The 57,671-nt window shown below is 70.8% G+C and carries 44 protein-coding genes (1 of these 44 running past the window's edge); 20 read left to right on the top strand and 24 right to left on the bottom strand.

Annotated features, from left to right (window positions below):
* Positions 1-957, top strand: partial view of a DegT/DnrJ/EryC1/StrS aminotransferase family protein gene (locus KBX34_RS23570; protein ID WP_210926975.1) — the 3' portion only. The gene continues 174 nt to the left of window position 1, outside the view; only the last 957 of its 1,131 coding nucleotides appear in the window; its start codon lies off the left edge, out of view; the stop codon is at positions 955-957.
* On the opposite strand, the gene KBX34_RS23565 is transcribed toward KBX34_RS23570, so the two are convergent.
* The 5 genes from KBX34_RS23565 to KBX34_RS23545 form a co-directional block, all read right to left on the bottom strand.
* Entirely contained in the window at positions 941-2,317 is a 1,377-nt protein-coding gene (locus tag KBX34_RS23565; RefSeq protein WP_210926973.1) for a hypothetical protein, read from the bottom strand. The two genes, KBX34_RS23570 and KBX34_RS23565, sit on opposite strands and share 17 nt — an antisense overlap.
* Positions 2,318-2,324: 7 nt before the next feature.
* Positions 2,325-3,554 carry a hypothetical protein gene (locus KBX34_RS23560; protein ID WP_210926972.1) on the bottom strand — a complete coding sequence of 410 codons (1,230 nt, stop codon included), beginning with the start codon at positions 3,552-3,554 and terminating at the stop codon, positions 2,325-2,327.
* A gap of 157 nt (positions 3,555-3,711) precedes the next feature.
* Positions 3,712-5,022 carry a phenylacetate--CoA ligase family protein gene (locus KBX34_RS23555; protein WP_210926970.1) on the bottom strand — a complete coding sequence of 437 codons (1,311 nt, stop codon included), beginning with the start codon at positions 5,020-5,022 and terminating at the stop codon, positions 3,712-3,714.
* Between the two features lie 54 nt (positions 5,023-5,076).
* A complete protein-coding gene (locus KBX34_RS23550; protein WP_210926967.1) occupies positions 5,077-5,844 on the bottom strand; it encodes a bifunctional 2-polyprenyl-6-hydroxyphenol methylase/3-demethylubiquinol 3-O-methyltransferase UbiG in 768 nt (255 codons plus the stop codon).
* Entirely contained in the window at positions 5,762-6,979 is a 1,218-nt protein-coding gene (locus KBX34_RS23545; RefSeq protein ID WP_210926965.1) for a hypothetical protein, read from the bottom strand. Before KBX34_RS23545 ends, KBX34_RS23550 begins: the two co-directional genes overlap by 83 nt.
* A gap of 463 nt (positions 6,980-7,442) precedes the next feature.
* Between KBX34_RS23545 and KBX34_RS23540 the strand changes: the two genes are divergently transcribed.
* Complete coding sequence (locus tag KBX34_RS23540) at positions 7,443-10,550, top strand: M14 family metallopeptidase (protein WP_210926962.1); 3,108 nt, start codon at positions 7,443-7,445, stop codon at positions 10,548-10,550.
* 100 nt (positions 10,551-10,650) lie between these two features.
* A complete protein-coding gene (locus KBX34_RS23535) occupies positions 10,651-11,562 on the top strand; it encodes an NAD(+)/NADH kinase (protein ID WP_247672151.1) in 912 nt (303 codons plus the stop codon).
* A gap of 93 nt (positions 11,563-11,655) precedes the next feature.
* Here KBX34_RS23535 and pgm read toward each other — a convergent pair whose 3' ends face one another.
* Positions 11,656-13,296 (bottom strand): phosphoglucomutase (alpha-D-glucose-1,6-bisphosphate-dependent), encoded by a 1,641-nt coding sequence (gene pgm, locus KBX34_RS23530; protein ID WP_210926960.1) that lies wholly within the window; start codon positions 13,294-13,296, stop codon positions 11,656-11,658.
* Positions 13,297-13,327: 31 nt separating this feature from the next.
* Complete coding sequence (gene glgC / locus KBX34_RS23525) at positions 13,328-14,560, bottom strand: glucose-1-phosphate adenylyltransferase (RefSeq protein WP_124823459.1); 1,233 nt, start codon at positions 14,558-14,560, stop codon at positions 13,328-13,330.
* 72 nt (positions 14,561-14,632) lie between these two features.
* Here glgC and glgA point away from each other — a divergent pair, with 72 nt between their 5' ends.
* Positions 14,633-15,844: a glycogen synthase gene (gene glgA, locus KBX34_RS23520; protein ID WP_247672144.1), complete on the top strand. Its 1,212-nt coding sequence runs from the start codon at positions 14,633-14,635 to the stop codon at positions 15,842-15,844.
* A 25-nt stretch (positions 15,845-15,869) separates the two neighbouring features.
* On the opposite strand, the gene KBX34_RS23515 is transcribed toward glgA, so the two are convergent.
* From KBX34_RS23515 to KBX34_RS23505, 3 genes are all read right to left on the bottom strand, one after another.
* A complete protein-coding gene (locus KBX34_RS23515; protein WP_210793673.1) occupies positions 15,870-16,265 on the bottom strand; it encodes a CrcB family protein in 396 nt (131 codons plus the stop codon).
* Positions 16,265-16,663 (bottom strand): fluoride efflux transporter CrcB, encoded by a 399-nt coding sequence (crcB, locus tag KBX34_RS23510; RefSeq protein WP_210926958.1) that lies wholly within the window; start codon positions 16,661-16,663, stop codon positions 16,265-16,267. The genes KBX34_RS23515 and crcB overlap by 1 nt, the downstream gene beginning before the upstream one ends.
* A 105-nt stretch (positions 16,664-16,768) precedes the next feature.
* On the bottom strand, positions 16,769-17,713 hold the full coding sequence (locus KBX34_RS23505) for an inositol-3-phosphate synthase (protein ID WP_210926956.1): 945 nt from the start codon (positions 17,711-17,713) through the stop codon (positions 16,769-16,771).
* Between the two features lie 209 nt (positions 17,714-17,922).
* On the opposite strand from KBX34_RS23505, the gene KBX34_RS23500 reads away from it, so the two are divergent.
* Both KBX34_RS23500 and glgB read left to right on the top strand, forming a co-directional pair.
* Entirely contained in the window at positions 17,923-20,163 is a 2,241-nt protein-coding gene (locus KBX34_RS23500; protein ID WP_210926954.1) for an alpha-1,4-glucan--maltose-1-phosphate maltosyltransferase, read from the top strand.
* Positions 20,151-22,253 (top strand): 1,4-alpha-glucan branching protein GlgB, encoded by a 2,103-nt coding sequence (gene glgB / locus KBX34_RS23495; protein WP_210793670.1) that lies wholly within the window; start codon positions 20,151-20,153, stop codon positions 22,251-22,253. The genes KBX34_RS23500 and glgB overlap by 13 nt, the downstream gene beginning before the upstream one ends.
* A gap of 124 nt (positions 22,254-22,377) precedes the next feature.
* On the opposite strand, the gene KBX34_RS23490 is transcribed toward glgB, so the two are convergent.
* Positions 22,378-24,384 (bottom strand): family 10 glycosylhydrolase, encoded by a 2,007-nt coding sequence (locus tag KBX34_RS23490; RefSeq protein ID WP_247672143.1) that lies wholly within the window; start codon positions 24,382-24,384, stop codon positions 22,378-22,380.
* 64 nt (positions 24,385-24,448) lie between these two features.
* Entirely contained in the window at positions 24,449-25,489 is a 1,041-nt protein-coding gene (locus tag KBX34_RS23485; RefSeq protein WP_088951600.1) for an App1 family protein, read from the bottom strand.
* Positions 25,490-25,605: 116 nt separating this feature from the next.
* Between KBX34_RS23485 and KBX34_RS23480 the strand changes: the two genes are divergently transcribed.
* From KBX34_RS23480 to KBX34_RS23465, 4 genes are all read left to right on the top strand, one after another.
* On the top strand, positions 25,606-27,231 hold the full coding sequence (locus KBX34_RS23480; protein WP_210926952.1) for a glycosyltransferase family 39 protein: 1,626 nt from the start codon (positions 25,606-25,608) through the stop codon (positions 27,229-27,231).
* A gap of 65 nt (positions 27,232-27,296) precedes the next feature.
* Positions 27,297-28,094 (top strand): peroxide stress protein YaaA, encoded by a 798-nt coding sequence (gene yaaA / locus KBX34_RS23475; RefSeq protein ID WP_210793664.1) that lies wholly within the window; start codon positions 27,297-27,299, stop codon positions 28,092-28,094.
* 107 nt (positions 28,095-28,201) lie between these two features.
* On the top strand, positions 28,202-28,912 hold the full coding sequence (locus tag KBX34_RS23470) for a hypothetical protein (RefSeq protein ID WP_099851956.1): 711 nt from the start codon (positions 28,202-28,204) through the stop codon (positions 28,910-28,912).
* Between the two features lie 71 nt (positions 28,913-28,983).
* Positions 28,984-29,955 carry a TAXI family TRAP transporter solute-binding subunit gene (locus tag KBX34_RS23465; protein ID WP_210926951.1) on the top strand — a complete coding sequence of 324 codons (972 nt, stop codon included), beginning with the start codon at positions 28,984-28,986 and terminating at the stop codon, positions 29,953-29,955.
* 9 nt (positions 29,956-29,964) lie between these two features.
* Here KBX34_RS23465 and KBX34_RS23460 read toward each other — a convergent pair whose 3' ends face one another.
* From KBX34_RS23460 to KBX34_RS23450, 3 genes are all read right to left on the bottom strand, one after another.
* Positions 29,965-31,401: a HAMP domain-containing sensor histidine kinase gene (locus KBX34_RS23460; RefSeq protein WP_210926949.1), complete on the bottom strand. Its 1,437-nt coding sequence runs from the start codon at positions 31,399-31,401 to the stop codon at positions 29,965-29,967.
* 9 nt (positions 31,402-31,410) lie between these two features.
* Complete coding sequence (locus KBX34_RS23455) at positions 31,411-32,067, bottom strand: response regulator transcription factor (protein ID WP_099851951.1); 657 nt, start codon at positions 32,065-32,067, stop codon at positions 31,411-31,413.
* Between the two features lie 143 nt (positions 32,068-32,210).
* Complete coding sequence (locus tag KBX34_RS23450; RefSeq protein ID WP_088947217.1) at positions 32,211-32,522, bottom strand: hypothetical protein; 312 nt, start codon at positions 32,520-32,522, stop codon at positions 32,211-32,213.
* Positions 32,523-32,636: 114 nt separating this feature from the next.
* On the opposite strand from KBX34_RS23450, the gene KBX34_RS23445 reads away from it, so the two are divergent.
* Positions 32,637-32,975 (top strand): DUF952 domain-containing protein, encoded by a 339-nt coding sequence (locus tag KBX34_RS23445; protein WP_210926947.1) that lies wholly within the window; start codon positions 32,637-32,639, stop codon positions 32,973-32,975.
* Positions 32,976-33,136: 161 nt separating this feature from the next.
* On the top strand, positions 33,137-33,679 hold the full coding sequence (locus KBX34_RS23440; RefSeq protein WP_088947215.1) for an acyltransferase: 543 nt from the start codon (positions 33,137-33,139) through the stop codon (positions 33,677-33,679).
* Between the two features lie 53 nt (positions 33,680-33,732).
* On the opposite strand, the gene KBX34_RS23435 is transcribed toward KBX34_RS23440, so the two are convergent.
* From KBX34_RS23435 to KBX34_RS23420, 4 genes are all read right to left on the bottom strand, one after another.
* A complete protein-coding gene (locus KBX34_RS23435; protein WP_247672142.1) occupies positions 33,733-35,478 on the bottom strand; it encodes a CDP-glycerol glycerophosphotransferase family protein in 1,746 nt (581 codons plus the stop codon).
* Between the two features lie 199 nt (positions 35,479-35,677).
* Positions 35,678-36,961 carry a nucleotide sugar dehydrogenase gene (locus KBX34_RS23430; protein WP_088947214.1) on the bottom strand — a complete coding sequence of 428 codons (1,284 nt, stop codon included), beginning with the start codon at positions 36,959-36,961 and terminating at the stop codon, positions 35,678-35,680.
* Positions 36,962-36,965: 4 nt separating this feature from the next.
* Positions 36,966-38,534 carry a glycosyltransferase gene (locus KBX34_RS23425; RefSeq protein ID WP_210793660.1) on the bottom strand — a complete coding sequence of 523 codons (1,569 nt, stop codon included), beginning with the start codon at positions 38,532-38,534 and terminating at the stop codon, positions 36,966-36,968.
* Positions 38,531-40,102, bottom strand: coding sequence for a glycosyltransferase family 4 protein (locus tag KBX34_RS23420; RefSeq protein WP_210793713.1), 1,572 nt, complete (start codon positions 40,100-40,102; stop codon positions 38,531-38,533). Before KBX34_RS23420 ends, KBX34_RS23425 begins: the two co-directional genes overlap by 4 nt.
* Before the next feature lie 299 nt (positions 40,103-40,401).
* On the opposite strand from KBX34_RS23420, the gene KBX34_RS23415 reads away from it, so the two are divergent.
* The 3 genes from KBX34_RS23415 (at position 40,402) to KBX34_RS23405 (ending at position 45,333) form a co-directional block, all read left to right on the top strand.
* Positions 40,402-41,583 carry a hypothetical protein gene (locus KBX34_RS23415; RefSeq protein ID WP_247667855.1) on the top strand — a complete coding sequence of 394 codons (1,182 nt, stop codon included), beginning with the start codon at positions 40,402-40,404 and terminating at the stop codon, positions 41,581-41,583.
* Between the two features lie 235 nt (positions 41,584-41,818).
* Positions 41,819-43,186, top strand: a complete 1,368-nt coding sequence (locus tag KBX34_RS23410; protein ID WP_247672141.1) for a glycosyltransferase — start codon at positions 41,819-41,821, stop codon at positions 43,184-43,186.
* A complete protein-coding gene (locus tag KBX34_RS23405; RefSeq protein WP_247667853.1) occupies positions 43,183-45,333 on the top strand; it encodes a glycosyltransferase in 2,151 nt (716 codons plus the stop codon). Before KBX34_RS23410 ends, KBX34_RS23405 begins: the two co-directional genes overlap by 4 nt.
* A gap of 69 nt (positions 45,334-45,402) precedes the next feature.
* Here KBX34_RS23405 and KBX34_RS23400 read toward each other — a convergent pair whose 3' ends face one another.
* From KBX34_RS23400 to KBX34_RS23380, 5 genes are all read right to left on the bottom strand, one after another.
* Entirely contained in the window at positions 45,403-47,022 is a 1,620-nt protein-coding gene (locus KBX34_RS23400; protein WP_172861991.1) for a glycosyltransferase family 4 protein, read from the bottom strand.
* Between the two features lie 43 nt (positions 47,023-47,065).
* The gene (locus tag KBX34_RS23395) at positions 47,066-48,658 is read right to left on the bottom strand and encodes a glycosyl transferase family 1 (protein ID WP_307871478.1); all 1,593 of its coding nucleotides are present in this window, start codon (positions 48,656-48,658) and stop codon (positions 47,066-47,068) included.
* Positions 48,659-48,741: 83 nt separating this feature from the next.
* Positions 48,742-49,770: a Gfo/Idh/MocA family protein gene (locus KBX34_RS23390; protein ID WP_088947208.1), complete on the bottom strand. Its 1,029-nt coding sequence runs from the start codon at positions 49,768-49,770 to the stop codon at positions 48,742-48,744.
* The gene (locus KBX34_RS23385) at positions 49,767-50,876 is read right to left on the bottom strand and encodes a DegT/DnrJ/EryC1/StrS aminotransferase family protein (protein WP_141908663.1); all 1,110 of its coding nucleotides are present in this window, start codon (positions 50,874-50,876) and stop codon (positions 49,767-49,769) included. Before KBX34_RS23385 ends, KBX34_RS23390 begins: the two co-directional genes overlap by 4 nt.
* Positions 50,877-50,999: 123 nt before the next feature.
* Positions 51,000-51,644, bottom strand: coding sequence for a TetR/AcrR family transcriptional regulator (locus tag KBX34_RS23380; protein ID WP_210926941.1), 645 nt, complete (start codon positions 51,642-51,644; stop codon positions 51,000-51,002).
* Between the two features lie 163 nt (positions 51,645-51,807).
* On the opposite strand from KBX34_RS23380, the gene KBX34_RS23375 reads away from it, so the two are divergent.
* From KBX34_RS23375 to KBX34_RS23355, 5 genes are all read left to right on the top strand, one after another.
* Entirely contained in the window at positions 51,808-52,713 is a 906-nt protein-coding gene (locus KBX34_RS23375) for an ABC transporter permease (protein ID WP_210793656.1), read from the top strand.
* Positions 52,706-53,500, top strand: coding sequence for an ABC transporter ATP-binding protein (locus tag KBX34_RS23370; protein WP_210793655.1), 795 nt, complete (start codon positions 52,706-52,708; stop codon positions 53,498-53,500). Before KBX34_RS23375 ends, KBX34_RS23370 begins: the two co-directional genes overlap by 8 nt.
* A gap of 148 nt (positions 53,501-53,648) precedes the next feature.
* The gene (locus tag KBX34_RS23365; RefSeq protein ID WP_210793654.1) at positions 53,649-55,163 is read left to right on the top strand and encodes a bifunctional cytidylyltransferase/SDR family oxidoreductase; all 1,515 of its coding nucleotides are present in this window, start codon (positions 53,649-53,651) and stop codon (positions 55,161-55,163) included.
* Between the two features lie 42 nt (positions 55,164-55,205).
* Positions 55,206-56,912, top strand: a complete 1,707-nt coding sequence (locus KBX34_RS23360; RefSeq protein ID WP_210926939.1) for a CDP-glycerol glycerophosphotransferase family protein — start codon at positions 55,206-55,208, stop codon at positions 56,910-56,912.
* A 244-nt stretch (positions 56,913-57,156) separates the two neighbouring features.
* Positions 57,157-57,671: polysaccharide pyruvyl transferase family protein (locus KBX34_RS23355; protein ID WP_210926979.1), on the top strand; the 515-nt coding region annotated here is incomplete at its 3' end.

The raw sequence follows: 57,671 nt of genomic DNA, 5'->3' as shown, positions 1-57,671 counted from the left end.
AATGGCACCGTGGCGATTCACCTCGTCCTCGCGGCAGCTGGAATCGGCCCCGGCGACGAGGTCATCGTTCCGGCTCTGACCTACATCGCCACCGCCAACGCGGTGACCTATTGCGGCGCCCGCCCGGTCTTCGTCGACGTGTCACCGGATACCTGGTGCATCGACGTGGAACAGGTCGCGGCCTCTGTCGGTCCCCGTACCCGTGCCGTTGTAGCCGTCGACCTGTACGGCCACCCGGCCGACTACCCCGCGCTCCGGGCGCTCTGCGAGCAGCACGGTCTGCTCCTGGTCGCCGACGCCGCCGAGTCGTTCGGCGCCCTCCTGGACGGCCGCCCGACCGGCGACCTGGCCGACGCCACCACCTTCTCGTTCTTCGGCAACAAGGTGATCACGGCTGGTGAAGGCGGCTGCGTCACGACCTCCGACTCGGGGCTGGCCGACCGGATGCGGCTGCTACGCAACCAGGGCATGGACCCACGTCGGCGCTACTTCTTCCCCGTCGTCGGCTTCAACTATCGGCTCACGAACCTGGCGGCGGCACTGCTCTGCGCCCAACTCGAACGCGCTGACGAGATCATCAGCCGGCGGGAGGGGGTCATCGCCACATACGAGCGTGATCTAAGCAATCCTCCGCTGCTCAGCCCTCAGCCGGTCGGCCCAGGTGTTCGCCGCGCACCGTGGATGGCGTCTTTCCTCGTCGGTCCTGCGGGTACGGAGGGACTCCGCGACGAACTGGCCCGGACGCTCGACCTGCTCGGAGTCGAGACGCGTCCATTCTTCGTTCCCATCCCGCACCTGCCGCCGTACGCGGACGCCGGCGGTGACCACCCCGTCAGCGCCGACCTGGCCCAGCGGGGCATCAACCTGCCGACCTACGCCGACCTGTCGGACGTGGACCTGAAGATTATTGTGGACCGGGTGCGCAACGCGCTTTCCGGGATCAACTACTGCCGCTGACGCTGGGCGCGGAGAGCGTGGGCCCGCGCCCAGCGGTGCCCGCAGTAGTCTGCGGCGTACCTGCTGGTCCCCTGGTCCCGGCGTGCACACCACCATCGCGACTGCCGCTGGTGATCTGCAGGTAACTGGCCCACCAGGCCGCAGCGCTGATCAACCCCATGAGCGCCAGGGCGACCGCGGCGCCGACCGCCCCCCACGCCACGGCGGATGCGACCACCACGGGGACTCTGAGGACGCCGAGCGCACCGCCGAGGAGCAGCGCCCGCCGTGCGGCACCTTGAACCCGATGCCCCGCGAACCCCACCATAGCCACCCCCCCGAGTAGGACCTCCAACGCGAGCAGCCACAACAGCGGCTCCGCGTGCCGCCAGTTATCTCCGAGGACCGCCTCTCCCACGCGGTCGGGCAACAGGAGGACGAAGAGGCAGGCCGGTGCGGTGGCGAGCAGCAGGGCGATCGTGACCCGCGCGGCGTCTCGCCGCCGTGCGGATCCCGTCGCCACCCGAAGACGGGCGAGGTGCGGAATGACCAGCGGGGAGGCGCCTCCCACGAGGAGCGTCGCCGGACCGAGCAGGGTACGTCCGGCGCTCAACGAGCCCACGACCGCCATGCCTGCGGTCACGCCCAACGCCGTCAGGGCGAGTTGGGCTGAGCCGGCGGTGAGCAGGAACTGAAGCCCATAGCTGGCGGATGCACGGCTGCCGGCACGGTCCATGCGCCAGCCCGGCCTGACCTGATGACCGTTCAACACAGCCGTGGCGCAGCCGAGAAGGGCACCGGTGCCCGCCCACAGGCCGAAGACGACCGCCGGACCCACGACGTTGGTCAGGCCCAGCAGAGCCGCGAGCGCGGTCAGCACGGTCCAGACCGCCTCTCGCGCGCACGGAGGGCGCGGTCGTCCCACTCCCACGTCGACGTTTCTCGCGTAGTCGTGCAGCAACAGCCCTGGCAGCGCGATGCCGGCGAGAATCAGGTAGCCGGAGCGGTCGATGATCCCAGCGGCGAGGAGCGGGACAGCGCACCCGACGCCGACGGCGGCTACACGACGACTGCCCGCGGTGACCGCAGGACGATTAGCCGGCTGCGCCGCCGCCTCGACCAGTACCGCCTCGGTCACCACCGTCCGGGACAGGCCGGTGACCAACACGTAAAGGGAGAAGGCCAGGGCGAACCGGCCCAGGTCGTCGATCGGCGCCAGCCGCGCGACGGTCAACGAGAGCAGCAGATTGCCCAGACTCGACAGAGCCGCCGTCACGACCGCCCACACCGCACGACCACCGATGAAGCCCTGGACCAGGGCGCGAGCGCGGTTCGGCCGCCTACGGGGACGGAGCGCGGTCGAATTGAGTGGGTCGGTCATTCTTCGATCAGACCCACCGCGTCGTCCGCGGGTCCGCAGTCGGCGACAACCGGAGCGCCGGCCTCCCATCGATGGCATGCCGGCCCCGCATTCGTCCCCTCAACAGCAACAGCACCGCGAAGACGGGCAGTGCGGCGACCATGTGCTGAAGGAAAGCGATCATGGCATCCGGGTAGCCGCTGGACCAGAGCAGCGGGCCTGCCAGCACGAAACAGAGGAGACTGAGCCGGATCGGCCCCGGCGCACCGCGTGCCCGGAGCAGGAGCACTGCCAACGCCGACCACCCGGCATAGTAGAGCGGCACACCCAGCCAGCCGACGAGGAAATACAGGTTGCCGAGCGCGAGAAAGCTGTACGACGAGGTTGCGGCGCCGCCGAGATATTGATTTATCAGTGCTCCGGTGGAGATCGCGGGTCGGTCGGGGTCGAGGATCCGTGGAACCAGGCCATACCGGACGAACTCGGCAGGGCCAGGCTGCCCGACGTCCACCGGAACGTCGTGATCGGCCGCGTGGGCCAACTGCAGATCGAGCCGTAGCCGGTCACCAGCCGTGACGTCGTAGGCCACGCTCACCCCGCCGTCAGCGCGGATGTCGTTGCGCAAGGCGAACAGGGTTGGCCACGCCAACAAAATCGCCGCACCGAGGAGCGCCACCTCCCGCACACGGAACAGACCGCAGATCGCGCCGGCGCCGGCGGCGAACGACAGGTAGCCGAACAGGGGCGAAGTTATTCCGGTGAGCGCCGCCGTCACGACCTGTCCAGCCACCAGGAGACCGATCCAGCAGCCCACCCTGCTGCGGCCGGCGAGGCCACCGAGGAAGCTGGCGACCAACAGCGCAAAGGCCAGATAGGACCAACCGGCCGAAAGAGCGGCGATCCTGGCTACCGGAGAGGTGGCTACCTCGTCATCCAATTGGGTGAAGATGGTGCCCTGACCCGCTTGGGCAGCGGTGATCGAGGCAGCGACACTGATGACGGTGACGAGGCGAGCCACCACGTACACGTAGCGGTGGGAGGCGTTCACCGCGGCGACGCTGGGACGCCAGCGCCGTTGCGGACGAGCCGTGAGGGCAGTCGTCTCGACGATCAGCGTGCCGACGAGCGCCGCACCCAGCAGCCGGAGGATGAACATGGTCTGCGGGTTGGTGTACAGCACTGCCATCGGTACGAGGAGCAGCGCGTACGGCGCCAGCACCAGGATGGAGATCGGGTAGTGCCGCAGGACCCAGGTCACCCGCCTGCCGGGGGCGCGCGCGGATCGCCGGGGGTGTAGCACTCGACGTGGGGCGATTCCGACCGGGGAGGAGAAGGCAGCCTGAGGTGTCGGCACCATTGTCAAACGACTTGCGCCCGTCTCAGAAACGGACGGTGAGCAAGAGCAGCTCTTGATCTCATGGGACGAAGAGGGCATGTTTGCCGGCTCGGGTCCGGGCAGGATCGGAGGTCTGGGCGAAACTGATTGAGCCGGCGATCAGCTCGGGATGGTCCTTTCGAAGTTCGCGTACGAAGTAGGCGCCCACGTCCGACAGGTCAAGTGGCCGGTCAGCCTCGACGTGGATTCGTAGAGCATCCGGACGCAGCTGCTGGAACTGCACTCCGACGATGCCGGGGTACGACTTGAGGATGTGCACCGGAAGGATCGCGGACAGATCGAGGGTTCCCCGCGCTGACCCGACCCTGACGATGTCCTGCTGCCGGCCGAGGACTGCACGGAACGCCAGGGCGTTACCGTCCACCACGTCGCTCGGCTCGATGCGGTCGCCGATGGCGTAGTGAACCAGCGGGAAGACGCGATCGGTCAGGGTAGTGACGCTGAGTCCACCCGCATCGTCGGTGAGGCAGACGGAGCTGTCCCAGATGACTCTGATGTCCCGCGTGCTTCGGCGGGACATGGCGAGGACCCCGGTCTCGGCCGAGCCGTACTCGATCACTGCCGGAACCTTGAACACCCGCTCCAGCAGGGCGACGTCCGCGTCGCTAGCCGTTTCGGCGCACAGAATCACCGCCCGCAGCCGCCGTGGTTCGCCCAGATCGAGCTGGCTTCGTTCGATGTACCGTGCCAGCTTGAACACCGCCGAGGTGTAGCCCGTGATCGCGACCGGGTCGCGTCGGCGCACCGCCATGTAGTGGGCGCGCAGCGACGGTTCGCTGAGGTCGTAGGCGTTGACCCGGGTGACGTTCACGACCAGGTCGGCGAGCCTTCGCCTGATGTGGGCCAGTCGGCCGGGCAGTCCGGCGCCGAAGAGGTGGGAATGTCCCCACAGCAGTACCGTCGGGTCAGTGGGGCGGACTCCCGCCCAGTGTCGGCCAAGGTACGCGTCGACCCACCGCCTGTTGACCTCGCCCGCGCCACGGGGATAGCGCGTGGGCTGGCCGGTGCTGCCGCCGGTGGTGTATGCCTCACGAATCCGGCCGTGCTCGAAGATCTCGTCCTGCCGGGCGATCAGGATCTCCTTGGTCAACTGCGGAAAGCCGCGCAGTTCCGCCAGCCGGTCGATCCGCTCCGGGAGACCGTGCTCCCGGTGCCACGACCGGTAGAACGGAACCGCCGCCAGGCAGTGCGCCCACACGTCGTTGAACCGTCGCAACTGCTGCCGTTCGATCCAGGCCCGATCCCGGTCCTCGTCGTGCAGGGCGATTTTCCGGGTGAGCGCCTGATGACGGGCATGCAGGACGGCACGACCAAGCAGTGAACGGTCCATCGGGCAGGTGCCTTTCGCTCGCTGTCAGGTTCGTCGTTGGGCGCCGGCCCGCCGTCAGCGGTCGAGGGCCTTGCGTCCGAGCAGGTAGATGTCCGAGCAGAGAGCGGGTCGGCTGCGGAGCACCCGATCCACTACCGGGGTCAACGTCCGGACAATTGGATGGGCGTGGCCGCGGCCGAGCCAGTTGCGACCGATGATCCGCACGCTCGTCAACCTCATGTCCCGGGCGATGTACCGCAAGTCGTCGACGTCCGGTTCCCGGACGTGGCCCCGGAAGTGCGGACGCTCATACCAGTCGGCCATAGACGACCACTTGCCACGACCCAGCGGGACGGTGATCCGCTTGCGGAGGTTGACGCAGTTGGGTACGCCGAGCAGAAACCACCCACCGGGACGCAGTGCAGTCGTCACCTCCGCGAACAAGCGCTTTGGTGAGCTGTGCCAGTGCTCCATGCTGTCGAAGGTGGTGATGACGTCGACCGACCCGGGTGCCAGGCCCAGTCCGTCCCGGACGACGTCACGAACGTCAATCTTGACGCCGACACTGCGGTGCAGGTCCAGCAGTTCATCGGTGCGGGCCTCGTTCACCGGGTCCGCGAAGTCGTCGATCAAGGTGGCGGACATCCCCAAGGCGGCGCACCCGGCCGAGAAGAGCCCTGTCCCGCCTCCGATGTCGGCGACGGCGCCGGCGGGCGCAAGCTCGGATACCAGCCCGATGTGGAACGTCTGCCGCTCCACCTCATACTCGAGCCGTGCCCGCCACTCGAGCGGGTAGCGCCTGGCCAAGCTCTGCAACTCCTGCCTGACAACGCTTGCCTGCATGTCGCCTCCTTACCGAAGTGCCACTCCTGCCGGTAAGGCGAAGCAGCACGAAAACTGGCACCGCCGACACCAGATGCTGGATGAAGGCGATCATGGAATCCGGGTATGTGCTGGACCAGAGCAGCGGGCCGGCGAGCGCGAAGCAGAGCACGCCAAGGCGCACCGGACCGGGCGCTCCACCCGAGCGCAGCAGCAGGACTACGAGCGCCGACCACAGCCCGTAGACGACCACGACACCCCAGGGTCCATTGAGGAAGTAAATGTTGCCCAGAGCCAGAAAGCTGTAGGCCGAAGTGGCGCTGCTGCCGAGGTACTGACTGATGACAGCACCGGTGGAGATGGTGGGACGGTCCGGGTCCAGCACCCGGGGCACCAGCCCGTACCGCAGGTAGTCCGCGGGGCCGGGCTGTGGCACGTCCACCGGCACCCGGTGGTGTGCGACCGCCGAGACCTGAAGGTCGAGCCGAAGGCGGTCGTCGGCCGTGACCTGCTCAGACACGCTGACCCCGCCGCCCTGACGAACCTCGTTGCGCAACTCGAAGAGGGCGGGCCAGGCGAGGGCGAGTACCACTGCGGCCACCGCCAGATAGCGAGCCCGGACAACTCCCGAGATGACGCCTGCCGCTGCCAGGAACGAGATGAAACCGAGCAACGGCGCGGCACGGGCCGTCATGACGACGAGGATTGCCTGGGTCAGCGTCAGCGCGAGCAGCCAGCCACCAACGCCCCATTTGCTGGCGTGGCCGCCGAGGCTTGACGCGATCAGCAACGCGACGGCAAGTGCCGACCAGCCTGACACCAAGGCGGAGAGGCTGGCGAGGGGCGAGTCGGGAAGGCTACCGGATACCTGGGTGAAGATGGTCCCCCGCCCGACCGCAGCGCCGGTCAGATCCGCGAGGATGCTGACCATCGTCACACCGCGAGCCACTAGGTAGATGCGCGGATGGTCATTCGCCGTCCGTACGCCCCGGTCCCAGCCGGGCAGCGCCGATCTCCGCAGGGGCAGCGCGGCCGTCTCCACCAGCACGCTGCCGGCCAGCGCCAAGCCGATGAGGCGTACCAGAAACCCGAGGTCAGGGTTCTCGTAGACCACCGCTACCGGCAGGACGAACAGCACGTACGGCGCGAGCATCACCAGGCTGACCGGATAGCAGCGGAAGGTTCTTGTAACCCAAGAACTGGCGACGTCGGAGCAGGGGCCCAGGTCATCGCGCCGCCGGCCGAAACGCGGGGCCGTGACTACAGGAGAGCTCAGCATTCCGCTGCCGCTCGCTGTTCGAGCCGGTTGCGCAACAGCGCGGCCTCTCTAGGCCGCAGAACATTCTTAGCGAAACACACCTCGGCACCATATCGGCCCAAAGGCACCAAAAGTAATGAAAGGTTTTATGGTCCTCGTCTGAAGCTTCACACCGTCATCCGATCCACGCGGACAACCTCAATTCAGCACCAGCGGCGACGTCAGCCGGAGTCGCATGCTCGACCGCCACCTACGGCAGCGACGTCGGCACGGTCAGCGACGTTGCGCCCATCGACCTATTGACACCTACCACGCCGCACCGAAGGCTCGCGCCTACAGGTCCTTCACTCAAGGAGGCGCGATGAGACCGAGACGACTGGCGATCGCCAGCGTGGTCACCCTGCTCGGCGCACTGGCACTCACCCCACCGGCCAGCGCGCGGCCACCGTCCGATCCGGGCGCCCGCGACGGCCTGGAGGTGTACGTCGGCACTGTCGACGCGAAGCAGCGGGACCAGCTGCGCGCGGCGGGGGTCGACCTCGGCCACGATGCGAAGACGGACCCGGCCGGCCGCACGACCGTCGAGACGGTCCTCAGCCGACGGCAGGCGAAGCGGTTGACCGACAAGGGCGTGCCACTGTCGGTTAAGAAGGTGCGGGGCAAGGATGCGTCGCAGGCGCTGCGGGAGCAGGCCGCGGCCGGCTGGACGAGTTTCCGTCCCTACGGTGAGCCGGGCGGCCTGCGGGACGAGCTGAACGCCACCGCGGCCCGGTATCCCAAGCTGACCAAGGTGGAGACGATCGGCCGCAGCCAGCAGGGGCAGCCGATCGTCGCCGTGAAGGTCACCAAGAACGCGCGGACGGTCGCGGACGGCCGGCGACCGGCGGTGCTCTACGCCGGTGCGCAGCATGCCCGCGAGTGGATCACGCCGGAGATGACCCGCCGGCTGATGCATCACGTGCTGGACAGCTACGGCACCGACCGGGAGATCACCAAACTCCTGGACACGACCGAGCTGTGGTTCCTGCCGGTCGCAAACCCGGATGGCTACGACTTCACCTTCACCCCCGGTAACCGTCTGTGGCGCAAGAACCTGCGGGACAACAACGGCGACGGGCAGGTCGGCGCCGGCGACGGCGTCGACCTGAACCGCAACTTCAGCTACAAGTGGGGGTACGACAACGAAGGCTCCTCACCGGAGCCGAACAGCGAGACCTACCGGGGCCCGGGCCCCAACTCCGAGCCGGAGACCGTGGCCCTGGACCGGCTCTTCAAGCGGGTCGGGTTCGAGTTCTTCGTCAACTACCACTCGGCGGCGGAGCTACTGCTCTACGGCGTCGGCTGGCAGGTCAGCACCCCCACCCCGGACGACGTGATCTACGAGGCGATGGCCGGTGACGACGCGCACCCGGCGGTGCCCGGCTACGACCCGGACATCTCTGCGGAGCTGTACACCACCAACGGTGACACCGACAGCCACGCCACCGTCAGGTACGGCACACTGGGCTTCACCCCGGAGATGTCCACCTGCGAGGCCGCCTCGGCCGTCGACCCGGACGACCAGTGGCGCCCCGAGGACTGCGTCAGCGGTTTCATCTTCCCTGACGACGAGGCGCTGATCGCCGGCGAGGTGGGCAAGAACCTTCCGTTCGCGCTGGCCGTGGCCCGGTCCGCGGCGGACCCGGACGACCCGGTCTCGGTGGTCGGTCGGAGCACCCCGGACTTCGTGGTGGACGCCTTCGACACCTCGTACGGGCGCACCCAGCAGGTCGCCTCGATCACCCGTCGTGCGCTGAAGAACGTGCGGATGCACTACACGGTCAACGGTGGGCGGCCGAAGACGGTGGCGGTCCGCGAGTGGCGCGGCGGCGAGCGGTACGGCGACACGCACGACGACTACTACGCCGAGTTGCGGGGCACGGTCAGCGGTGCGAAGCCGGGCGACCGGGTGGAGGTCTGGTTCACCGGGAACAAACCGCGCGCCGGGGTGGTGGCCAGCGAACACTTCACCTATCGGGTGCACACCGATGTGGGCGGCGACGTGCTGGTCCTCGCGATGGAGGACGTCACCGGCCTCAGCCCGGCGCAGACCGGCACCACCGCGAAGTACGCCGACGAGGTCGCGGCGTCGCTGAGCGCCGCCGGGCGCAGCAGCGACGTGTACGACTTCGACGCGATGGGTCGCAAGGCGCCGCACCCGCTCGGCGTGCTGTCGCACTACAAGGCGGTGGTCTGGGAGACCGGCGACGACGTGATCCTGCGCTCCCCCGGTCAGGTGGCCGGCACGACAGCCAGGGCTGCCCTGGAAACCGAACTGGCCGTTCGGGACTACCTGAACGAGGGCGGCAAGCTGCTGGTCAGCGGCCAGTACGCGCTGTTCGCGCAGGGCGCCAACGGGTCGTACGTCTATAACCCGGACGCGCCACCGGAGTGCACCGACGCTGAGGCCGCCAGCTGTCTGCCGCTGTTGAACGACTTCCAGCAGTACTGGCTGGGCGCGCACACCTATGTCAGCGACGGCGGCACCAGCCCGGAGGGTGAGCCGTTCCCGGTCGCCGGTACCGACGCAGCGTTCACCGGCTTCAACGGGCAGCTGAACGCTCCCGGCTCGGCGGAGAACCAGGCGCACACCGCGTCGTTCCTGACCACGTCGAGCTTCCTCCCGCCGGACGAGTTCCCGCAGTTCGCCAGTTCCGCGCCGGTGGGCTGGACCCGACCGGGCGGCGCGCCGTTCGATCCGCGTACGGGTGAGTGGTACCTGTACAGCGGGCAGACCGACGAGTCGTACAAGCGGCTGACGCGCACGGTGGATCTCACCGGGGCGAGCAGCGGGGAGTTGCGCTTCTTCAGCTCGTACGAGATCGAGCAGAACTGGGACTTCCTGTTCGTCGAGGCGCACGAGGTGGGCAGCGACGACTGGACGACTCTGCCGGACGCGAACGGCAAGACCAGCACGGCCACCGGGGACAGCTGTGTCGAGGGTTGGGTGGAGCAGTTGCACCCGTTCCTCGGGCACTACCAGGGTGCGGACTGCTCCCCCACCGGGAGCACCGGCACCTGGAACGCGGCGACCGGGACGTCGAGCGGTTGGAAGGAGTTCGTGGTCGACCTGTCGGGTTACGCCGGCAAGCAGGTCGAGGTGTCGATCACGTACGCCTCGGACTGGGGCACCCAGGGGCTCGGCGTCTTCCTGGACGACGCCCGGGTGCTGGTCGACGGGTCGACCGTGGCGGAGACCTCGTTCGAGTCGGCCGACCTGGGTGGCTGGACGGTGGCCGGCCCACCGCCGGGCTCCGCTGGCAACGCCATCGACTGGTCGCGCAGCCAGCAGGCGTTCGAGGAGGGCTCGGTGGTGGTCACCGGGGACACGGTGTATCTGGGCTTCGGGTTGGAGGGTCTGCCTCCGGCGGCCCGCGATGACCTGGTCGCCCGCTCGCTGACCCACCTCACCGGGGCGCCCCGCTCCTGACGGCGGCGAGGTGCGCCGGGGGTCCGCGGACCCCCGGCGCACCTTCGGTGTACGCCGGGTGCGCTCGCCACCGATGTGATGAGCTGTACGGGTGTCGGGGCTGGGACTTGTGCTGCACCCCACCCGGGATGTCACCGAGGTGGTCGGGATCATCGAACGGTGGGCGACGCGCCACCGCAAGACGCTGATCGTGCGCGAGGAGGACCGGCACCGGGTGCCGTCCTGCGTCGAACCGGTGCCGGCGGACGAGGTCGCCGCCCGGGCCGACGCGTTGATCAGCGTCGGCGGCGACGGCACCATGCTGGGTGCGCTGCGCTCCGCCATCCGCGACCCGAAGCCGGTGCTCGGCGTACACCTGGGGCATCTGGGGTTTCTCGTCGAGATCGAGCCGCCGGAGTTGCCCGACGCGCTGAGCCGGCTGCTGTCGAAGGACTTCACCATCGAGTCGCACGCCTGCCTGGCGTGCGACGTGTGCGGGGACGACGTCGTGGCGTTCAACGACATCGCGCTGGTGCGCCAGCCCGGGTCCGGCTTCGTCAGCGTCACCCTCGCCATCGACGGTCAGCAGTACGGCTACTACCGCAGTGACGCCGTGGTGGTCAGCACCCCGGTCGGCTCGACGGCCTACAGCTACGCCGCCGGTGGTCCACTGATCTCCCCCGCCGCCGACTCGGTGGTGATCACGCCGTCGGCGCCGATGGCCGGCATTTCCCGGTCGGTGGTGCTCTCGGCGGACGAAAAGATCCGGCTGGAGATCCGACCCGACTCGTCGCCGGTGGTGGTGGAGATGGACGGGCTGGTGTTCCGCGACGCAGCGACGGATGGGGCTGTGGACATCACGTACCGCCGCAACGCCGGCCTGGTGGTCCGTTTCGACCCGCTGCGCTACCAGGAACGCAACCAGTTGAAGATGACCTTGCTCGACCTGCCGTTCCTCCCCGAACAGCTCCGCGAGCTGCTCCCCGAGGAACTACGCCGACGCAGCCAACAAGAAATCCCCCCACCCTGCTAACCCACCCCACCCCTTACCCGGGTGATCAAGAGGTTTGCGCCATGACACGCCGCCCGACGTGACGCAAACCTCTTGATCAACTGGGTAAAGGGGTTAGGCGGTTAGGGCTTGGTCTACCAGGGCTTTGGCTTCTTCCTGGATCTTCTTGAGGTGGTCGGGGCCCTGGAAGGACTCGGCGTAGATCTTGTAGACGTCCTCGGTGCCGGACGGGCGCGCGGCGAACCAGCCGGACTTCGTGCTGACCTTGAGGCCGCCGATCGGGGCGTTGTTGCCGGGGGCGGTGGTCAGCGTCGCGGTGATCGGCTCGCCGGCAAGCTCGGTGGCGGTGACCTGGTCGGGCGAGAGCTTGCCGAGCACGGCCTTCTGCTCCCGGGTGGCCGGGGCGTCGATCCGGGCGTACGAGGGCGCGCCGAACCTCTCGGCCAGCTCCGCCCAGTGCTCGCTGGGGCTGCGCCCGGTGGTGGCCAGGATCTCGGAGGCGAGCAGGCAGAGCAGCAGGCCGTCCTTGTCGGTGGTCCAGGTGGAACCGTCTCGGCGCAGGAACGACGCCCCCGCGCTCTCCTCACCGCCGAAGCCGACCGCGCCGTCGAGCAGGCCGGGCACGAACCACTTGAAGCCGACCGGCACCTCCAGCAGCGGCCGACCCAGGTCCGCGGCGACCCGGTCGATCATCGACGAGGAGACCAGCGTCTTGCCCACCGCGGCGTCCGGACCCCATTCGGTACGGGTACGGAACAGGTGACCGATCGCCACCGCCAGGTAGTGGTTGGGGTTCATCAGCCCGGCGTCCGGGGTGACGATGCCGTGCCGGTCGGCGTCCGCGTCGTTGCCGGTGGAGATCTGGTAGTCGGCGCGGGCCGCGATCAGCGACGCCATCGCGTTGGGCGAGGAGCAGTCCATCCGGATCTTGCCGTCGCCGTCCAGGGTCATGAACCGCCAGGTCGGGTCGACCGTCGGGTTGACCACGGTCAGGTCCAGGCGGTGCCGCTCGGCGATCTCACCCCAGTACGCCACGCTGGCCCCGCCCAGTGGGTCCGCGCCGATCCGGATCCCGGCATCGCGGATGGCGTCGATGTCGATCGCCGAGGGCAGGTCGTCGACGTAGTGGGCGAGGAAGTCGTACTCCCCGGTGGTGTCGGCGGCCCGAGCACGCGCGTAGGTGATCCGGCGGACCTCCTTGAGCCCGGCGGCGAGGATGGCGTTGGCCCGGTCCTGGATCCACCTGGTGACGTCGGTGTCGGCCGGTCCGCCGTTGGTGGGGTTGTACTTGAAACCGCCGTCGTCGGGCGGGTTGTGCGACGGGGTGATGACGATGCCGTCGGCGAGCCCGCTGGTGCGGCCCCGGTTGTGGGTGAGGATCGCGTGCGACAGCGCCGGCGTGGGGGTGTAGCCGTCGCGGCTGTCCACCAGCACGGTGACCGCGTTGGCGGCGAGCACCTCCAGGGCGTCCACCGCGGCCGGCGCGGAGAGCGCGTGGGTGTCGCGGGCGAGGAAGAGCGGCCCGTCCAGGCCCTGCTCCCGCCGGTAGTCGCAGAGCGCCTGGGTGACCGCGAGGATGTGGTCGGAGTTGAACGCGTTGCGCAGGCTGGAGCCGCGGTGCCCGGAGGTGCCGAAGGAGACCTGTTGCGCCGGGTCCGTGGGATCCGGATGCTCGGCGTAGTAGGCGGTCACCAGGCGCGGCACGTCGACCAGGTCGGCGGGCTCGGCGGGCTGGCCGGCACGGGGGTGGGTCACTGCGGGATCCTCCTCGGGGAGTACGGGTCGGTCACGGCTCGACCTTCTGGCCCTTGCCGATCACCACGATGCCGTTGTCGGAGACGGTGTAGCGCTGCCGGTCCTTCTCCAGGTCGACGCCGATCTCTGCGCCCTCCGGGACGAACACGTTCTTGTCCAGGATCGCCCGCCGGACCACCGCGTGCCGGCCGATCTCCACACCCTCCATCAGCACCGAGCCCTCGACGTGCGCCCACGAGTGCACCCGCACCTTCGGCGAGACGATCGAGTTTTCCACCAGCGAACCGGAGATCACCACGCCCGGGGAGACCATCGAGCCGACCGCCCGGCCGACCCGCTCACCCCACTGGTGGACGAATTTCGCCGGCGGCCACGGCGGCTGCTCGGTGTAGATCGGCCAGTCGAAGTTGTACATGTTGAACACGGGGTGCACGTTGATCAGATCCATGTGGGCGTCGTAGAACGAGTCGAGCGTCCCCACGTCGCGCCAGTAGCCGCGGTCGCGGTCGGTGCTGCCCGGCACCTCGTTGTCGCGGAAGTCGTAGACGTTGGCCTCGCCCCGCTCGACGAGCATCGGGATGATGCTGCCGCCCATGTCGTGCTTGCTGGTCTTGTCTTCGGCGTCGCGCTCGACCGCCTCGCAGAGCGCCCGGGTGGTGAAGACGTAGTTGCCCATCGAGGCGTAGATCTCGTCCGGTGCGTCGGGCAGACCCACCGCGTCGGTGGGCTTCTCGCGGAACGCCCGGATCCGCTTGCCGTCCTCGCCGACCTCGATGACACCGAACTGGTCGGCCATCGACAGCGGCTGGCGGATGCCGGCGACGGTCACCGCGGCGCCGGAGGCGATGTGGTCCTCGACCATCTGCCGGGGGTCCATCCGGTAGATGTGGTCGGCGCCGAAGACGATCACGTAGTCAGGCTGCTCGTCGTTGATGAGGTTGAAGCTCTGGTAGATGGCGTCGGCCGAGCCGGCGAACCACCACGGGCCGCGGCGCTGCTGCGCGGGCACCGGTGTGACGTAGTTGCCGAGCAGCGTGGACATCCGCCAGGTCTTGGTGATGTGTCGGTCGAGGGAGTGGGACTTGTACTGGGTCAGCACGACGATCTTGAGATAGCCGGCGTTGGCCAGGTTGGAGAGGACGAAGTCGACCATGCGGTACATCCCGCCGAACGGGACGGCCGGCTTGGCCCGATCCGTGGTGAGTGGCATCAGGCGCTTGCCCTCACCACCCGCCAGGACGATCGCGAGCACCTTGGCAGCCATGCCCCGACGCTATCCACCCTCGCCCCACTTCACCACTCGTACGGGGAGTCTTCTGCACTAGGGTGCGGGGTCATGACGGAACCCACCCCGCTGCGCGTCGATCTGCTCACCCGCGAGTACCCGCCGGAGGTCTATGGCGGCGCCGGGGTGCACGTCGAGTACCTGGCCCGGGAGTTGCGCCGCCTCACCGACGTCCGCGTGCACTGCTTCGGTCTGCCGCGCAGCGAGCCGGGCGTCACCGCGTACGCCGAACCGCCCGGCCTGACCGGCGCGAACGCCGCGCTGCGCACGATGGGCGTGGATCTGGAGATGGCCGCCGGCGCGGCCGGCACCGACGTGGTGCACAGCCACACCTGGTACGCGAACATGGCCGGCCACACCGCGAAGCTGCTGCACGGGGTGCCGCACGTGGTGACCGCGCACAGCCTGGAGCCGCTGCGGCCGTGGAAGGCCGAGCAGCTCGGCGGCGGTTACGCGCTCTCGTCCTGGATCGAGCGCACCGCCATGGAGGCCGCCGACGCCGTGATCGCGGTCAGTGGGGGGATGCGCAACGACGTCCTGACTGCCTACCCGCAGATCGACCCGCCCCGGGTCCGGGTGGTCTACAACGGCATCGACACCATCCAGTACGCCCCGGACTCCGGCACCGACGTGCTGGACCGGCTCGGTGTCGACCCGTCCCGACCCAGCGTGGTCTACGTGGGCAGGATCACCCGGCAGAAGGGGCTGCCCTACCTGCTGCGGGCCGCCCGGGAGCTGCCGGCGGACACCCAGCTCGTGCTCCTCGCCGGCGCGCCGGACACGGCCGAGATCGCCGCCGAGGTGGAGGAGTTGGTCGCCGAGTTGCGGGCCAACCGCTCCGGCGTGGTCTGGGTGGCGGAGATGCTGCCCAAGCCGGAGGTGATCCAGGTGCTCACGCACGCCACCGTCTTCGCCTGCCCGTCGATCTACGAGCCGATGGGCATCGTCAATCTGGAGGCGATGGCCTGCGAGACGGCGGTGGTGGCGACCGCGACGGGTGGCATTCCCGAGGTCGTGTCCGACGGCGAGACGGGCCTGCTGGTGCCGATCGAGCAGGTCACCGACGGGTCGGGGACCCCGTTGGAGCCGGAGAAGTTCGTCGCCGACCTGGCGTCGGCGATCAACACGCTGCTCGCCGACCCGGCGCGTACCGCCCGGTTCGGTCAGGCCGGTCGGCGGCGCGCCGTGGAGCACTTCTCCTGGGACGCCATCGCCCGGCAGACACTCGACATCTACCGCTCGCTGGTGGTGAAGGGGACCTGACGGAGAACGACGCTGGACCGGCCGCCTAGAGCAAGCTGCCCAGCCACAGGCCCAGCGCGGCCACCACGAGGCTGGCGCAGAGACTGCCGAGCACGTTGAAGGCCTCGACGGCGGCGTTCTTGCGCAGCAGTCCCAGGGAGTGCCATTCCTCGGTGGAGAAGGTGGTGTACGCGCCGAGGAAGCCGACGCCGACGATCGTGGCGAAGTCCTGTGCGCCGGCGGCGGTGTGTTTCACCGCGTAGCCGGTGACGATGCCGAGCACGAAGGCACCGGAGACATTGATCAGGAAGGTGCTCGCCGGGAAGGCCTTGCTGGGCCCGGTGGCCCGCGCGCTCCACCACGGCTTCACCAGCGCGTCCACCCCGGCCCGGGACAGCGCACCCAGCCCGCCGGCCAGGAACACTCCGATGCCTACCCACATCACGCACCCCTTCCCGCCGGGTGCCCCACCCGCAGTTCGGCCAGACGGGCGCCGAGCGCCGCCGCGATCACCCCACCGACGATGGACACCACGAGGTAGACGATGCCGATCCCACTGCGCCGCGCCCCGATCAGTTGGTCAGCCTCGACGATGAAGTGCGACCAGGTCGTGAACCCGCCGATGAGTCCGGTCGACAGAAACGGCTTGCCCCACGGGCCCGGCAGCCGGTGTGCCGCGAGCAGCGTCATCACGGCGCCGAGAGCGAAGGCGCCCACCATGTTGATCACGAAGGTGACCCAGGGGAAGTCAGGTGGCGTGGACGGCGCGAGGCCGAGCCCCAGCAGGTACCGCAGGGTGGCGCCGATGCCACCGCCGACGACGATCGCGAGGATTGCCATTCGCCCATTCACTCACCGTCGTCCTCCATCGACGCCCGGGCTGGGCAGCCCTCACTCGTACGGTCGACACCCCCGCCTGGTCGTCCCGACGCCGTTCGACGCCGGTCAGATCGCCGTTCCGGGCGGAGACTTGAGCAGGGACGTCGCCTGAGCGGGATGACCACCGTGCCCGTTGCGGAGCGCGCTGGCTGCGATGCGGATGAGGTCGATGTTGACCCCGGCGGCGCCACTGGGGTCGTCCACCTTCAGTTTCACGTCGAGGCTCACCACCGTTTCGCCCCAGCCCTGCGCCTCGATGTTGAGGTGCGCCACCTTCTGTGACCGCAGGTGCGGCAGGTACCCGAGCGGAGCCATTTCGACCTTGTCGGCGTCCGGCAAGGCGTTGAGCTTGGACTGCTTCTTGGTGTTGGGGTTCTCGACCAGGTTGCGGAAGTCCTCGGTGCCGCCCAGATTGACCTGGTAGGAGCTGACCAGCGTGAGGCCCCGCTCCTGGAGCAGCCGCAGCAGCGCGTTGTGCACCACCGAGGTGCCGAACTGGCTGGCGAGGTCGTCTCCGAGCAGCGGCAGACCGGCCGCCTCGAACCTGCTCATCACCTGCGGATCGCGGGCGATCGGGTCGGCGGTGGTGTTGATGAAGGCGACGCCCGCGCTGCACGCCGCCTCGGCGTACGCCCGGGCGATCTCCGGTCGGCCGCTCGGCGCCGAGTAGAGCAGCACCTCCGCCCCGGCCAGCGCCGCCGCCACCCGGTCCACCCCGGTCGCGTCGACAAGCCCCTCGGTGACGGGGACACCTGCCTCGGGCAGGTCGCAGTCGAGCCGGGGGAAATTGTTGGGCGGCAGGAAGATCGCCTCGGTCAGGTCCCTCCCGATCTTCTCCGGGGAGGTGGCGAAGGCCGCGACGAACTCGATGTCGCCGACTGCGAGCCCGTCGACGGTCGGCCTGCGGACGCCCACCAGAGTGCCGTTGTGGCGGTGGAGCGCGATTCCCTGCACCAGCGCCGAGGTGTTGTTGCCGACACCCACTACCGCGACTTTCACCCGCTTGATCATGGCCGGAGGCTACGTCACGTCACCCACGCCGGAAAGATCCGGACAACTTCGGGGAAACTGCTGTGTCAGCAAGCGTTGAGGCAGCAGTTTCGCTGAAAGTGCGCGGATCTTGACCCGAGCGCGCGGATCGCGACGCGCGACCCCGAGGGCAGGGAGGGACAGGCGTGCTTGGCCGCGCGCGAACGGATCTCGCGCAGTAGGTTGGCGGGGTGACTGGACGGTTCCCGATCGAAGACGTCTCCCCCGTCGTCTCGTGCGGGCGATACCCGGCCAAGGCGGTGGTCGACGAGCCGATCCCGGTGTCGGCCCGCGCCTACCGGGAGGGGCACGACGCGCTCGGCTGCAACGTGGTCTGGACAGGTCCGGACGGCGAAGCCCGGCCGTTCACCCGGATGCGCCCCGGCGAGCCCGGCCAGGACCGCTGGCACGCCACGATCCGACCGGACGCCGTCGGCTCCTGGACCTTCTCCGTCGAGGCGTTTCAGGACCCATACCTGACCTGGCAGAACGCGGTGACCAAGAAGATCGCCGCCGGGCAGGGGCCGGAGGACATGGCCAACGACCTGGCCGAGGGCGCTCGTGTGCTCGCCGCCGCCCGGGACCTCGTCCCGACCGCCGACCGGCCCCGGGTCGCCGATGCCCTCACCGCGCTGGTCGAGACCGACCTGCCGCTGCCGCAGCGGGTCGACCCGGCGCTGGCGCTGGCCGACCTGCTCTGGGAGCACCCGGTGCGGGAGTTGGTGACCGCCGGTGACACGTACACCATCTGGGTTGACCGCAAGCGGGCGCTCTACTCGGCCTGGTATGAGTTCTTCCCCCGCTCCGAGGGGGCGGTGGGTGGCCGCTCCGGCACCTTCGCCACCGCCACCGACCGGCTGCCGGGCGTGGCCGCGATGGGCTTCGACGTGCTCTACCTGCCGCCGATCCACCCGATCGGCCGGGTCAACCGCAAGGGCCGCAACAACGCGCTCACCGCCGGGCCGACCGACGTGGGCTCACCGTGGGCGATCGGCGCCGCCGAGGGCGGCCACGACACCATCCACCCCGACCTGGGTACGCCCGCGGACTTCCGCGCCTTCATCGAGGCGGCGGCGGCGCAGGGCCTGGAGGTCGCCATGGACCTGGCGTTGCAGTGCGCGCCGGACCACCCGTGGGTCACCGAGAACCCGGAGTGGTTCACCACCCGGGCCGACGGCAGCATCGCGTACGCGGAGAACCCGCCGAAGAAATACCAGGACATCTACCCGGTCAACTTCGACAACGACCCGGAGGGCATCCGGGCCGAGGTGCTGCGGGTCGTGCTGCACTGGGTCGGCGAGGGCATCCGGATCTTCCGGGTGGACAACCCGCACACCAAGCCGTTCGACTTCTGGCACTGGTTGATCGCCGAGGTGAAGACTGTCGACCCGGACGTGCTGTTCCTGGCCGAGGCGTTCACCCGGCCGGCCATCATGCACGGCCTCGGCAAGATCGGCTTCACGCAGTCGTACACCTATTTCACCTGGCGCACGACGGCCGCCGAGATGCGGGAGTACTGCGAGGAGCTGATCGAGTCGGCCGACCACATGCGGCCGAACTTCTGGCCGAACACGCCGGACATCCTGCACGAGTCGTTGCAGCACGGCGGCCCGCCGATGTTCAAGATCCGGGCGGTGCTGGCCGCGCTGCTCTCCCCGTCCTGGGGCATGTACGCCGGTTTCGAGCTGTTCGAGCACGTGGCCCGGCCGGGCGCCGAGGAATACCTGGACAACGAGAAGTACGAGCTGCGCCCACGGGACTGGGCCGGCGCCGAGGCGCAGGGCCGCTCGCTGGCGCCCTTCCTCACCGCCCTCAACCGGGTACGCCGTGACAACCCGGCCCTGCACCAGCTCCGCAACCTGCGCTTCCACGAGATTGACAACCCGGCGTTGCTCTGCTGGTCGAAGCACGACCCGGAGACCGGCAACACGGTCATCGTGATCTGCTCGTTCGACTCGCGCGAGGTGCAGTGGGGCAACACCACCCTCGACATGCCGGCGCTGGGCTTCGACTGGCACGAGCGGTTCACAGTGCACGACGAGCTGACCGGCACCAGCTACGACTGGGGTCAACGCAACGCGGTGCGACTCGACCCGTACCTGCAACCGGCTCACGTGCTGACCGTGCGTCGGCCGGCCCCGCCGACCGAGCCGCAGCCGGTGGGCGCCGAGCCGGCGGACCTCACCGTCGCCGAGGTGCCGGACGACCTCTCCGGCGGCACCGCGCCGACAGCTCCCGCGCCGACAACTCCCGCACCGACACCTCCCGCGCCGACACCTCCTGCACCGACACCTCCCGCGCCGACAGCTCCCGTTCCCACTCCGCCCCGCCGGTCGGGCCCGGTACCGACCCCGCCGCGCCGATCGGCGACCCGACCGCCCGCCTCCGCACCGACCGACGCCGCCCCGAAGGACGCCCGATGGACCAGCTGATCTCCGGCGCGACGCACGACCCGCACGCGCTGCTCGGCGCGCACCCCGCCGACTCCTCGACGACGATCCGCACGATGCGCCGGGGCGCCGGCGACGTGGTGCTGCTCGTCGGCGACGAGCGACACCCGATGAAGCGGGTGCACGACGTGGGCGTCTTCGAGACCCAGGTCGAGGGCACTGTGCTCGACTACCGGGTGGAGGTCGACGGCACCGCGCACGACGACCCGTACCGCTATCCGCCGACGCTCGGCGAGCTGGATCTGCACCTGATCGGCGAGGGCCGGCACGAGCGACTGTGGGACGCCCTGGGCGCACGGGTCTTCGACGAGGGCGTGGCGTTCAGCGTGTGGGCGCCCAACGCCGGCGGGGTCCGGGTGGTCGGCGACTTCACCGGCTGGGGGCCCGACGACGGTTGGCCGATGCGCTCGCTCGGCTCCAGCGGCGTGTGGGAACTGTTCGTCCCCAACGCCCGGGTCGGAGCCCGCTACAAGTACCGGGTGCTGGGCGCCGACGGGCAGTGGCGGGACAAGGCCGACCCCCTGGCCGCGTACGCGGAGGTGCCCCCGGCCACCGCCTCGGTGGTGCACCACTCGACGTACCGGTGGAACGACGCGGACTGGCTGGCCCGACGGGCCGAGCGGCAGCCGCACCAGGAGCCGATGAGCGTCTACGAGGTGCACCTCGGTTCGTGGCGACCCGGGCTGAGCTACCGCGAGCTGGCCGACCAGCTCACCGCGTACGTCACCGAGTTGGGCTTCACGCATGTGGAGTTCCTGCCGGTGATGGAGCACCCGTTCGGCGGTTCCTGGGGTTACCAGGTCACCGGCTACTACGCGCCGACGTCCCGCTTCGGTGACCCGGACGAGTTCCGGCACCTGGTCGACCGGCTGCACGCCGCGGGCATCGGCGTGATCCTGGACTGGGTGCCCGCGCACTTCCCCAAGGACGAGTGGGCTCTCGGCCGCTTCGACGGCACCCCGCTCTACGAGCACCCCGATCCGCGCCGCGGCGAACACCCCGACTGGGGTACGTACGTCTTCGACTTCGGCCGCAACGAGGTGCGCAACTTCCTGGTCGCCAACGCGCTCTACTGGTGCGACCAGTTCCACGTCGACGGGCTGCGGGTGGACGCCGTCGCCTCGATGCTCTACCTGGACTACTCCCGCAATCACGGCGAGTGGGCCCCCAACAAGTACGGCGGCCGGGAGAACCTGGAGGCCCTCGCGCTCATGCAGGAGGTGAACGCGACCGTCTACAAGCACCACCCCGGGGTCGTCATGATCGCCGAGGAGTCCACCGCCTGGCCGGGTGTCACCAGCTCCACGGCCGAGGGCGGGCTGGGCTTCGGGTTCAAGTGGAACATGGGCTGGATGCACGACACCCTGCTCTACACCTCAAAGGATCCGATCTACCGCCAGCACCATCACCACCAGCTCACCTTCTCCCTGGCGTACGCCTGGAGCGAGAACTACGTGCTGCCGATCAGCCACGACGAGGTGGTGCACGGCAAGGGCTCGCTGGCCGGCAAGATGCCCGGCGACACCTGGCAGCGGCTGGCGAACGTGCGGGCGCTGTTGGCGTACATGTGGGCGCACCCGGGCAAGCAGCTGCTCTTCATGGGCTCGGAGCTGGCCGACGACAGGGAGTGGAGCGAGGAGCGCGGCCTCGACTGGTACCTGCTGCACGACCCGGCCCGCGCCGGTGTGCAGCGCCTCGTCGCTGACCTCAACCGCGTCTACCGGGACACTCCGGCGCTCTGGGCACAGGACACCGAGCCGTCCGGGTTCCGCTGGATCGCCGGCGACGACGTCGCCAACAACACCGTGTCGTTCGTCCGGATAGCCCCGGACGGCTCGACCCTGGTCTGCGTGGCGAACTTCTCCGCCCAGCCGCTGCACGACTACCGGATCGGGTTGCCGGCCGGCGGGACGTGGCAGGAGGTGCTCAACACCGACGCGCACCACTACGGCGGGTCCGGGGTGGGCAACCTGGGCGAGGTACGCGCCGAGGACGTGCCGTGGCACGGGATGGTCGCCTCGGCCGCCCTCCAGGTCCCGCCGCTCGGTGCCGTCTGGCTCCGCCAGGGCTGAGCAGGGTCACCTCGACTGGCTGCTCCGCCAGTGCTTCAGGTGCTCGTTCAGGTCGGCGATGGCCCGGGGTGGGCAATACGCCGTTCCCCCGAAACGTCGAGACGCCCCGGGGGAACGGCGCGGCTCAGAGCCGGGTGATACGGACAGCGTCGGCTACGACGTACCCCTGGGTGCTGGTCCAGCGGCTGACCCCGACGACCTGGCGTGTCCCCGCGGCGAAGTCGTAGGTGCCCAGCACCCGCCACTGCCCGCCGCCGCTGCGCTGGTCGACGGAGGCCGTCACGGTTCCGTTCGCGCTGGCCACCAGGTGCGGCGTGGCGCTGTTGTAGCCGGGGTCCGCCGGGTACCAGACCTCGACCCGGTACGAACCGGCGGCGGGCAGCGTCGCGCTGAACCAGGCCGGGTCGCTGACCGCCTGCGGCTCGGCGAATCGGTAGTTCGTGCCGTACCGCGTGGTGAGGTACGACGACGTGCCCCAGGTGGTGGCGGCGGTGAAGCCACCAGTGGTGGTGTTGTCCACGATCACGCTGAACGTGCCGCCGCTACCGGTGACGACCCGCGCGTTGCTGGCCGGGCTCTCGTGGTGCAGCCGGTCCAGGGCGGTCACCAGGTACCGGTAGGTCGAGCCTGCCGCGGCGGTGGCGTCGATGAACGTGCCGGTGCTCCCAGACGCGCGCACCGTGCCGAGCAGGTTGCGGGCGTCGGCCAGGTCGCAGGGGTCGACCGCGCCGTCACCGGGGAGTCGGTACACGGCGTACTCGGCGGTGCTTCCGGTGCCGCCACGCTGCCAGTTCACTGTCACACCGCCGGTGCCGCGTACCGCCGAGGTGAGGTTCGGCGCGGAGGGCGCTGAGCCACCCACGCCGGCCGGTGCCAGGGCGGGCCTGCGGTAGTGGTCGGTCGCCACCCGGGAGACGGCGCCGATGCGGTCGGCGCGTACGTCCTTGGCGCTGAAGTGGATGTCGCCGAGGATCCGGGGGTAGGTGCGGTTGAGGGTCAGGTGGTCGGTCAGTTCGGTCGGGTCCTGCCAGGCGGCGTCCTGCCCCGATGCCCCGGCGCGGTAGGTGGCCTGCCCGACGAGCAACTGCACGTTGGTGCCGGTGACGGTCTCCGACCACCAGCGGACCAGTTCCGCGTAGTCGGCTGCGGGGTGGCCGATCTGCCAGTAGATCTGCGGGGCGATGTAGTCGATCCAGCCCTGCTTCACCCAGCGTCGGGTGTCGGCGTAGATGGCGTCGTACGACTGGAGGCCTGTGGTGCGCGAGCCGAGCGGGTCGGTGCCGGCGTTGCGCCAGATGCCGAACGGGCTAACGCCGAGCTTCACCCACGGCTTCGCCGCACGGATCCTGGCACTCATCTCCTGCACCAGCAGGTTGACGTTGTTGCGCCGCCAGTCGGCGACGGTGCTGAAGCCGGCACCGTACTGGGCGTACGTGGCCTGGTCGGGGAAACCCCCACCGCTGCCCGGGTACGGGTAGAAGTAGTCGTCCCAGTGCACCGCGTCGATGTCGTAGCGGCTGACGGCGTCCATCATGGCGGTCTGCACGAAGGCCCGGACGGCGGGGATGCCGGGGTTGTAGTAGAGCTGACCGTTGTAGGCGACGGCCCAGCCCGGGTTCCTGCGGGCCGGGTGGTTGGCTGCCAGTTTGGTGAGGTCGGTGTGGGTCGCGACCCGGTACGGGTTGAACCAGGCGTGGAACTCCAGGTTGCGGGCGTGCGCCTCGGCCACCATGAAGGCCAGCGGGTCGTAGCCGGGGTTGCCGCCCTGGGTTCCGGTGAGCCACTGCGACCACGGCTCGTACGTCGACGGCCAGAACGCGTCGGCGGCGGGGCGGATCTGCACGACGACGGCGTTCATCCGACGCTGCTTGGCCAGGTCGAGCCAACCCCGGTACTCCGACTGCTGAGCGGCGGGGGTGAGCCCGGTGCGGCTGGGCCAGTCGATGTTGGCCACGCTGGCCATCCACATGCCCCGGAACTGCCGCTTCGGGGTGGCCGGATCGGTCACGCAGGCCGCCTGGGCGGCCACCGGCACGATGTCCGGCGGGGTGGCGGGGGCAGCTGCTGCGCCGAGCATCAGCGCCGCTACCAGTGCCAGGCCTGGAAAATATCGATAGCAGTCTCTGGGCATGAAAGGATTTTCAACGTTGCCCGACTGTTGTGCAAGTAACCTTCAGGACGGCGACGTCGGACGGTCAGACCAGCCCGGCGTCGCGCAACAGCTTCCACAGCCCCGCGCCGTCGGGTGCGGAGAGCCACTTCTGCCCCACCGGTCCCGCCGACGACGAGCCGGCCGGGGCGGGCAGGCTACCGGCCAGCACCGACTGGGTCGGCGAGAGCCGACGGATCGCCACCGCGGCGACGTTCTCCGGGTGGGCGGCGGCGAACTCGCGGTAGATCTCCTGGTCGTGCTGCCCGTCGTCGCCGACCAGCAGCCACTTCACGTCGGGAAACTCCTTGGCCATCCGGGCCAGGGTGACCCGCTTGTGCTCCCGCCCGCTGCGGAACCACCGGTCGGCGGTCGGCCCCCAGTCGGTCAACAGCAGCGGCCCGGCCGGGTAGAGGTGCCGGGACAGGAACCGGGTCAGCGTCGGTGCCACGTTCCACGCGCCCGTGGAGAGGTAGAAGACCGGGGCGCCGGGGTGTCCGGTGACGAGCCGCTCGTAGAGCACGGCCATGCCGGGCACGGCGTTACGGGCGTGCTCATCGAGCACGAACGTGTTCCACGCGGCGAGCAGCGGTCGGGGCAGCGCCGTCACCATCACCGTGTCGTCGATGTCGGAGATGATGCCGAACTTGACCTCCGGGTCGAGGATGCGCACCGGCGCGTCGACCGGCTCGGCGTCCGGCACGCTGAGCCGGACGGTGCCCCAGCCGGGTGGCAGGTCGGCCTCGACCAGGGTGTCGACGAACCCGCTGCGGTCGGCTTGCGTCTCGTGCCGCACCCCGCCAGCCTCGATGGTCACTGTGACGTGCTTGTTGGGCAGCGTGGTGAAGCTGCGCCAGCCGCGGACCTTGTCCAGCCGACCCCGCTGGCGGGTGTCCGGACGGCCCAGCAGGACCCGGCACATCACCCGCACCCAGCCCGGCGCGCCATAGCCGGTGTACGCGACGATGTTGACCCGCCACCCTGTGCGCCGCAGCCGACGCTGGACGAGCTCGTGGACGGCGTCCTCGATCCGCGCAGCTCGGTGCAGGTTCGGAACGGCCAACTGGCCGGCGGGAGTGGGTGGCACCCGCCAACCCTGCCACACGTCGTCAGCCACGGCCACGTGAGCCGTCCCCGGCTGCGCCGATCCACCCCGGCGACCCCGCCGAACGTGAAACACTCCGTCCGGACGGCGACGGGGGCGTGGTCGTGTCAGATCTGGAGCAGCACCGTGGGCGATGGCGCCCGCGACTCGACCGGCCGGCGCTCGTCGCGCTGCTGTTCGGGCTGGCCGGTGTCGTCTATCGGCTGGTCCTGACCCTGTTCACGGTGCCGGTGTCGAACAGCGACGAGGCAACCTTCGGTCTCGCCGCGCTACACATCGGGCAGGGCCGGGAACGCCCGGTCTTCCTCTACGGCCAGCACTACATGGGGATGCTGGAGTCGTACCTGGCCGCTCCCCTGCTGGCGGTGGCCGGGCCGAGCTGGCCGGTGCTGCGGCTGCCGATGCTCGCGCTGTACGCGCTGTTCCTCTACCTGATCCACCGGCTGACCCGTCGGCTGTGCACACCCTGGTTCGCCACCTTCGTCGTGGGCCTGCTCGCGCTCGGCGGGGAGCGGGTGGTGCGCGACCAGATCACGGTGGTCGGTGGCCGGCCCGAGGTGAAGCCGGCGGTGCTGCTGATGCTGCTGATCACCGTGGGGTTGGCCGCCGGCACGTTTCGCCGCCGACGGCTCGCGGTCGCGGTGTTCGGCCTGCTCGTCGGGTTGGCCGTCTGGTCGGACTGGCTGATCCTGCCGTACTTGGCGGTGGCCGGGCTGGCCCTGGTGTGGGCGGTGCGGCGGGAACTGCTCGGCTGGTCCGGCCTGCTGCTGGTGGCGGGGGCCGTCGTCGGGGTGGCGCCGATGATTCTCGACAACCTGCGGGCCGGGCCCGGTGAGGACTCGCTGTCGGTGTTCCGCGAGGTCAGCACCAAGGCCGGGCCGGCGCCGCCGTGGTCGGACCGGATCCGGGGCGGCCTGCTGGAGGGGGTGCCGCTGGCGCACGGGCTCTGCCCGGTGGGCGGCTGCGGCCGGTGGCAACAGTGGTTCGGCGTCTTGTATCCGGTGCTGCTGGTGGTCGGCGCGGTGCTCGCGGTGCTCGCGTACCGTCGCGCGGCTGCGGCGCCGCGCGGGGAGCGGGTCGGGCCGGTCGTGCAGCTCGCGCTGGTCGCCGGTGCCGCGTTGACCCTGCTGTCGTACGTGCGCAGCCCGCTCGCCGCGACCAGCCCGCTGGACAACGCCCGGTACCTGTCGGTGCTGCAACTGTCGCTGCCGGCGGTGCTCTGGCCGCTGTGGGTGGCGGCGGTGGCCTGCTGGCGGGGCACGGTCGGGGCGCTCGGCCGGCTCACCGGCGCGCTGTCCACAGCGGTGCTGGCCGCGCTGACCGCGACCACGGTGGTGATCACCGTGCTCTTCGCGGCCGCCGGCACCGGCACCTCGCGGACCGAGGAGCGCGGGGCCCGGGAGTTGGCCGCCGCGCTGCGCGCTGACGGACCCCACGAGGTGTACGGGGACTACTGGACCTGCAACCGGTTGATCTTCAACACGGATGAGACGGTGGTCTGCGGGGTGCTCGACGGCGACCTGTCCCCCGGGCAGAACCGCTACCGGCCGTACTGGCGGCAGGTCGGGCGGGCCGAACGACCGGGGTACGTGGTGGAGGTCGACTCGCCGATGGATCGGCGGCTGCGCCGGCTGCTCGCCGACCGTGCCGACACCGCACTCGTGCGCGAGGTCGGCGGCTATCGCGTGTACCACCCCGACACCCCGGTACGACCCTGGCGGTAGCGACGGGTCGTACGCTGGCCGGGCCGGCGCGTGGGGCGCCGCCGTTGCGCCCGTCGAGGAGAACCATGCTCATCCTGCTGCCGCCCTCGGAGGGGAAGGCCGACGCCGGCACCGGGCGGCGCTGGGCCCCGGACCGGGTCTCGCTGCCCGAGCTGAACCCGGCCCGTGAGCGGGTGCTGGACGCCCTGGTGGCGCTCTGCGCCGGGCCGGACGAGGAGGCCGCGCGGGCGGCGCTCGGGCTCAGCGAAGGCCAGCGGGGCGAGCTGCGGCGCAACGCCCGGCTGCGGGAGGCAGCCACCGCGCCCGCCGAGCGGCTCTACACCGGGGTGCTCTACGAGGCGTTGGACCTGGCCTCGCTGCCGGTTGCGGCGCAGCGGGCGGCCCGCCGGTCGATCATGATCAGTTCCGGGCTGTGGGGCGCGGTCCGGCTGGCCGACCGGATCCCCCCGTACCGCTGCCCCATCGGCGCTCGCCTGCCGGGCGTCGGGGCGTTGTCCGCGTACTGGCGTCGGGAGCTGACGCCGGTGCTGGACGCCGCCGCCGGTAAGGGCCCGGTGCTGGACCTGCGCTCCGGCGCGTACGCGGCCACCTGGACGCCGCGCGGGCCGCTGGCCGAGCGGACCGTCACCGTGCGGGTGCTGCACGAGCGGGAGGTGGACGGCGTACCGGTCCGGTCGGTGGTAAGCCACTTCAACAAGGCGACAAAGGGCCGGCTGGTCCGCGACCTGCTCGTCGCCGGCGCACGACCGCGCACCGCCGACGAGCTGGTCGGCACGCTGGGCGAGTTGAAGCACACCGTCGTGGAGCAGACCACCGCGCCCGGCCGGGTACGACAGGTCGACCTGGTGGTCACCGACCTCTAGCAGTTCCGGCAGCCGCAAGATTTGCTCAAGGCTGGGCCGGAGGAGTTCCGTAACGGCGACGCAGGGACCACGGTAGGGGAACCCAGACTCCGGCAAGGGAGCCTTCGTTGACCCTCGAACCCGCCCTGCTCGACCGACCCCGGTCCCCGGCGCCGTCCTCTCCGTTGGACTGGCTGACCCTGGGCGACGCGTTCGAGGCTGCCTGCCTGCTGCGCTGCACACCGCCGCCGACCGCGGCCCGGCCGGGCGCGGCACGCCTGGCGCACGCGCCCGGGGTGGAGTTCAACCGGGAGGACGCCGCACAGCGCACCCGGCAACTGCTCGCCCGGCTGGACATCCCGGTCACCCACGAGGTCGTCGTGGGCGGTCTGCGCCGCCGCTACGAGCTGCACCGGCTCTGGGTGCCGCAGGAGCACCGGGAGGCGTACACCCGGGTGTTGGACGCGGGCTGGTGGCAGGGGCGGCGTGAGCTGCTCGGCGGGCCGCTGCCCGGTGCCTCGCCGGCGCGCCGGCGGTTGGTGAGCCGGCTCGCGGCGGCAGCCTGGCGCTCGGCGCTGCTGGCCGCCGGGCGGCACGTCCGCCGGCACATCCTCGGCGTGCGGCTCACCGACCGGGAGCTGGCCGCGGTGCTGATCCGCAGCGCTGCCGTGCTCGACGTGCCGGCCCGGCTGCGCCCCGGCACCGGTTGCTTCCTGGTCAGCGTCGCCGACGGCCCGGACCGGGCGCGGATCCTGAGCAGCGCGGCGTTGGAACCGGCGCGCGGGGCGGTGGCGACGCGGAGCGGGGTCGTGACGCCGACACGCAGCCCGGCCTGCTGATCGAGGTTCCGGCCACACCCACCCGGCGCGGCACGGCAGAGGGCTTGCGCGCGCCCGGGCGACGGCGCACAGTGCACCGCGTGAGTCGTACCTCGTCCCGCCGGCCCGGCCTCCACCGCGCGGGGCCCGCTGCCCTGTTGACGGTGCTGCTGACCGCGACCCTGGCCGCCGCCGGCTGCCGGGACGCGCCGACCGCGCCGACGACGATCCGGATCGCCACCGGCAGCCCCACCGCCGTCTACTACGCGTTCGGGCAGTCCCTGGCGGCCATCCTCAACCGGGAACTGCCCAACGTGCGGGCCAGCGTGGTGATCACCGCCGCCTCGGCGGAGAACGTCCAACTGGTCGGGTCCGGCGCGGCCGAGCTGGGTTTCACCCAGGCCGACGTGCTGCCCACCAGCACGGCGGAGAGCCCCGCGGTCGAGGCCATCGCCCGGGTGTACGACGACCAACTGCACCTGGTCACCACCGGCGGCGGCCCGGTCCGCACGGTCGCCGACCTGCGGGGCCGCCGAGTCTCCGTGGGCGCGTCCGGCTCGGGCACCGAGATCACCGCGACCCGGCTGCTGGAGGTCGCCCGCCTGGGTGGTGACGAGGTGCGCAGGGAACGGCTCGGGCTGGACGAATCAGTGGCGGCACTGCGGTCCGGGCGGATCGACGCGTTCTTCTTCTCCGGCGGGTTGCCGGTGCGGGGCATCGAGGAGCTGGCCTGGCGTAGCGCCACCCGGATCGTCGACCTCAGCGAATGGACCGAGCCGCTGCGCTCCCGCTACGGGCAGGTCTACGTCTCCCGGGACATCCCCCTTTCGGTGTACGGGGTGGACGCGGTGACCACGGTGGCCAACCCGAACTACCTGATCGTGCAGGCCAACCTGCCGGAGCGGTTGGTTCGGGAGGTGACCAGGCTGTTGATGGAGCGCCGGGCCGAACTGGCCGCCGCGCACCCGGCGGCGGGCCGGATGAGCCCTCGCTCGGCGATCGTCACCGCGCCGCTGCCGCTGCACCCGGGGGCCGCCGCCTGGTACCGCGCGGCCAAACCCTGACGGCAGGCGTCACCGCGCCGGGGCGGGCCGCAGGTCGGCGAGCACCTCCTCGTCCGCAGGCTCCACCGACGGGTCGGATTCCGGCGCCGGGAACCACAGGGCGGCGACCAACCCGCGCGACTCCCCCGGGCGCATGGTGAGCCGCCCGTCGGACGCGTCCACCAACACCGCGGCGATGGTCAGGCCCAGCCCCGCACCGTCCACGTTCTGCGCGTCCGGGGCCCGCCAGAACCGCTCGGTCGCCTGGCCGAGCTGACTCTCGGTCATGCCCGGGCCGGAGTCGCGCACCTCCAGGGCCACCCCGCCGTCGCGACGGGCCACCGTCACCGTCACCGCCCCGCCAGCCCCGCTGAACTTCACCGCGTTGTCGATCAGCGCGTCCAGCGCCTGGTCGACGGCCGTCGGCACCGTCCGGGCGTACGCCGGGGCGTCGGTGGTGGCCAACCGCAACGCGACCGAACGGTGCCGGGCCAGCGGCGCCCACGCGGTAACGCGGGACGCGGCCACCGCGGCGGCGTCCACGGTGACCCGCTCGTTCTCCTCCCGTTCGGCCCGGGCGAGGGTGAGCAGCGCGTCGAGCACCAACGCCAGCCGGTCGGTCTCCTCCAGTGCCAACTGGTGCTCGGACCGGCCGTCCGGGTCGGTGAGGCTGGGGCCCAACTCCTCCACCCGCAACCGCAGCGCGGTGAGCGGGTTGCGCAGCTGGTGGCTGGCGTGCGCGACGAAGGCACGCTGCCGGTCCATCACGTCGGAGACCACGTCGGCCATGTGGTTGAAGCTGGCCGCGAGACGGCGTAGCTCCGGCGGGCCCAGGCGGTGCTGCACCCGGGCGCCCCGGTCGCCCTCGGCGATCTCGTGGGTGACCGCGTCCAGCTCGGTGACCGGGCGCAGCACCCAACCGGCCAACCCGAATGCGGTGAGAACGCAGGCCAGCACGACGAGCAGACCAGCCAGGGCGAGCAGCAGCCACCACGAGGTGACAGCTCGGCGGATCGGGCCGGACGGGGTCACGATCACCACCGCGCCGAGCACCTCACCGCCGTCGTTGATCGGCACCGCCACCGCCACCGGGTCGGTCGTCCAGGGCCAGACCGACTCGGGCGCGCTGGTCTGCTGCCCGGACAGGGCGATGTCCAGGACCGTCGCCGTCACCGGGCCGGGCCGGTACCTCGGCGACGAGACCGGCGTGCTGCGGTCCCGGTCGACGATCGCGGCGCCGATCGCGTACAGGTTGTCGTAACTGGTCAGCTCCGACTCGATCGGGCCCGGCCCGCCGTCGCGTAACGCCGGCCCGGCCAGCGAGGCGAACCGGGTGGCGTCGGCGAGCCGGTCGGCGCGGACCCGCTCCGTCTCGCGGCTGGCCATCGTCGCGGCCAGCGGTGTCTCCAACGCGATGAGGACCAGCACCATCAGCAGCAGATAGCTGATCACCAGACGGCGGCGCACGTCAGCCCCTCACGCGTCGCGCAGTCGGTAGCCGACACCGCGCACGGTCTCCACCAGACGGGCATCACCGAGCTTGCCGCGCAACGACCCCACGTGCACCTCGACCGTGTGCCGGTCAGCCCAGGTGGTGCCCCAGGCGTCGAGCAGGATGCGATCGCGCGGCACCGCCACCCCGGGCTGGCGGGCCAGCGAGAGCAGCACGTCGAACTCCTTGCGGGTCAACGTGACGTCGCGGCCGTCCACGGTCACCGTTCGGGCGGGCACGTCGATGCGCACCGACCCGGCCTCGATGAGGTGCCGCTGCGGCGCGGCGTTCGCGGCCCGGCGCAGCACCGCCTCGATCCGTGCCTGCAACTCCACCATCGAGAACGGCTTGACGACATAGTCGTCCGCGCCGAGGCGCAGACCCAGCACCCGATCGCGTTCCTCGCCCCGCGCGGTCACCGCGATGATGCCGAGCTGGCTGCTGCGCCGGCGCAGCTCCCGGCACAGGTCGGTGCCGTCCCCGTCGGGCAGGGTCAGGTCGAGCAGCACCAGGTCGCACGGGGCGGCGGAGAGGGCGGCGGCGACGGTGCCCGCGTGCTCGACCTCGTATCCGCGGCGCGTCAGGGCGGAGGAGAGCGCAGCGGCGACCCGACGGTCGTCCTCCACCAGCAGGATTCGCACCCGTGCCCCCGTCCGTCGCAGCGCCGTTCTGCGAATGGTGGCAGAAGCGTGCGCGGAACGGGAGGTCGGATACCGCGAAGTGCCAGCCAGGGTGTGTGTCAGAGTCCTCGGTCGAGCCGAGGCGGAGGGCTTTGACGCAGACCCTAGAGGCCGAAGACGTCGTCGGCGGTGGCGTCCCGGACGCCGTCGGTGAAGCCGCGAAAGCCCGGGTCCTCGTGACTGGCCGGCACGCTGGTGACGTTGACGCCGCTGGCCTGGGTCACCGCGTCGACCAGGGGCGGATAGTCGATCTCGGCATCCTGGAAGGCGTCGTCGTCCGCCTCGGCCAGGTTGATCACGTGCTGGACGTCGTCGGACGGAGTGTCCGGATCCTCGGCCCACTCGCCGCCCGCCCGGTAGCACTCGTCGTACAGCGCGCGCTGACTGTCGGTCCAGTCGTCGTCGTAGCTCTGCATCGCCCATCCCCTCCGCGGCCCTTGACCTGAGCATGCCCGGCGGGGGGCGACGGGCGCGGCGGTACCGGCGAAAACCGGGCCAGCACGCCGACCGGACCCCCGTAGGCTGCCGAGGTGATCTACAAACTGCTGTCGAACACGGAATGGGACGACGCCCTCGCCGCCGGCGCCTTCTCCGGCTCCGCCGTGGACCGGCAGGACGGGTTCATCCACCTCTCCGGCGCGGACCAGGTGGTGGAGACAGCGCGGCGACACTTCGCCGGTGCGACCGGGTTGACCCTGCTCAGCGTGGCCGAAGAGCGGTTGGGCGACACGCTGCGCTGGGAGCCGTCGCGCGGCGGGCAGCTCTTCCCACACGCGTACGGTCCGCTGCCGGTCGCGGCGGTGGTGGCGGCGCAGGCGTTGCCGGCGGACACCCCGGCCGCCGAGGCGGTGGCGGCGCTGCTCGGCTGAGCGGTCGATATGCTACGCCGAGTCCCGCGCCCCACGACACGCTCCGTGCCCGGGGCAGCGTGGCAGCCCCGGTCCGCGCGCCCGGTGCCCGGTCTCCGGCCCGAGGCGGCGCGGGTCACCGACGGCGCCCGGCGCGCCCTGCGACCCATGCGAGTTGAAGGATGACTGACAGCACCTCACCGACCCCCTCGGTCTTCGTCCACCCCACCGCCGACGTCGAGGACGGCGCCCAGGTCGGCGACGGCACCAAGGTCTGGCACCTGGCCCACATCCGATCGTCGGCCCAGGTGGGCGCGGGCTGCGTGATCGGGCGCAACGTGTATGTCGACGCCACCGTGACGGTCGGCGATCGCGTGAAGATCCAGAACAACGTCTCCGTCTACCAGGGTGTGACGCTGGAGGACGAGGTCTTCGTCGGCCCGTGTGCGGTCTTCACCAACGACTTCCGGCCGAGGGCGCAGAATCCGGACTGGACGATCACGCCGACCCTGGTCCGGCGGGGCGCCTCGATCGGCGCGAACGCCACACTGGTCTGCGGCATCGAGGTCGGCGAGTACGCGATGATCGCCGCTGGCTCGGTCGTCACTCGAGACGTGGCGCCGTACCAGCTGGTGGCTGGCAACCCGGCCCGGCCGAAGGGCTGGGTCGACGAGAAGGGCGAGGTCGTCTCCCGGGACGTGGCGAACCCGCCGCGTCGGGATTGACCGTTACCGGTTGCCGGTGAGCGGATCGCTGCTCACCGGCAACCGGGCGCAGTTCAGGCGCAGAGACGCTCGATCTCCGCGCGGAAACGATCCATCGGGTTCGGCTCGTCCGGGCCGAGCAGGTACTCCTTCAGCTCACGCCGAGCTGCGGTCATCGGGTCGTCGCCAGCTTGGGCGAGGTCGAGGATCTTCCCCAGCTCCCCACAGTCGGCGGAGAGCAGGTACGCCGCCCGGGACGTGGGGTACGAGCTACGGAATTCGTCCTCCGGCAGGCTCGCCGGGTTGGCCACCACGTACGGCCGTTGGCTCTGCACGAAGTCGGAGACCACACTGGACACGTCGCTGATCAGCAGGTCGGTGACGTTGAAGCAGTCGAACAGGGCCGGCACCCGGCCGGTGACGACCAGGTGGGCGTCGCCGTCCAGCGAGTTCACGTCCACCTCGCCGCCAGCGGCCCGGATCAGGTTGATGATCCGGTCGTTGGCCGCCCGGGCCTTGTTCCAGCGGGTGCCGGTCAGCGGGTGCGGCTTGTAGATCAGGCGCACGTTCGCGGCGAGCACGCCCGACACGATCCGCTCCCCCATCGCCACCAGCGACGTGTGGTGCGGGTCGTCGTCCAGCCACCCCTCCCAGGTGGGGGCGTACAGCACGGTGAACCGACTGTCGGTCGCGCCGGAGCCGAAGGTAGGCACCCCGGACAACTGCGGCCGGCCCACCTCGACGATGTCCTGGTCGAGCACGCCCACCCCGGCCTGCGCGTACCGCTCCCGCCCGGCGCGACCGGCCACCCACACCTCGTCATACACCTTGCTGAAGGGATTGACGCTGGCCTGCTTGTCGCTGTCGCCGTGCCCGACGAAGACGTGCCGGACGCCCGGCTCGCGGATCATGTGGATGTTGGCGCCCACGTTCGCCGCGTAGAGCGCCACCCGGACGGGGCTGAAGTCGAGGTTCATGAAGTCGACCCCGGCGGGCACGCAGATCACCGGCAGCCGGGTGTCGGCCAGCGCCTCGAAGGCGTCCTCGGCGCGCAGCAGCACGACCGCGCGGCGGCCCGCCGCCTCCACCGGGGCGAGCCACATGTTGGCCTGGTAGACGTCCTTGCCGGGGCCGGCGAAGTAGAGCGCCACCTCCGGACGCTCCCGGGCCAGCCAGTCGTGCACGGCGGGCAGCACGCCGGGGGAACGGCCGCGCCCACGCAGCAGGGTGAAAGCCAGCACGGCCGCGGCGACGAGCCCGATGGCCAGGGTGACCAGACCGGTCACCAGCACGGGCGTGATCCGGTCGACCAGCGCGGCCGCCACGGCCGCCGGCGGCAGCAGGAAGTTGAGCACCGGCATCCGCAGGCCCAGGACGCGTTCGGCCCAGGCCGGCGGGATCGGCACCCGGCGTACCGCGCCGAAATCGATGTTGCGGGTGAACGCCGGCGTCGCGGCCCGGCCCTCGACGACCCGGTTCAACGCGGTGGTGCCGACGGCCACGGCCCAGATCGCGGCCGGCAGCAGCATGATCCCGATCGTGGCGGCCACCCCGGGGCGGACGGTGCTGACGATCAGCAGGACCACCGAGAGGTCGCGGACGAGCCACCGCCAGACCGGCTCGATACCGGCCTTCTCCAGCAGCACGGCTGTGGCGGCGAACCGGTTGGCGAGGGCGAACTCACCCGCTGTCGCGACCAACGCGGCGACCACGAACGGAATCACCCAGCCCAGGGCGCCGGCCAGAACCATGATCCCGTAGCCCAGCAGGGTCACGCCGGCGACGGCGACACCCTGTTGGCTCCGTATTCTGCTGAACAACGACACACTCCCTGTCTGCTCGCCGGTGTTGGCGCGTTCGATACCGGCCGCCGCGACCTTTAACGGGGCAAGTAACACAAGTATCGCCGGGGTGTCTCGTGGGTGAACGGGCGGGAGAGGCGACTCACAGCGTCGTGCGCGGGGACGCACAACGGGCCCCGGCCGTGGAACGGTCGGGGCCCGGAGCGGACGGGTGGGATCAGCCGCCGATGACCACCCGGCGGACGCCGGCCCAGCGGGCCGGATCGGTGACCCGCCGACCGTCCACCAGAACGGTCACGCCCGGCAGGTCGGCCGGGGCGAGGCTGCGGTACTCCGCGTGGTCGGCCTGGATGACCGCGGCACCGAGCGGCTCACCGTCGTACGCCGGCAGGCCGTGCGCCACCAACTCCTCGTTGGTGTACATCGGGTCCGAGACGTACGGCTTGGCGCCCCGCTGGCGCAGCGCCTCGACGGTCGGGAAGACGCCGGAGAAGGCGGTCTCCTTGACCCCACCCCGATAGGCCGCCCCCAGCACCAGCACGCCCACGTCGGTCAGGTCCCCGTACGCGGCGGCGAGCAGGTCGACCGCGTACTCCGGCATGGCCGCGTTGGCCTCGCGGGCCGAGCGGACGACGGTGGCGGCCGGGTCGTTCCAGAGGTACATCCGCGGGTAGATCGGGATGCAGTGCCCACCGACGGCGATGCCCGGCGAGTGGATGTGGCTGTACGGCTGGGTGTTGCACGCCTCGATGACCTTGGTGACGTCGACGCCCACGGTGTCGGCGAAGCGGGCGAACTGGTTCGCCAGGCCGATGTTGACGTCCCGGTAGGTCGTCTCGGCCAGCTTGGCCAGCTCGGACGCCTCGGCCGAACCAAGGTCCCACACGCCGTTGGGCCGGTCCAGGTCGGGCCGCTCGTCGAAGTCGAGGACCGCCTCGTAGAAGCGCACGCCGTGCGCGGCGGACGCCTCGTCGATGCCACCGACCAGCTTCGGGTAGCGGCGCAGGTCGGCGAAGACCCGCCCGGTGAGCACCCGCTCCGGGCTGAAGACCAGGTGGAAGTCCGTTCCGGCGGTGAGGCCGGAGCCTTCCTGGAGCATCGACGCCCAACGGCTGCGGGTGGTGCCGACCGGCAGGGTGGTCTCGTAACTCACCAGGGTGCCCGGCTTGAGACCCCGGGCGATGGCCCGGGTGGCGTCGTCCATCCAACCGAAGTCCGGTACGCCCTCGGCGTCCACGAAGAGCGGCACCACCACGACGACGGCCTCGGAGTCGGCGACCGCGGCGGCGGTGTCGGTGGTGGCCGACAGCAGCCCGGCGGCCACCACCTCCTTCAGCTTCACGTCCAGGTCGGCCTCGCCGGGGAACGGCACGGCACCATCGTTGACGAGCTGGACGACCCGCTCGGAAACGTCGGCACCGATCACCCGGTGCCCCTTCGAGGCGAACTGCACGGCGAGCGGAAGGCCGATCTTTCCGAGCGCGACGACGCAGATGTTCATGAAACTACTTTCCTCCAGAGGGCCAAATTCGGCGCAGACGGGCAAGGAACCGACCGGTGGTCACCGGCGTGATCGCGACGATCACCTGGCCCTTGTGGTTCGTGGTCGGCGTGACGAGGTGCAACCGGACGCCGTGGCGGGTGAGCAGGCGGGGCGCGCCGACCCGGCGGTCGGTCCGCAGCGGGGCGGAACCGACCCCGGCCGGGGTGCTCACCTCGGCCCGTACCGTCTCCCGTCCGCCGTTGAGCGGCACGGCCGCGAGCAGCCGGTCCACCGCGAAGACCGTCCGTACGACGGTACCGGGCGCACCGGTGGTGACGGATGTCACGCCGACCACCTCCCCGGCACTGACCCGGAGTGCCTCGGCGGGCAGGTCGGCCAGCTCCGCCCAGCGGCTCTGCGCGGTGACCACCAGGGATCGGGCGCCTGCGGCGTCCCGTCCCCAGGCCAGTCGGGTCGCGGTGAGCATGGCCAGCACCTTCGCGGAGCCGTCGGTCACGTCGTACCACTCGTCCGGGTAGCCGAGCGACGGGTCACGGAAGCCGACATAGTGGGCGTACCAGCGGCCATCCTCGATGCTGATCTCGGGTGGCGTCCGCTCGGCCTGCTGCCGGATCAGCTCACGCAACCGACCCAGCGTGGCGTCGCGGGCGACGACCAGCCGCAGCCGCAGGTTGGGGGCCAACCGGGCCAGGATGTCGTCGGTGAGGTACCCCTCGACCAACTTGCGGATCCGGTCGTGGACGCGCTCCTGGACGTCGGCGCCGAGGTCGAGCAGCTCCGTCTGGAGGAGCTTCGCCACCTCCCAGCTGAAGTGACGCAGCAGGACCGCGTCCCGCCGCGGCCCGGGCTCGAGCAGGCCGGCGACGAAGCCGACCAACTCCTCGGCGCAGCGCAGCCGCTCCTCGAAGCGGCTGGCGTAGGTGATGTTCTGCGCGTTGTGCCGCTTGACCGCGTAGTAGTACTCGTAGTCGCCGAGGACGGAGACCTTGTTCGCGCGGACGCAGGCCTCCAGTGTGAACGGCTGGTCGCTGCCCATCGGCATGTCGGTACGGAAGCGCAGCCCGTGCCGTTCGATCAGGTCCCGCCGGAACAGCTTGGTGTTCGACAGCGACCAGGGCAGTGCACTGTCGACGAGATCGACCTGCTCCCGGGTTTCCGCGTAGACGGCCTGGTGCACGTAGCGCTTGTTGGTGCCGACCATTCGCCCGAGCACCACGTCAGAGCCCCACCGGTCGGCGGCGTCCACCAGGCGTTCCAGGGCCTCCGGGCCGAGATGATCGTCGGAGCCGACGAAGAAGACGTACCGGCCGCGGGCGTGGTCCAGGGCGCGATTGCTTGGCACCGCCGGGCCGCCGGAGTTTGCCTGGCGCAGCACCCGGACCGTATCCGGGTACCGCTTCGCGTAGCGGTCCAGCTCCGCGCCGCTGCGGTCGGTGGAGCCGTCGTCGACCGCGACGACTTCGAACCGGTCCAGCCCGATGGTCTGCCCGACCAGCGAATCCAGGCAGGCGGTCAGGTACGGCATGGTGTTGTAGACGGCAACCACCACCGTCACGTCGGGTTGGCTCACGCCCCGACCTCCACCACTGTCTGCTCGGCGCCGGTGGAGGTGTCGCGGGCGGACATCGGGCGCGGCGGCGCGGCGGGCAACAGCCGGGAGTAGACGTCGTCCAGCACCTCTGCCTGCGCCTCCCAGGTCCAGCCGGCCAGCAACCCGGGCCGGTCGTACGCGGCACGGTAGCGCGCCGGGTCGGCGAGCACCGCGGTGACCGCCCGGACGAAGTCGGCAACGTCCTCGGCCTCGAACACCTCACCCTGGCCGGTCTCCCGGACAGTCTCCGCCATCGTCCGCACATCGGAGACGACCAGCGGCAGCCGGGCGTGTGAATACTCGAAGAACTTCGTGATCAGGGCGATCTCGTGATTCGGCCAGTGCTGGATCGGGATCACCCCGACCTGCGCGCCGGACAGGAACGGCACCACCTGGTGATGCGGAACGTACGGCAGCAGGTGGACCCGCCCGGCCACCCCGAGCTCCTCGGCGCGGCGGAGGAGGCCCTTGACGTACGCCGACTGGGGCTTGTTGACCACGAACGCGACGTGCGCCTCGGGCAGCCGCGGCAGCGCCTCGACCATCACCCCGAGCCCGCGCTTGGCCGCAGCCACCCCGCTGTAGACCAGCAGCGGCGTAACCGGGCCGATCCCGCAGAGCGCCCGGATGTCCGGTACCGGCTCGGCGGAGCCCGCCGGCTGCGTCTCCAGCGTCGGCGCGTTGAGCACCACCGCGGGGCGCTCCGCCAGCCCGTGTTCGCGCTGCAGCAGGTCGGCCAGCCCGCCCGAGACGGTCATGGTGGCGTCCGCGTACGGCACGAACTCCCGCTCGTGCGCGACGTTCCCCGGCAGCCAGCGGGCATTGTCGCGCCACGGTTGCACGCCAGGCAGGTATTCGTGGGCGTCCCACAGCAGTGCGATCCGGCGCCCCTGGGCGGCAGCACGGATCTTGGCGCGGGCACCGACGCCGATCATCCGGAAGTCGTTGGCGTGGATGAGGTCCGGTGCCAGCTCGTCGACCACCGGGCCGTAGGCCAGCTCGTAGTCCCACAGGCCCGGCTCCAGCCGACGCCACGCGCCGCCGCCGCGCAGCCGCTGCCAGAAGAGCGTGTACGCCCGGTCCCAGGGGCTGGTCAGCTTGCGGCCACGACGGGCGCGGCTCAGCTCCCGGTTGCGCAGCGACACCCAGAGACGGACCAGGGTCGAGAACTTCTCCTCGAACCGCAGCGTCGGCCAGGCCAGCGACGGGACACCACCGCCGTCGCGGGCGGCCAGCGTCAGGGCGGCGCGGCGGACCTGCAGGTCGGCACGCCAGGCCTTCACGGCCTGGGCACGATGGGCGCCGATCCCGCTCGGCGGGTAGGCAAGCGGCGCGCGCAGCAGTGCGCGTCGGAATTCGTGTCGGCGCTTGGCCAGCGGCTCGGGCATCGGGATCAGCCGAACCTCGGCGTCGCCGAGGCGCCAGCTCTGCGGCTGCCCCCCGGCCGGCGCACGCCCGAGCAGAACGACGTCCCAGCCGGCGTCGGCGGCGGACCGAGCCGCCTTCTGTACCCGCGAGTCACCGATGACCCCGTTGTCCACCAGCATGACGACCCGTCCCCGGGTGGACACCGCTGCGGTCGTGCCGTCAGATCCCATTCCTGCCCGTTTCCGTGTCAGCCAGCACCGCGCCCGCGGGACCCGAGCGAGTCTACGACACGTCAGGCGTGGTACCCGCCCGCGCGGCGCTCGGGTGTCCTCGCCGAGCCGAGTCGGTTGCTAACCTGCATTCTGGTTGACGACCGGTGACTGCCGTGCCAAGCAAGGCCCTGCCCGTGTCCGGTTCATCTCCAGTTCCCCGGACCACCCCACCCGATCGACCCGGATCAGCGCAGACAGGACCAGACATGGACGTGGTGACGACCGGCGAGCGCCGGACGCCGGGGACGGACTCGACAGCTGACGAGATCCCGACGGCCCCCGACAGCCGGGCCCGCCGGGTGCTCGCCAGCGCCCGGTACGCGCTGCCGGCGCTCGGCGCCTACGCCGCGGTCCGCGTTCTCGGAGGGCTGACCCTCTACCTCTGGGCCTCCCCCAGCCGCAGCACCGAAGGCCTGCTCACCAGAGCCGACGGCAACTGGTACCTCGCGATCGCGCAGCACGGCTACGACGGCTATCAGCGGCTGCAGAGCAACATGGCCTTCTTCCCGCTCTATCCCGGCCTGACCGCCGCTCTGGAGCCGCTCACCCCGCTCGACTTCCCCAAGACCGCGCTCGCGCTGGCCTGGATCGCGGCGCTCGCCGCCGCCTGGGGGCTGTTTGCCATCGGCAACCTGCTCCACGGTCGGCGGGTCGGGATCATGCTCGCGGTGCTCTGGGGACTGCTACCGCACAGCATCGTCCAGACGATGTCGTACAGCGAGGGTTTGTTCACCGCGCTGGCCGCCTGGACCCTGTACGCCCTGCTGCGCGAGCGCTGGCTCACCGCGGGCGCGCTCTGCCTCTTCGCGGGGTTGACCCGACCGACGGCATCGTCGCTGATCGCGGTGGTCGGGCTCGCCGCGCTCATCGCCGCCGTCCGCCGGCGGGACGGCTGGCGGCCCTGGGTCGCCATGGTGCTCGCGCCCGCTGGCTGGGTTGGCTACCTGGCCTGGGTCGGCGTGCAGACCGACAGGCCCGACGGCTGGTTCCACATCCAGGACGCCGGTTGGGGGACCAGCTTCGACTTCGGGGTCGACACCCTGCGGCGGGGCCGGTTGGTGCTCACCGAGGCGTCGGCCCTGGAGTTCTACACCGTCACGCTTGTCGCGGTGCTGGCGGTCACGCTCTTCGTGCTGAGCCTGATCGACCGGCAGCCGTGGCAATTGCTGCTCTACAGCGGCCTGCTGCTGGTCACCACGCTCGGTGCCGCGGGCTACTACCACTCCAAGGCACGTTTTCTGTTGCCGGCATTCCCGCTGCTGATCCCGGTGGCGGTGGCGTTCGCGAAGGCCGCACGGGCACGAGCGATCACCATACTGACCCTGCTGGCCCTCATGTCCGCTTACTTCGGCGGCTATCTGCTGATCGTCTGGCGCAGTTCGCCGTAGGCGGCGCGAGGGCGTCGGCGGCCCCGGCCCATGGGACGGCGTTATTGTGGTGTCCGCGCTCTGTCCGATGGTCGTCCGACCTCGTCGCCGCCCGGCCGGGCCACCTGACCCTTTCCACCCTGGCCACGACGCGGCCCTCTCCCACTCCCCAGGATCGGAATCGATGAACAACGGGCGAACTCTCTGGGACTCGTTGAAACTCCCCCGGCCGCGACGGTCCGGAACCCGACCGCACATGGTCTACCTCGCGATCGGCTTCCCGCCGGCGGCCAAGAGCTGCGCCTACCGCATGCGGGAGACGGCGAACCAGTTCGCCGCCGCGGGTTGGGACGTGACCGCGGTCACCATCGCGGACGAGGCCTGGGAGCGCGAGTACGGCCTCGACCACACCCTCTCCCAGGGGGTGGACCCCAGCGTCCGGGTGGTGAAGCTGCCGCTGTTCCGGGACGACCTGGAGACCGACATCCGCGCGTTCACCGAGCAGCGTTCCCTGGCTCACAAGGACTACCTTGCCGAGCTGCGCAAGCAGAACCTCAAGGTCTTCCCCGAGCCGGTCTTCGGCGGATGGCGTCCCGCGCTGGAGAAGGCCCTGCTCCAGATCCACCGGGAGCGGCACGTCGACCTGCTGGTGACCACCTGCGCCCCGTACGTCAACCTGGCGGCGACCTGGAAGCTGTGGGAGACCCACCGGGTGCCGTACGTGGTGGACTTCCGCGACGGCTGGTCCGTCGACGTGATCAACAACGGTGAGGCGTTCACCCGGGAGTCCGTCTCCGGGCAGTGGGAGATCAAGCTGCTCACCGACGCCGTGGCCATCTGGAACGTGAACGAGCCGATCTCTCGCTGGTACCGGGAGCGCTACCCCGAACTGGCGCACAAGATGCGAGTCGTGCGCAACGGCTACGACGCGGCCAGCATCCCGGCCCACGTGCGTCCCGCCCCGCCGGACCGGCCGCTGACCTTCGGCTACCTCGGCGCGCTGAACCTGCCCGTGCCACTGCTGAACGCCGTCCTCGAGGGCTGGCGGACGGCGCGCGCGGAGGATCCGGCCCTGGCCGACGCCCGCTTCGAGGTGCGGGGCCACATCGGCGCCGCGTGGGCGCGCGGTGACAACGCGCACGCCGAACTGCTCAGGGCCGCCGCCGTTGACGGCGTGCTGGTCGGCGGTTCGGTGCCCAAGGCCGAGGTGGTCGACCTCTACTCGCGCTGGGACGCGGTGGTGCTGATGGTGACCGGCGGCCGCTACATGACCTCCGGCAAGGTGTACGAGTACATGGCGACCGGCCTGCCGGTGGTCTCCGCCCACGAGGCCGACCACGACGCCTCCACTGTGCTCTCCACGTACCCGCTCTGGACCGGCGCGGTCGGGCTGGACCCGGCCGAGCTGGCGAGCGCCCTACGGCGGGCCGCCGCGATGGCCCGTACCGCCGACGTGGCGGAGCGGGAGAAGGCCCGCGCCGAGGCGCGGCAGTACGCCCGCGAGGAGCAGCTCATCCCCGCCGTCCGTGAGGTCACCGAGTTGGTGCTGGGCGCCGGCGGACCGTCCGCACCGCAGCCCTCTCCCGCCCGCGCACGCGTCCTGGCCCAAGAAGGTAGGTCATGATCGAGGTCCTGATGGTTATGGGCACCGTTCCCGGACGGGTGGCGGTCCTGACCGACGCGCTCGAGCAGTTCCGCGCCAAGGGCGTCACCGTGCGGGTGGCCACGACCTTTGACCCGGGGGAGAACATCCCGGCGGCCACCGAGCTGGCCGAGGTACACCTGCTGCCCACCTCGGCGGAGCTGGGCCCGCGGTTCGGCCGGATGGTCAAACGGGCGAACCCGGCCCGGCGCCCGTGGTTGCGCGCGCAGCGCGACCCGTGGGTCCGCCGGCACGCCAAGCGCGCCGACGTCCTGGTCGCTCTGGACGCGCAAGCCCTGCACACCGTCTGGCAGCTCGCCCAGCGTTATCGACGGGCCGACGCCGTCTACGGCATCGCCCCGGCATTGCGGGCCGTGGAAAAGCGGTCCGCCGACCCGGCGCGCTACCGCCGTCCCCGGCTCAACACCGCCGGCCCCGCCCCGGCGGTGCTGGCCAGCGCCACCCGCAGCCAGACCGTCGACCTGGCGAAGCGGGTGTTCGAGATGAGCACCGGGAAGAGGGCCATGAAGCTCGGCCCGGTGCGCTGGTTCTGGCAGGGGGCCGTCACGGCACCCGGTCTGCCGGAACGGCACCGGGGCAAGATCGCCCGGCGAGTCACCGGCAACATGCTCAAGTCCGGGCACGCCGCCAGCGCGAAGCGGCTGGCATTGGCGGCCCAGGGTCGCCTGAAGAGCCCGACGACCAGGGGGCAGCTCCTCGGCCCGATCGTCGACGCGGAGCTGAGCCAGGGCAAGGTGCCCGAGCACCTGATGACCGTGGTGCGAGGCCAGCTCAAGCTCGCGGACGCCTTCCTCAAAAAGCGGAACCCGGGCAAGGCAGCGCCGCACGTGCTGCGCGCCTTCAACCTGATGTTCCACCGGATCGTGCAATTCGACGGCACCACCTCGCCGCTGGCGGAGAATCCGGAGGAGTTCCTCGCGCCGCTGCACAACAGCGAGGCCGGCCGCGCGATGGCGACGCCCCGCGGCCGGCAGAGCCCGGCGGCGTTCCCGCCGGCCGGCCGGCCGCACCGGATGCTCTTCTTCACCGGGTTGAACGACAACTTCCTCGGGCCGATCCTCGAACGCTACGAGGCGATGCCCGGGGTTGAGGTCCGCCGGCTGAACCTGATGGAGGAGTCGATCCTCCCGGTGCTCAGCAATGGGCGCACGAACGTGGTGCACCACATGCTCGCCGGCAGCTCCAAGCGGGCCGGGGAGGTCCAGGAGGCGTGGGGTCCCCACCTCGACTGGGCGGACACGGTCTTTGTGGACTGGTGCAACCTGGGAGCCGCGATGCTGACAATGATCGACCCGGGCACGACCCGGGTCGTCGTCCGCCTGCACAGCTTCGAGGCGTTCAGCTGGTGGCCGCACCTGACCGACTGGTCCCGGGTGGACGACCTGGTCTTCGTCTCCGAGCACCTCCGCGACCTGGCGTTGGCCGCGGTGCCGCGGCTGGGCGCCCCGCAGGCGCCACGGACCCACATGATCAACAACGCGATGGAGTTGCACCGGTACGTAGCGCCCAAGGCCTCCGCCGACAGCCGGTTCACCCTCGGGCTGGTCGGCCTGAGTTCGCTGGCCAAGGACCCGCGCTGGGCCTTGGACGTGCTACGGGAGCTGCGTCGACGGGACGAGCGGTACCGCCTCAAGCTGATCGGCGACGCCCTCAACCCGGAGCTCAGCCCGGCGATCAAGGCGTACGTCCAGGAACTCGACGCCGAACTGGCTGAGCTGGAGTCGTCCGGCGCCGTCGTGCGATTCGGCCGCACCGACGACGTCCCCGGCGCGCTCACCGACGTCGGGGTCATCCTCAGCACCTCGCTGCGGGAGAGCTTCCACTGCGCGCTCGTCGAGGGCGCGGCCAGCGGCGCCGTGCCGGTGGTACGCGACTGGCCGTTCTTCGCCGGCCGCCCACACAGCGCCCGGACCCTCTTCCCCAGCGACTGGGTGGTCGGTACGCCGGAAGAGGCCGCCGAGCGGATCCTGGCCCTCACCGCGTCCGAGGAGGTCTGGCGCGAGGCGGGCAGGGCGGCGGCGGCGCACGTGCTGAGCACCTGGGACTGGTCGGTCACGCAGAAGGACTTCGACCGGCTGCTGCTGGAGCCGCCGGCCACGGCCGACTGACCGGCGGACCAGCAGTAAACGATTCGGCCGGCTGCCCTGGAGGGGAGCCGGCCGAATCGTCTGTCCGAGTCAGCGCGAGGTGCCCGCGAACTCCCGCTCGACCTCGGGCCGCCGGCCGGACGGAGGACGCGCCCCGCCGGTTTGGGGCGTGCCCAGCAGCGAGTTGTACAGCTCGTCGAGGATCCGGGCCTGGGCCTCCCACGTCCATGCCTCCAGCAGGCCGGGCTCGTCGTAGGCAGCTCGGTAACGCTTCGGGTCGGCGAGCACGGCCCGCACCGCCCGGGCGTAGTCGGTCAGGTCCTCCGCGGTGAACACCTCACCCTGACCGGTGGCCCGCGCGGTCTGCGCCATGGTCTTCACGTCACTGACCACGATGGGCAGGCGGGCATGCGCGTATTCCAGAAACTTCGTGATCAGCGCCAGCTCGTGGTTGGGCTTGTGGTGGATCGGGATGACCCCGGCGTCCGCGCCGGACAGGAACGGCACCACCTGCCAGTGCAACACGTACGGCAGCAGGTGCACGCGGTCCGCGACGCCTAGCTCGACGGCCCGTTCCCGCAACGCCTCGGAGAACTGGTTGTCGCCATTCGGGTTGATCGTCACGAACGCGACGTGCACGTCGGGCAGTTCCGGCAGTGCTTCCACCATGATCTGGCAGCCGCGGCTCGGATTCACGGCGCCCGAGTAGACGAGCAGCGGCGTCCCGTCGTCGACGCCGCACAGCGCCCGCAGGTCCGGCACGTCGCCGTCGGCCTCGGCCGGCGGGGCCATCGGCGCGTTGAGCACCACAGCCGGCCGCTCGGGCAGGGCATGGGTCTCCTGGAGCAGGTCGGCCAGGGTGTCGGAGACCGTCACCACCGCGTCCGGGTAGGCGGCGTACTCGGCCGTGTAGGCGATCTGGGCCGGCAGCCAGCGCGGGTTGTCGGCACGGCCGGTGATGCCACCGACGAACTCGTGTGCGTCCCAGACCAGCTTGGTGTCGCGGCCAGCGGCCCGCGCCCGCAGCTTCGCCCGCGCCCCGATGCCGAGCATCCGGAAGTCGTTGGCGTGGATGATGTCCGGCTTCAGCTCGTCGAGCGCGGTCCGGAAGGCCAGCTCGAAGTCCCACAGGCCCGGGTCCAGCCGACGCCAGGCGCGGTTGCCCAGCAGGCCCTGCCAGAACCGGACGGGCAGCCGGGTGAGCGGCGCCTCGGGGTCGGCCTGGAGCTTGCGCAGGCGACGGGTCTCCCCGCTGCGGAACCGCACCCATCGGGCCAGCGCCGTGGCGGCGGCGCGGGACGGCAGCTGGGCCGCCCGCCTCACCGGGCTGAGAAGCCCACCGTCGAGGGCCTGGACGCGGACCCGGCGCTCGTAGAGGTCGGCCTTCCAGGCCTTGATCTCCTGGACCCGGTAGGCGGCCGCGGTGGTCGACGCGTACGCCAGCGGCCGGCGCAGCGACCGGCGGTACTCCCGGGGCAGCCGGTGCAGCGGCTTGGGCACGCGCAGCAGCCGCACCTCCGCATCGCCGATCCGCCAGCTGTCCGCCTCGGAGCGTGCGTTGCGGATGCCGAGGAGGACGACCTCCCAGCCGGCGTCCGCCGCGGACCGCGCGGCCTTCTGCACCCGAGAGTCGCCGTGGACCCCGTTGTCGACCAGCATCACCACCCGTCGCCGGGTCGGTCGGGCATCGCTCTTCGGGCCAGCTTGCATCGGGTGCTTCTCCTCGTTGGGGTGGGGCACAGGTGGGGGCGGGTCACCGGAGGAAGGCATCGAAAACCTCGGCGGTCCGTCGCCCGTCGTGGTGGGCACGGACGTATCGCGCGCCCTCCGCGGCGAGGGCGACCGCGGCGGGCCGGTCGTCGAGCAACGATTCGATCGTCTTGACCAGGGTGCTGGGAGTGGCGTTGGCGATCGGCGGCGAGACGCCGGCCGCCCGGTGCGGCCCCTCGCTGACGTACGCCACCACGACCTTGCCGGCGGCCATCCCCTCGCAGGAAAAGGTGCCGTAACTGCCCATCACCAACTGGTCGACCACGATGTCGCAGTCCTGCACCAGGCGACGCATCTCGTTGTGCGGCAGACCCTCCACCAAGCGCAACTCGATGATCCGTCGCTCGTCCAGCTCCTGCAACCGCGGCAGGAGCCGGTCGGTGCCCTTGGTCCACCGCTTCGACGGCGCGTGCAGCACCACCGGCCGGGCGCGCTCCAGCACCGGGCGGTCGCAGGCCCAGCCGTCCACGTCGACGATCAGCGGCGCCCAGGTGGCGAACGGCACGTCGTCCAGCAGGTCGGGGGTGGTCACGAAGAACGGCAGGCCGCTCTCCTCTGCGGTGCGCCGGTTCCGCTCGGCCACCATGGTGAGCCGCTCGCGCAGTTCGGAGTCCGCGTCCCGGAACGCGGACTCGGCGTGCCGCTCCAGGTGCGCGCCCGGATGGCGGATCTCGCTGCCGTGCGCCAGCAACGCGACCTTGAGCCGGGCCCGGCTCAGCGCGGGCAGGTCTGCGGAGATGTCGTCGCCGTTGCCCCGGCCGAGCACCGGGCGGAACGCGTCCACGATCAGGTGCGTGTACCAGCCGAGCACCCGGAGGGCCTGCTCCGCCTGCACGTCGAGCCTGTGTTCGCCCGGGTAGTTCAGGTAGCGGTCGGCCGGGTAGCGATAGGTGGCCGGCGGCTTGGCCATCACCAGTTCGATGCCGACGTCCGCCCGCGCGGCGGTGATCGCCACCGCCAGGGCGGAGAGTTGCCCGGCGTAGTTGGCCGTGCCCAGCCCCAACCGGACGGGACCGGCGCCGAGCGCCCGCCAGGGACCCGGGGTGCCAGCCTCGATCGGCGCGACCGGCAGCTCGTCCGGTGCGGGCGGCGCGTCCCCGCGCTGCCAGGCCCGCTCCACCGCCTTCGCAAAGGAGGGCAGCGAACCGGGCGCGAAGAAGTCTCCAGCCCGGTGCCGGGCCAGGTGCTCGCGGGCCGCCCGGCTGTCCGCCGCGACGACGCGCAGCCCGGCGGCGAGGTAGGTGTCGAGCAGCGCGAGACCGGCGTCCGGCTCGAACCCGAACACGGCCACGTCCGCCGAGGCGAGGAACGCTGCGGTCATCGTGGTTGGGCGCGGCACCTCGTGGATCCGCCGCCGGGCCTTGCCGGCCCGGCGGATCAGGTCCTCGGTGGCCGCCCGCTCCGCCTCGCCGCGGACCAGCGCCAGGTGGAACTCGGGCAACCGGGCCATGGCGCGTACCACGCCGGCCAGCGCCCGGTCGCCTGCGACCCCGCCCGCGTGCACCAGCAGCGGCGTACCAGCGGGAAGCTCACAGAGCTCGCGTACCGAAGGGGTCTCCCAGGGCCGCGTGCCCACGGCGGCACGGCGGAGCGCGATACGCAAACGCCGCGGAACGCGCCGCCGCACCGCCGAGACCACCCGCCGAGCCGGCGCCGGGCTCATCGCAGTGCAGGCTCCGCGTCGCTGCCGCCGGGCACGACCGACAGGACCTTGCCGTCGGAGGCCGACTCCAGCAGCGCCGCCGCGACCTCCACCGTACGCAGACCCTGCCGCAGGGTGACGATGTCGCTCTCCTTGCCCTCGACCGCGTCACGGAACCGCTCGTGCTCGACGAGCAGTGGCTCCCGCTTCGGAATGGCGTAGCGGACCATGTCGCCCTCGGCCACGCCCCGGAACGCGCGCAGCGCCTCCCACTCCGTGTCGATGGCAGCGTTGGCGTAGAAGGTGAGGTCGGCGGTGAGCGTGTCGGCGACGAAGCAGCCCTTGTCACCGGTGATCACGGTGGACCGCTCCTTGAGCGGGCTCAGCCAGTTGACCAGGTGATTGACCATCGTGCCGTCGGCGAGTTGGCCGACAACGGCGACCATGTCCTCGTGCAGCCGGCCACTACGGGAGACCGTTCGAGCCGAGACCGATGCGTATTCCTGACCGGTCACCCACGCGGTGAGATCAATGTCGTGGGTGGCCAGGTCCATCACCACGCCGACGTCGGCGATCCGGTGCGGGAACGGGCCCTGGCGCCGGGTGACGACCTGGAAGACCTCGCCCAGCTCACCGGCCTCCAGCCGGATACGCAGGCTCTGCAGCGCCGGGTTGTAGCGCTCGATGTGACCGACGCCAGCGACCAGACCTGCGGACTCGAACGCCTCGACCAGCCGGGTGGCCGTCTCGACGGACTGGGCCAGCGGCTTCTCGATCAGCGCGCACACCCCGTTGGCTGCCAACTCCAGGCCGACCCGTTCGTGCAGCGCGGTCGGACAGGCGACCACCGCGTAGTCGATGCCCATCGCCAGCAGGTCACCGAGCTCCGGGACCACCGGGGCCCGCAGGGTGCCGGTGGTGTCGCCGGCCGGGTCGACGACGGCGACCAGTTCGACGCCGTCCAGGTTGGAGAGCACCCGGGCGTGATTGCGACCCATCGCACCGAGGCCGATCAGGCCGGCGCGCAGCTTGCCCCGCTCGTTCATCGGGCACCCCCGGCGAGGTTCGCACCCTCGGCGATCCGGTCGAGCTCGACCTGGGTCAGCGACGGGTGCACCGGCAGCGAGATCACCTCGGCGGCGGCCCGCTCGGTCTCCGGCAGCTCCCACGGGCCGGGCTTGCCGTCCTCGGTGAGGTAGGGCTTGAGCCGGTGGATCGGCGTCGGGTAATAGACGGCGTTGCCGATACCCAGCTCGGTCAGGCGCTGCTGGGTGGCGTCCCGGTCGCCCCGCACCCGCACCGTGTACTGGTGGTAGACGTGCCGGGCGCCGTCAGCCACCGGCGGGGTGACCAGGCTGGTGATGGTGGAGTCGAGGAACTTTGCGTTCGCGCGACGCTGCTCGGTCCACTCGCCGAGCTGGGTCAGCTGCACCCGACCGATGGCCGCCGCCACGTCGGTCATCCGCATGTTGGCGCCCACGATCTCGTTGGCGTAGCGCTGCTCCATGCCCTGGTTGCGCAGCAGCCGCAGGGTGCGGGCGAGCCCGGCATCCCCGGTGCTGATCATGCCGCCCTCCAGGGAGTGCATGTTCTTGGTGGGGTAGAAGCTGAAGCAGCCGGCGGTGCCGAAGGCGCCGACCGGGGTGCCGTGCAGGCCGGCCCCGTGTGCCTGGGCGGCATCCTCGACGACGGCGAGGTCGTGCCGCTCGGCGATCGCCATGATCCTGTCCATCGCGGCGGGGTGGCCGTAGAGGTGCACCGGCATGATCGCGACGGTGCGCGGGGTGATCGCCGCGGCGACCGCCTCCGGGTCGACGCAGAAGTTGCCCGCCTCGATGTCGACGAAGACCGGCTCAGCACCCACCAGCCGGACGGCGTTGGCGCTGGCCGCGAAGGAGAACGAGGGCACGATGACCTCGTCGCCGGGGCCGAACCCGAGCGCCATCAGGGTCAGCTGGAGCGCCGAGGTGCCGGAGTTGACGGCGACGCAGTGCCGACCGTCGACGAGCTCGCCAAACTCCTCCTCGAACGCCGCCACCTCCGGCCCCTGCACCACCTTTCCGCTGCGCAGCACCCGCACAGCCGCCTCGATCTCAGCTTCACCGATGATCGGACGTGCCGGTGGGATGAAGTCTGGGTTCTGCCCAGCCATGGGGGATCCTCCTGGGTCTAGACGGTGCAGGCGGGGGTTCGGATGGCGATACTAGCCCGTTGAAATCTGCGGCGACTCGTACGGGCGCAGGTTCACGCGCGGCCTGGTCGGGTGGGGGCTCGGTCACTGGGCCGGCATTCTGGGGGCCTGACTCTCCACCAAACCAGCACATGTTATCCGCAACGCGGCCACGATCGCGTTAGCCATGTTCGTCAACTCGGTGGTGTCCAGCGGCGAGCGGGAGATCGCGAGCCGCCAGTAGATCGGGCCGATGATCAGATCGATCGCCGCCGACGGGTCGGTGCTGGCCGGCAGCTCTCCCCGGTCGACCGCCTGGCCGATGACCATGTCCCCGATCCGGACCTGGTAGTCGCGCAGCGCCCGCTGGAGGGTCTCCGCGATCTGCGGGTTGCGCGCCGCCTCGGCCAGCAGGTCCGGAATGATCTGCGAGGCCAGCGGGTGGCCAAGGGCCCCCGAGGCGACCATGAGCAGCAGCTGGACGTCGCCCTGCAGGCTGCCGGTGTCGAGCAGCGGCAGCCTCTTGCCGGCGACCGCGCTCACCATGTCGAGCACCAGCTCCAGCTTCGAACGCCACCGCCGATAGATCGCCGTCTTGCTGACACCGGCCCGTCGGGCGACCGCCTCGACGGAGAACCGGCCGTAGCCGGTCTGCGCCAGTTCCTGCATGACGGCTCGGCGGATGGCCGTGGTGATGTCGTCGCGAAGAACGGCCGCACCGGCGGGAGCACGCCTCTTCTCGGTCGTCACGTGGGATAATGTAGCGCAACGACGCTACGGTTGCGTCCCGACGTGTTTTCCACTACCTTCCACGCAGCAGCGGAGCGGCCTCCCATACCGGCCACGCTAGATTTCATCGCCGCGAAGCATTCTCATTGCTCCCCATCAGCACGAAAGATCGGAGCGCCTCACCATGGCCAACACCGCGGTGGCCGACCTCGAATCCGGGCTGACCCGCGCCCAACTCGCGCAGCGGTACGGGCTGAAGGTCGCCGGGGAACCTCCGTCCCTGGGCGCGTACGCCCGCCAACTGTGGGCGTATCGACACTTCATGTCCGCATACTCGCGGGCGAAGGTCGCGTCGTCGTTCAGCAACACGCAACTCGGCCAACTGTGGCAGGTGCTGACCCCGCTCACCAACGCGGCGGTGTACTACCTGATCTTCGGCGTGATCGTGGCGCAGGACCGGCACGTGCCGAACTTCATCGCCTACCTCTGCACCGGCATCTTCATCTTCACGTTCACCCAGAGCGCGGCGCTGCAGGGCACCAGCGCGATCACGGGCAACCTCGGGTTGATTCGAGCGCTGCACTTCCCGCGCGCCGCCCTGCCGATCACTGTCACCCTGGTGCAGTTCCAGCAGCTGCTCATGTCGATGTTGGTGCTGGCCGCGATCGTGCTGGCCACCGGGGAGCCGATCACCTTCCGCTGGCTGCTGATCGCGCCAACGCTCCTACTCCAGTCGATCTTCAACATCGGGCTGACCATGATCATGGCCCGGATCGGCTCGAAGGTCACCGACCTGAAGCAGGTCATGCCGTTCGTGATGCGGGCCTGGCTCTACGGCTCCGGCGTGCTCTACAGCGTCACGCTCTTCGCGGAACGGCTTCCCGGCTGGGCGGCGACCGCGCTGGAGTCCAACCCGATCCTGGTCTACATCGAGCTGGCCCGGTATTCACTGCTCGAATCGGCGTACCCCGACCACATCGCGTCCTCACCGACTCGGCTGTGGCTCCTCGCCGCGGGCTGGGCAGTCGCCGTCGGCTTGGGCGGGTTCGTTTACTTCTGGCGCGGAGAGAAGGAGTACGGCCGTGGCTGAGCAGACCCTGCCGGCGGTGGACGCTGTGGTGGACACGGGGCGCGTGCCCACCGTCGTGGTGGACGACGTGCATGTGATCTACAAGATCCACAAGGGCGCCACCGGTACCACCAGTCCGGTCTCCGCCCTCAAGCGCATCGTGTCCCGCACGAACGCGCCGAACATCCGCGAGGTGCACGCGGTCAAGGGCGTGAGCTTCACCGCGTACCAGGGTGAGGCCATCGGGCTGATCGGCAGCAACGGCTCCGGCAAGTCGACCCTGCTGCGGGCCATCGCCGGGCTGCTCCCCCCGGCCCGGGGCGCGGTCTACACGCTCGGCCAGCCCTCGCTGCTCGGCGTGAACGCGGCCCTGCTCAACGACCTCTCCGGCGAGCGCAACGTGGTGCTCGGCTGCTTGGCCATGGGCATGCCTCCCGAGGAGGTGAAGCGGCTGGCTCCGGAGATCATCGAGTTCTCCGGGATCAACGAACGGGGCGACTTCGCCTCGTTGCCGATGCGCACCTACTCCTCCGGCATGGGCGCCCGGCTGCGCTTCGCCATCTCCTCGGCGAAGAAGCACGACGTGCTGCTCATCGACGAGGCGCTCGCCACCGGTGACCGCAAGTTCCGGGGCCGCAGCGAACAGCGGGTCCGCGAACTGCGCGACAGCGCCGGCACCGTCTTCCTGGTGAGCCACTCAATCGGCTCGATCCGGGACACCTGCGAGCGGACCATCTGGTTGGAGAGTGGCGTCCTGAAGATGGACGGCCCGACCGACGAGGTGTGCAACGCCTACGAAGGCAAGTAGACAGGTCGACGACCGCATCGGCCGGGCGCACGCTTGCCCGGTCGGTGCGGTCAGTCGTAGGCGCTAAGGTTTCCTGGGCGCCGACCACAGTTCATATCTCGTCATCGACGCACAAAACACCCTTTTGGTGGAAGCGAGGACCGGCAGAATGATCCAGGATCACAGCCCCGCACTGGGTGCCACGCCGGCGAGCCCGGCACTCTGGCGCCCCTCGCGGACAGTGGCCGTGATCCTCGCCGGGGGTACGGGGACGCGACTCGGGCTCGGCATCCCCAAGCAGCTGCTGAAGATCGCCGGCAAGCCGATCATCGAGCACACCCTGGCCATCTTCGAGGCCGCCCCGGAGATCGACGAGATCATCGTGCTGATGGCGACCGGGCACGTCCCCGACGCCCAGCAGATCGTCGACAAGGCCGGCTTCCGCAAGGTGACCAAGGTGATCGAGGGTGGCGACACCCGCAACGCCACCACCCGCATCGCGCTCGACGCGGTCGGCGAGGGCGACGTCAACATCCTCTTCCACGACGCGGTGCGGCCCCTGGTCAGCGGTCGGATCGTCCGCGAGTGCGTGAACGCGCTCTGGAGCTACTCCGCGGTCGACGTGGCCATCCCGTCGGCGGACACGATCATCCAGGTCGACGAGAACGACTGCATCACCGACATTCCGGTCCGCTCCGCGCTGCGCCGCGGCCAGACCCCCCAGGCGTTCCGCTCCCCCACCATCCGCGAGGCGTACCGGATCGCCGAGGGCGACCCGAACTTCGCCGCCACCGACGACTGCGGTGTGGTGCTGCGCTACCTGCCCGGCACGCCGATCAAGGTTATCGACGGTTCGGACGAGAACATCAAGGTCACCCACCCGGTCGACGTGCACCTGGCGGACAAGCTCTTCCAGCTCGCCGCGGCGCAGGCACCCCGGCTGACCGACCACCGCAGCTACAGCGAGGAGCTGATCGGCCGCACCATCGTCGTGTTCGGCGGCAGCTACGGCATCGGCCACGAGCTGACCGAGCTGGCCCGTCGCTACGGTGCCCAGGTCTTCCCGTTCAGCCGTTCCACAACCGGCACCCACGTGGAGCGGGCCGGGGACGTCGAGGCCGCGCTGAAGACCGCCTTCGAGGCCACCGGCCGGATCGACCACGTGGTGGTGACCGCCGGCATCCTGGAGAGGGGCGCCCTCGCCGAGATGGACGAGGAGACGATGGACCGGCTGCTCCAGGTCAACTTCGTCGGCCCGGTGACCATCGCCCGCCAGGCCCTTCCGTATCTGCAGCAGACCAAGGGCCAGCTGCTGCTCTACACGTCCAGCTCCTACACCCGGGGACGAGCCCGCTACGCGCTCTACTCGGCCACCAAGGCCGCCCTGGTCAACCTCACCCAGGCGCTCGCCGACGAATGGGCCGACGTCGGCGTACGCGTCAACTGCATCAACCCGGAGCGGACCGCCACCCCGATGCGGACGCGGGCCTTCGGCGAGGAGCCGGAGCACACCCTGCTCGCCCCGGAGGCCGTCGCCCAGTCGTCGCTGGACGTGCTGATCTCGGAGCTCACCGGGCAGGTCATCGACGTACGCCGGGCGCCGGGCGAAGCGACGCAGGCCGTGCCGGCCCAGACGCCGCGGCTGGCCGACGAGACCAATGTCGCCTCGGCGACCGTCGGCTGACGGCCGAGCACTGCTGACCGGGACGATGGTGAACGGAGCGACATGCGTGGTGACCTGGTCCGGAAACTGATCGCACGGTGCCTGAGCATCGGGCTGGCCGTGCTGGCCTTCCTGGTCGTGGCGCTGACCGGGGCGACCGGTTGGGGGCTGGCGCTGGCGGTGGCCGCCCTCGTCGCCACCGCCGCTGAGCGACGGATCCGCCGGGGCGCGGACACCGCCGCCGAGACGACACTGATCGCCGCCGCCGTCCTGGTCGGCTACGCCCGACGGCTGGACGGTGGGTTCGACCCCGCGCTGGCCGCCGCCGCGCTGGTGCTGCTCGGGCTGGTGCTGCTGGTGGGCCCCCTGCGGCACGCCGGCAACCTGGAGATCCGGGCGGCCAACCTGCCGGTGCGGTCCTGGACGGTGCCGGTCGCCACGCACCTCGGCGACGCGCTGCTCGGGCTTCTCGCCGTGGTGGCGCTGGCCGCCGCGGCGACCATGCCGGCCCTGGTCGCTCTCGCGGCGGCCCTGCTGGTCGGCGCCGGCGCCGGCGCGATCGCGCTGGATCTGGCCCGGCGCCGGTTCCGGCCACCGGCCGGCGGCGGGGCGGTGGGCCGGGCGCTGCGCCGGCATCAGCCGGAGTTCCTGCTCTACTTCTCCGCGCCTCCCGGCTCGGAGTACCAGGTCACCATGTGGCTGCCGTATCTGGAGCGGATCGGCCGGCCGTTCATGGTCGTGCTGAGGGAGCCGGAGTTCCTGGCCCCGATCGCCGCGGCCACCGATGCGCCAGTGGTCTACTGCCCCACCCTGAGGGCGATGGACGAGGTGCTGGTGCCGAGCCTCCGGGCGGCGTTCTACGTCAACCACGGTGCGAAGAACAGCCACTGCATCCGTTTCACCCAGCTCACCCACGTCCAGCTGCACCACGGCGACAGCGACAAGGCGCCGAGCGCCAACCCGGTGTCGGGGATCTTCGACCGGATCTTCGTGGCCGGCCCGGCGGCAATCGACCGGTACGCCCGGGCCGGGGTGCAGATCCCTGCGGAGAAGTTCGTGGTAGTGGGCCGCCCGCAGGTCGAGTCGATAAACGTACGCCCGGAGCCCCTGGCTGCCGAGGCACCCCGAACGGTGCTCTACACCCCGACCTGGACGGGACACCACGCGGACGCGGACTACTGCTCGCTGCCGGTGGCCGAACCGATGCTGCGCAAGCTGCTCGACCGGGGCGTAACGGTCATCCTGCGCGCCCACCCGTACACCACGCAGAACCCGGCATCGGCGCGGCAGCTGGGTCGGCTGACCGAGCTGCTCGCGGCGGACCGGGCGCGAACCGGTCGGCCGCACGTCTGGGGCGCCGCCGCCCGCGACCTGAGCCTGGTGGATTGCGTGAACCGCTCCGACGCGCTGATCTCCGACGTCTCCGGGGTGATCTCGGACTACCTCTACTCCGGCAAGCCCTTCGCGGTGACCGACATGGGCGACGAGGGTGACCGGTTCACCGAGCGGTTCCCGCTGGCCGGCGCGGGCTACGTGCTGCACCGGGACATGACGAACCTGGACGATGTGCTGGGCCGGCTGCTCGGCGCCGATCCGATGGCACCGGGGCGCTGGGCGACCCGGCGGCGCTACCTCGGTGACTTCCCGGCCGAGTCGTACGCCGACGCGTTCCTGGACGCCGCCAGGCGCGAGCTGGAGCCGGGCTGGAGCCCGCCGTCGCCCGGGCGGCCGGTCGAGCCGGACCGGGTGGCGGCCTCCCCCACCATCTGAGCCGCCGGGCCGCCGGGGCGGCCCGGCCTCGGTCACCCCCGGTGGTCCGGGGAGAGCAGCCTGGGCGGGCCGCCCGCTCGACCGCTTGGCCAGCTGGGGAACGGTTGGACGGGTACGGTCCGAAGCGTCAGCTGTCGCGTGCCCTAAAATCGCGGGGCCGGAGGTGCTCGATGCGCACCGCCAATCCAGGCCGGTCCGGGGTGTTCCGGGCGAACGTCGCCACGGACGAGAGGTGGAGCTAGTGGTGCACCAGCGGATCCTCATGCGGGCCAAGAAGGGCCCCTTCGACGTCTACGCGCCGGAGGAGACCTTCGAACGCAACTGGATCGGCGACAACAACGGGAACCTGGTCTTCAGCCACGCCGCCCACAAGCTGCTCCGCACAACGACGGCGCAGATCACCTCCACCGAGTTCAAGATCGACCTGCGCGACGCCGACAAGATCAACGAGCAGTACGACGTGTACGTCATCCCGCTCGCCAACGCCTTCCGGCGCAGCTACGCGCATCGCGTGGCGGCCATGACCAAGCTGATCGAGCGGCTCAAGATCCCGGTGGTGGTTCTCGGGGTGGGCGTGCAGACCAACGTCGCCGGCGACCGGGAATACCTGCGCCCGATCGACGACGTGGTGAGCCGCTTCGTCCGGGCCGTGCTGGAGCGCTCGCACAGCATCGGGGTTCGGGGCGAGATCACCGAGAGCTACCTGCGCACCCTGGGCTTCTCCGCTGTCGACGTGATCGGCTGCCCGTCGATGTTCCT

It is taken from the genome of Micromonospora sp. M61 (assembly GCF_018070245.1).
Taxonomy (GTDB): Bacteria; Actinomycetota; Actinomycetes; order Mycobacteriales; family Micromonosporaceae; genus Micromonospora; species Micromonospora zamorensis.
Note: the sequence above shows the minus strand (reverse complement) of the source record. Positions and strands in the feature narration are given on the sequence as shown.

Excerpts from the sequence above, each read along its gene's own strand:
- KBX34_RS23515 (WP_210793673.1), bottom strand. The coding sequence starts at position 16,265 with ATGTGGGTAGGCATCGGAGTGTTCCTGGCCGGCGGGCTGGGTGCGCTG.
- KBX34_RS23400 (WP_172861991.1), bottom strand. The coding sequence starts at position 47,022 with ATGCAAGCTGGCCCGAAGAGCGATGCCCGACCGACCCGGCGACGGGTG.
- KBX34_RS23540 (WP_210926962.1), top strand. The coding sequence starts at position 7,443 with ATGAGACCGAGACGACTGGCGATCGCCAGCGTGGTCACCCTGCTCGGC.
- KBX34_RS23430 (WP_088947214.1), bottom strand. The coding sequence starts at position 36,961 with ATGAACATCTGCGTCGTCGCGCTCGGAAAGATCGGCCTTCCGCTCGCC.
- KBX34_RS23390 (WP_088947208.1), bottom strand. The coding sequence starts at position 49,770 with ATGAACGAGCGGGGCAAGCTGCGCGCCGGCCTGATCGGCCTCGGTGCG.
- KBX34_RS23375 (WP_210793656.1), top strand. The coding sequence starts at position 51,808 with ATGGCCAACACCGCGGTGGCCGACCTCGAATCCGGGCTGACCCGCGCC.
- KBX34_RS23565 (WP_210926973.1), bottom strand. The coding sequence starts at position 2,317 with ATGACCGACCCACTCAATTCGACCGCGCTCCGTCCCCGTAGGCGGCCG.
- yaaA (WP_210793664.1), top strand. The coding sequence starts at position 27,297 with ATGCTCATCCTGCTGCCGCCCTCGGAGGGGAAGGCCGACGCCGGCACC.
- KBX34_RS23385 (WP_141908663.1), bottom strand. The coding sequence starts at position 50,876 with ATGGCTGGGCAGAACCCAGACTTCATCCCACCGGCACGTCCGATCATC.
- KBX34_RS23405 (WP_247667853.1), top strand. The coding sequence starts at position 43,183 with ATGATCGAGGTCCTGATGGTTATGGGCACCGTTCCCGGACGGGTGGCG.
- KBX34_RS23490 (WP_247672143.1), bottom strand. The coding sequence starts at position 24,384 with ATGCCCAGAGACTGCTATCGATATTTTCCAGGCCTGGCACTGGTAGCG.
- crcB (WP_210926958.1), bottom strand. The coding sequence starts at position 16,663 with ATGGCAATCCTCGCGATCGTCGTCGGCGGTGGCATCGGCGCCACCCTG.
- KBX34_RS23440 (WP_088947215.1), top strand. The coding sequence starts at position 33,137 with ATGACTGACAGCACCTCACCGACCCCCTCGGTCTTCGTCCACCCCACC.
- KBX34_RS23365 (WP_210793654.1), top strand. The coding sequence starts at position 53,649 with ATGATCCAGGATCACAGCCCCGCACTGGGTGCCACGCCGGCGAGCCCG.
- KBX34_RS23505 (WP_210926956.1), bottom strand. The coding sequence starts at position 17,713 with ATGATCAAGCGGGTGAAAGTCGCGGTAGTGGGTGTCGGCAACAACACC.
- KBX34_RS23360 (WP_210926939.1), top strand. The coding sequence starts at position 55,206 with ATGCGTGGTGACCTGGTCCGGAAACTGATCGCACGGTGCCTGAGCATC.
- KBX34_RS23555 (WP_210926970.1), bottom strand. The coding sequence starts at position 5,022 with ATGGACCGTTCACTGCTTGGTCGTGCCGTCCTGCATGCCCGTCATCAG.
- KBX34_RS23450 (WP_088947217.1), bottom strand. The coding sequence starts at position 32,522 with ATGCAGAGCTACGACGACGACTGGACCGACAGTCAGCGCGCGCTGTAC.
- glgB (WP_210793670.1), top strand. The coding sequence starts at position 20,151 with ATGGACCAGCTGATCTCCGGCGCGACGCACGACCCGCACGCGCTGCTC.
- KBX34_RS23415 (WP_247667855.1), top strand. The coding sequence starts at position 40,402 with ATGGACGTGGTGACGACCGGCGAGCGCCGGACGCCGGGGACGGACTCG.
- glgA (WP_247672144.1), top strand. The coding sequence starts at position 14,633 with ATGACGGAACCCACCCCGCTGCGCGTCGATCTGCTCACCCGCGAGTAC.
- KBX34_RS23420 (WP_210793713.1), bottom strand. The coding sequence starts at position 40,102 with ATGCTGGTGGACAACGGGGTCATCGGTGACTCGCGGGTACAGAAGGCG.
- glgC (WP_124823459.1), bottom strand. The coding sequence starts at position 14,560 with ATGGCTGCCAAGGTGCTCGCGATCGTCCTGGCGGGTGGTGAGGGCAAG.
- KBX34_RS23410 (WP_247672141.1), top strand. The coding sequence starts at position 41,819 with ATGGTCTACCTCGCGATCGGCTTCCCGCCGGCGGCCAAGAGCTGCGCC.
- KBX34_RS23550 (WP_210926967.1), bottom strand. The coding sequence starts at position 5,844 with ATGCAGGCAAGCGTTGTCAGGCAGGAGTTGCAGAGCTTGGCCAGGCGC.